Source organism: Methylobacterium sp. JK268 (assembly GCF_054052225.1).
Genome location: NZ_JBSVZN010000006.1, coordinates 108,158 through 163,783, shown reverse-complemented (window position 1 = coordinate 163,783; position 55,626 = coordinate 108,158). Strand labels below are relative to the sequence as shown.

At 74.4% G+C, this 55,626-nt stretch carries 52 protein-coding genes (1 of these 52 running past the window's edge); 43 read left to right on the top strand and 9 right to left on the bottom strand.

The window, feature by feature from the left end; translation table 11 throughout:
• The 10 genes from ACW9J6_RS08515 to ACW9J6_RS08470 all read left to right on the top strand — a co-directional run.
• Window positions 1-996, top strand: partial view of an AAA family ATPase gene (locus ACW9J6_RS08515; RefSeq protein ID WP_457116025.1) — the 3' portion only. It extends 12 nt beyond the left edge of the window; only the last 996 of its 1,008 coding nucleotides appear in the window; its start codon lies beyond the left edge, outside the window; its stop codon occupies window positions 994-996.
• A gap of 95 nt (window positions 997-1,091) precedes the next feature.
• Entirely contained in the window at window positions 1,092-1,943 is an 852-nt protein-coding gene (locus tag ACW9J6_RS08510) for a DUF58 domain-containing protein (protein ID WP_457116056.1), read from the top strand.
• Window positions 1,930-2,406, top strand: a complete 477-nt coding sequence (locus ACW9J6_RS08505; RefSeq protein WP_457116024.1) for a DUF4381 family protein — start codon at window positions 1,930-1,932, stop codon at window positions 2,404-2,406. The genes ACW9J6_RS08510 and ACW9J6_RS08505 overlap by 14 nt, the downstream gene beginning before the upstream one ends.
• A gap of 2 nt (window positions 2,407-2,408) precedes the next feature.
• Entirely contained in the window at window positions 2,409-3,395 is a 987-nt protein-coding gene (locus tag ACW9J6_RS08500) for a VWA domain-containing protein (protein ID WP_457116023.1), read from the top strand.
• Entirely contained in the window at window positions 3,392-4,312 is a 921-nt protein-coding gene (locus ACW9J6_RS08495) for a vWA domain-containing protein (protein ID WP_457116022.1), read from the top strand. The genes ACW9J6_RS08500 and ACW9J6_RS08495 overlap by 4 nt, the downstream gene beginning before the upstream one ends.
• Window positions 4,309-5,217: a tetratricopeptide repeat protein gene (locus ACW9J6_RS08490; protein WP_457116021.1), complete on the top strand. Its 909-nt coding sequence runs from the start codon at window positions 4,309-4,311 to the stop codon at window positions 5,215-5,217. The genes ACW9J6_RS08495 and ACW9J6_RS08490 overlap by 4 nt, the downstream gene beginning before the upstream one ends.
• A gap of 38 nt (window positions 5,218-5,255) precedes the next feature.
• Window positions 5,256-6,509, top strand: coding sequence for a hypothetical protein (locus ACW9J6_RS08485; protein ID WP_457116055.1), 1,254 nt, complete (start codon window positions 5,256-5,258; stop codon window positions 6,507-6,509).
• 88 nt (window positions 6,510-6,597) lie between these two features.
• Entirely contained in the window at window positions 6,598-7,467 is an 870-nt protein-coding gene (gene bla / locus ACW9J6_RS08480; RefSeq protein WP_457116020.1) for a class A beta-lactamase, read from the top strand.
• A gap of 9 nt (window positions 7,468-7,476) precedes the next feature.
• Complete coding sequence (ybaK, locus tag ACW9J6_RS08475) at window positions 7,477-7,947, top strand: Cys-tRNA(Pro) deacylase (RefSeq protein ID WP_457116019.1); 471 nt, start codon at window positions 7,477-7,479, stop codon at window positions 7,945-7,947.
• Between the two features lie 66 nt (window positions 7,948-8,013).
• Window positions 8,014-8,406 (top strand): hypothetical protein, encoded by a 393-nt coding sequence (locus ACW9J6_RS08470; RefSeq protein ID WP_457116018.1) that lies wholly within the window; start codon window positions 8,014-8,016, stop codon window positions 8,404-8,406.
• Between the two features lie 174 nt (window positions 8,407-8,580).
• Here the strand turns inward: ACW9J6_RS08470 and ACW9J6_RS08465 are convergent, their stop codons facing one another.
• Both ACW9J6_RS08465 and ACW9J6_RS08460 read right to left on the bottom strand, forming a co-directional pair.
• Window positions 8,581-9,477, bottom strand: coding sequence for a bifunctional helix-turn-helix transcriptional regulator/GNAT family N-acetyltransferase (locus ACW9J6_RS08465; RefSeq protein WP_457116017.1), 897 nt, complete (start codon window positions 9,475-9,477; stop codon window positions 8,581-8,583).
• 60 nt (window positions 9,478-9,537) lie between these two features.
• Complete coding sequence (locus ACW9J6_RS08460; RefSeq protein WP_457116016.1) at window positions 9,538-10,356, bottom strand: hypothetical protein; 819 nt, start codon at window positions 10,354-10,356, stop codon at window positions 9,538-9,540.
• A 183-nt stretch (window positions 10,357-10,539) separates the two neighbouring features.
• Between ACW9J6_RS08460 and gspG the strand changes: the two genes are divergently transcribed.
• The 4 genes from gspG to ACW9J6_RS08440 all read left to right on the top strand — a co-directional run bounded on the left by gspG (window position 10,540) and on the right by ACW9J6_RS08440 (window position 13,100).
• On the top strand, window positions 10,540-10,983 hold the full coding sequence (gene gspG / locus ACW9J6_RS08455) for a type II secretion system major pseudopilin GspG (RefSeq protein WP_457116015.1): 444 nt from the start codon (window positions 10,540-10,542) through the stop codon (window positions 10,981-10,983).
• A 16-nt stretch (window positions 10,984-10,999) separates the two neighbouring features.
• Window positions 11,000-11,461: a prepilin-type N-terminal cleavage/methylation domain-containing protein gene (locus tag ACW9J6_RS08450; RefSeq protein ID WP_457116014.1), complete on the top strand. Its 462-nt coding sequence runs from the start codon at window positions 11,000-11,002 to the stop codon at window positions 11,459-11,461.
• Window positions 11,462-11,547: 86 nt separating this feature from the next.
• Window positions 11,548-12,183, top strand: a complete 636-nt coding sequence (locus tag ACW9J6_RS08445) for a hypothetical protein (protein WP_457116013.1) — start codon at window positions 11,548-11,550, stop codon at window positions 12,181-12,183.
• Window positions 12,180-13,100, top strand: a complete 921-nt coding sequence (locus tag ACW9J6_RS08440) for a general secretion pathway protein GspK (protein WP_457116012.1) — start codon at window positions 12,180-12,182, stop codon at window positions 13,098-13,100. The genes ACW9J6_RS08445 and ACW9J6_RS08440 overlap by 4 nt, the downstream gene beginning before the upstream one ends.
• A 10-nt stretch (window positions 13,101-13,110) precedes the next feature.
• Here ACW9J6_RS08440 and ACW9J6_RS08435 read toward each other — a convergent pair whose 3' ends face one another.
• From ACW9J6_RS08435 to ACW9J6_RS08425, 3 genes are read right to left on the bottom strand one after another with little or no spacing between them, the layout of a single operon-like run.
• A complete protein-coding gene (locus ACW9J6_RS08435; protein ID WP_457116011.1) occupies window positions 13,111-14,211 on the bottom strand; it encodes a microcin C ABC transporter permease YejB in 1,101 nt (366 codons plus the stop codon).
• Window positions 14,212-14,215: 4 nt separating this feature from the next.
• Window positions 14,216-16,120: an extracellular solute-binding protein gene (locus tag ACW9J6_RS08430; RefSeq protein ID WP_457116010.1), complete on the bottom strand. Its 1,905-nt coding sequence runs from the start codon at window positions 16,118-16,120 to the stop codon at window positions 14,216-14,218.
• Window positions 16,117-17,982 (bottom strand): extracellular solute-binding protein, encoded by a 1,866-nt coding sequence (locus ACW9J6_RS08425; protein ID WP_457116009.1) that lies wholly within the window; start codon window positions 17,980-17,982, stop codon window positions 16,117-16,119. The genes ACW9J6_RS08430 and ACW9J6_RS08425 overlap by 4 nt, the downstream gene beginning before the upstream one ends.
• Before the next feature lie 348 nt (window positions 17,983-18,330).
• Between ACW9J6_RS08425 and ACW9J6_RS08420 the strand changes: the two genes are divergently transcribed.
• A complete protein-coding gene (locus ACW9J6_RS08420; RefSeq protein WP_457116008.1) occupies window positions 18,331-20,445 on the top strand; it encodes a methyl-accepting chemotaxis protein in 2,115 nt (704 codons plus the stop codon).
• 919 nt (window positions 20,446-21,364) lie between these two features.
• Here ACW9J6_RS08420 and ACW9J6_RS08415 read toward each other — a convergent pair.
• On the bottom strand, window positions 21,365-21,907 hold the full coding sequence (locus ACW9J6_RS08415; protein ID WP_457116007.1) for a c-type cytochrome: 543 nt from the start codon (window positions 21,905-21,907) through the stop codon (window positions 21,365-21,367).
• A gap of 277 nt (window positions 21,908-22,184) precedes the next feature.
• Between ACW9J6_RS08415 and ACW9J6_RS08410 the strand changes: the two genes are divergently transcribed.
• The 5 genes from ACW9J6_RS08410 to deoA all read left to right on the top strand — a co-directional run bounded on the left by ACW9J6_RS08410 (window position 22,185) and on the right by deoA (window position 26,481).
• Complete coding sequence (locus ACW9J6_RS08410) at window positions 22,185-22,928, top strand: 3-deoxy-manno-octulosonate cytidylyltransferase (RefSeq protein ID WP_457116006.1); 744 nt, start codon at window positions 22,185-22,187, stop codon at window positions 22,926-22,928.
• Between the two features lie 25 nt (window positions 22,929-22,953).
• On the top strand, window positions 22,954-23,808 hold the full coding sequence (locus ACW9J6_RS08405; RefSeq protein WP_457116005.1) for a prephenate dehydratase: 855 nt from the start codon (window positions 22,954-22,956) through the stop codon (window positions 23,806-23,808).
• An 80-nt stretch (window positions 23,809-23,888) separates the two neighbouring features.
• The gene (locus ACW9J6_RS08400; RefSeq protein WP_457116004.1) at window positions 23,889-24,341 is read left to right on the top strand and encodes a cytidine deaminase; all 453 of its coding nucleotides are present in this window, start codon (window positions 23,889-23,891) and stop codon (window positions 24,339-24,341) included.
• Complete coding sequence (locus ACW9J6_RS08395) at window positions 24,338-25,162, top strand: purine-nucleoside phosphorylase (protein ID WP_457116003.1); 825 nt, start codon at window positions 24,338-24,340, stop codon at window positions 25,160-25,162. Before ACW9J6_RS08400 ends, ACW9J6_RS08395 begins: the two co-directional genes overlap by 4 nt.
• On the top strand, window positions 25,162-26,481 hold the full coding sequence (gene deoA, locus ACW9J6_RS08390; protein ID WP_457116002.1) for a thymidine phosphorylase: 1,320 nt from the start codon (window positions 25,162-25,164) through the stop codon (window positions 26,479-26,481). Before ACW9J6_RS08395 ends, deoA begins: the two co-directional genes overlap by 1 nt.
• A 75-nt stretch (window positions 26,482-26,556) precedes the next feature.
• On the opposite strand, the gene ACW9J6_RS08385 is transcribed toward deoA, so the two are convergent.
• Window positions 26,557-27,204: a TetR/AcrR family transcriptional regulator gene (locus ACW9J6_RS08385; RefSeq protein WP_457116001.1), complete on the bottom strand. Its 648-nt coding sequence runs from the start codon at window positions 27,202-27,204 to the stop codon at window positions 26,557-26,559.
• A gap of 96 nt (window positions 27,205-27,300) precedes the next feature.
• Between ACW9J6_RS08385 and ACW9J6_RS08380 the strand changes: the two genes are divergently transcribed.
• The 20 genes from ACW9J6_RS08380 (at window position 27,301) to ACW9J6_RS08285 (ending at window position 51,048) form a co-directional block, all read left to right on the top strand.
• Window positions 27,301-28,002 (top strand): PspA/IM30 family protein, encoded by a 702-nt coding sequence (locus ACW9J6_RS08380; protein WP_457116000.1) that lies wholly within the window; start codon window positions 27,301-27,303, stop codon window positions 28,000-28,002.
• A 95-nt stretch (window positions 28,003-28,097) separates the two neighbouring features.
• The gene (locus ACW9J6_RS08375) at window positions 28,098-28,373 is read left to right on the top strand and encodes a YiaA/YiaB family inner membrane protein (protein ID WP_457115999.1); all 276 of its coding nucleotides are present in this window, start codon (window positions 28,098-28,100) and stop codon (window positions 28,371-28,373) included.
• A gap of 68 nt (window positions 28,374-28,441) precedes the next feature.
• Window positions 28,442-31,861, top strand: a complete 3,420-nt coding sequence (locus ACW9J6_RS08370) for an acyl-[ACP]--phospholipid O-acyltransferase (RefSeq protein WP_457115998.1) — start codon at window positions 28,442-28,444, stop codon at window positions 31,859-31,861.
• A 383-nt stretch (window positions 31,862-32,244) separates the two neighbouring features.
• Window positions 32,245-34,623 (top strand): EAL domain-containing protein, encoded by a 2,379-nt coding sequence (locus ACW9J6_RS08365; RefSeq protein WP_457115997.1) that lies wholly within the window; start codon window positions 32,245-32,247, stop codon window positions 34,621-34,623.
• A 10-nt stretch (window positions 34,624-34,633) separates the two neighbouring features.
• Entirely contained in the window at window positions 34,634-35,134 is a 501-nt protein-coding gene (locus tag ACW9J6_RS08360; protein ID WP_457115996.1) for a BLUF domain-containing protein, read from the top strand.
• 126 nt (window positions 35,135-35,260) lie between these two features.
• Window positions 35,261-36,028 (top strand): GntR family transcriptional regulator, encoded by a 768-nt coding sequence (locus ACW9J6_RS08355; protein ID WP_457115995.1) that lies wholly within the window; start codon window positions 35,261-35,263, stop codon window positions 36,026-36,028.
• Window positions 36,025-36,861 carry a 5-dehydro-4-deoxy-D-glucuronate isomerase gene (gene kduI, locus ACW9J6_RS08350; protein WP_457115994.1) on the top strand — a complete coding sequence of 279 codons (837 nt, stop codon included), beginning with the start codon at window positions 36,025-36,027 and terminating at the stop codon, window positions 36,859-36,861. Before ACW9J6_RS08355 ends, kduI begins: the two co-directional genes overlap by 4 nt.
• Window positions 36,862-36,872: 11 nt before the next feature.
• Window positions 36,873-37,628 carry a 2-dehydro-3-deoxy-D-gluconate 5-dehydrogenase KduD gene (gene kduD, locus ACW9J6_RS08345; RefSeq protein WP_457115993.1) on the top strand — a complete coding sequence of 252 codons (756 nt, stop codon included), beginning with the start codon at window positions 36,873-36,875 and terminating at the stop codon, window positions 37,626-37,628.
• Window positions 37,629-37,704: 76 nt separating this feature from the next.
• Complete coding sequence (locus ACW9J6_RS08340) at window positions 37,705-38,679, top strand: SDR family oxidoreductase (protein WP_457115992.1); 975 nt, start codon at window positions 37,705-37,707, stop codon at window positions 38,677-38,679.
• A 125-nt stretch (window positions 38,680-38,804) separates the two neighbouring features.
• Window positions 38,805-40,739, top strand: a complete 1,935-nt coding sequence (locus tag ACW9J6_RS08335) for a methyl-accepting chemotaxis protein (RefSeq protein ID WP_457115991.1) — start codon at window positions 38,805-38,807, stop codon at window positions 40,737-40,739.
• On the top strand, window positions 40,732-41,997 hold the full coding sequence (locus ACW9J6_RS08330; RefSeq protein WP_457115990.1) for a chemotaxis protein CheW: 1,266 nt from the start codon (window positions 40,732-40,734) through the stop codon (window positions 41,995-41,997). The genes ACW9J6_RS08335 and ACW9J6_RS08330 overlap by 8 nt, the downstream gene beginning before the upstream one ends.
• Entirely contained in the window at window positions 41,994-43,076 is a 1,083-nt protein-coding gene (gene cheB / locus ACW9J6_RS08325; RefSeq protein WP_457115989.1) for a chemotaxis-specific protein-glutamate methyltransferase CheB, read from the top strand. The genes ACW9J6_RS08330 and cheB overlap by 4 nt, the downstream gene beginning before the upstream one ends.
• 13 nt (window positions 43,077-43,089) lie before the next feature.
• Complete coding sequence (locus ACW9J6_RS08320; protein ID WP_457115988.1) at window positions 43,090-43,680, top strand: HEAT repeat domain-containing protein; 591 nt, start codon at window positions 43,090-43,092, stop codon at window positions 43,678-43,680.
• Window positions 43,677-44,540 (top strand): CheR family methyltransferase, encoded by an 864-nt coding sequence (locus tag ACW9J6_RS08315; RefSeq protein ID WP_457115987.1) that lies wholly within the window; start codon window positions 43,677-43,679, stop codon window positions 44,538-44,540. The genes ACW9J6_RS08320 and ACW9J6_RS08315 overlap by 4 nt, the downstream gene beginning before the upstream one ends.
• A complete protein-coding gene (locus tag ACW9J6_RS08310; protein WP_457115986.1) occupies window positions 44,533-44,925 on the top strand; it encodes a response regulator in 393 nt (130 codons plus the stop codon). The genes ACW9J6_RS08315 and ACW9J6_RS08310 overlap by 8 nt, the downstream gene beginning before the upstream one ends.
• Window positions 44,922-47,183 (top strand): chemotaxis protein CheA, encoded by a 2,262-nt coding sequence (locus ACW9J6_RS08305; protein WP_457115985.1) that lies wholly within the window; start codon window positions 44,922-44,924, stop codon window positions 47,181-47,183. Before ACW9J6_RS08310 ends, ACW9J6_RS08305 begins: the two co-directional genes overlap by 4 nt.
• Complete coding sequence (locus ACW9J6_RS08300; RefSeq protein WP_457115984.1) at window positions 47,180-47,425, top strand: hypothetical protein; 246 nt, start codon at window positions 47,180-47,182, stop codon at window positions 47,423-47,425. The genes ACW9J6_RS08305 and ACW9J6_RS08300 overlap by 4 nt, the downstream gene beginning before the upstream one ends.
• A gap of 116 nt (window positions 47,426-47,541) precedes the next feature.
• On the top strand, window positions 47,542-47,925 hold the full coding sequence (locus ACW9J6_RS08295) for a response regulator transcription factor (RefSeq protein ID WP_457115983.1): 384 nt from the start codon (window positions 47,542-47,544) through the stop codon (window positions 47,923-47,925).
• Window positions 47,922-48,563: a chemotaxis protein CheX gene (locus tag ACW9J6_RS08290; protein ID WP_457115982.1), complete on the top strand. Its 642-nt coding sequence runs from the start codon at window positions 47,922-47,924 to the stop codon at window positions 48,561-48,563. The genes ACW9J6_RS08295 and ACW9J6_RS08290 overlap by 4 nt, the downstream gene beginning before the upstream one ends.
• A 43-nt stretch (window positions 48,564-48,606) precedes the next feature.
• Entirely contained in the window at window positions 48,607-51,048 is a 2,442-nt protein-coding gene (locus ACW9J6_RS08285) for a PAS domain S-box protein (protein ID WP_457115981.1), read from the top strand.
• Window positions 51,049-51,067: 19 nt separating this feature from the next.
• On the opposite strand, the gene ACW9J6_RS08280 is transcribed toward ACW9J6_RS08285, so the two are convergent.
• Window positions 51,068-51,988, bottom strand: coding sequence for a hypothetical protein (locus ACW9J6_RS08280; RefSeq protein ID WP_457115980.1), 921 nt, complete (start codon window positions 51,986-51,988; stop codon window positions 51,068-51,070).
• A 466-nt stretch (window positions 51,989-52,454) separates the two neighbouring features.
• Here ACW9J6_RS08280 and ACW9J6_RS08275 point away from each other — a divergent pair, with 466 nt between their 5' ends.
• The 3 genes from ACW9J6_RS08275 to ACW9J6_RS08265 all read left to right on the top strand — a co-directional run bounded on the left by ACW9J6_RS08275 (window position 52,455) and on the right by ACW9J6_RS08265 (window position 55,267).
• The gene (locus ACW9J6_RS08275; protein WP_457115979.1) at window positions 52,455-53,429 is read left to right on the top strand and encodes a c-type cytochrome; all 975 of its coding nucleotides are present in this window, start codon (window positions 52,455-52,457) and stop codon (window positions 53,427-53,429) included.
• A gap of 214 nt (window positions 53,430-53,643) precedes the next feature.
• Window positions 53,644-54,132: a lipocalin-like domain-containing protein gene (locus tag ACW9J6_RS08270; RefSeq protein ID WP_457115978.1), complete on the top strand. Its 489-nt coding sequence runs from the start codon at window positions 53,644-53,646 to the stop codon at window positions 54,130-54,132.
• A 259-nt stretch (window positions 54,133-54,391) separates the two neighbouring features.
• Window positions 54,392-55,267, top strand: coding sequence for a dienelactone hydrolase family protein (locus ACW9J6_RS08265; RefSeq protein ID WP_457115977.1), 876 nt, complete (start codon window positions 54,392-54,394; stop codon window positions 55,265-55,267).
• 18 nt (window positions 55,268-55,285) lie between these two features.
• On the opposite strand, the gene ACW9J6_RS08260 is transcribed toward ACW9J6_RS08265, so the two are convergent.
• Complete coding sequence (locus ACW9J6_RS08260) at window positions 55,286-55,489, bottom strand: hypothetical protein (protein ID WP_457115976.1); 204 nt, start codon at window positions 55,487-55,489, stop codon at window positions 55,286-55,288.
• Window positions 55,490-55,626 lie beyond the last annotated feature (137 nt).

Sequence of the window (55,626 nt, the reverse complement as noted above, 5' to 3'; positions counted from 1 at the left end):
GATCTCACCGCGCCCGCGGGACCGGCCGCGGCGGTGCCCGACGAGACCCTGCGCCGGGTGCTCACCCTGCGGGACGGGCTGGAGGACGGGCTGATCGGCTGTGCCGGCCTGGTGGAGCGGCTGCTGATCGGACTCCTCACCGGCGGCCACCTGCTGATCGAGGGCGCGCCGGGCCTCGCCAAGACCCGGGCGGTCAAGCGCCTCGCGGACGGGCTCCACACCGGCTTCGCCCGCGTGCAATGCACCCCCGACCTGATGCCCGCCGACCTCACCGGCACCACGGTCTGGCGGCCGGATGGCGGGCGGTTCGAGTTCCTGGCCGGCCCGCTCTTCCACTCGCTGGTCCTCGTCGACGAGATCAACCGCGCCCCGCCCAAGGTGCAGTCCGCCCTGCTGGAAGCGATGGCCGAGCACCAGGTCACGGTGGCGGGCACGACCCATCCCCTGCCCGACCCCTTCATGGTGGTGGCGACCCAGAACCCGATCGAGCACGCCGGCACCTACCCGCTGCCCGAGGCGCAGCTCGACCGGTTCCTGCTGCACGTGGTCGTCGAGATGCCCGACGAGGCCGCCGAGCGGCGTATCCTCGACCTCGTGGAGGGCGAGATGCGCGCCGAGGCCGCGCCGATGCCTCTGCGCCTCACGGCCGAGGACCTGCGGGCCGCCCGCGCCGCGGCCCTCGGGACCTACGTCGCGCCGGCCCTGAAGGACTACCTCGTGCGCCTCGTCGCGGCGACCCGCAGCGAGGCGGTGGCGCCGGACCTGCGCGCGGCCATCGAGCACCCGGTCTCCCCCCGCGGCACGCTCGCCCTGATGGTCGCCGGCAAGGCGCGCGCCTACCTGCACGGGCGCGACCACGTGGTGCCGGAGGACGTGGCGGCGCTCGCCGCCGACGCGCTCTCCCACCGCCTCGCCCTGACGTGGCGGGCCGCCGCCGAGGGGCAGACCGCCCGCGCCCTCGTCGCCGCCCTGCTCGACAGGGTGCGGCCCCTCTGAGCGGGCGCGCGGTGCCGACCCCCCGCTCCACCGCCCCGGCCGCGGGCGGCGACCCGCTCGCGGCGCCGGGCCTCGCCCTCGACGCGGGGGCGCTGATGGGCCTGCGCCACCTCGCCCGGCGCGGCACCGGGCGCGCGACCCGCAGCCTCGTGGGGCTGCCCGGCGGCATCGTCACCCGGCGCCGCGGCCGGGGCTCCGAGCCCGACGACGTGCGCCCCTACGCGGAGGGCGACGACGTCCGCCACATCGACCGCAACGCCACGGCCCGCACGGGCCTCATCCACACCCGCACCCACCACGAGGAGCGCGACCGCGCGGTGGTGCTGCTCGCGGATTTCCGCCCCTCCATGCTGTTCGGCACCCGCCGCGCCCTGCGCTCGGTCGCCGCCGCCGAGGCGCTGGCGCTGCTCGGCTGGCGCATCGTCGAGGATGGCGGCCGCATCGGCCTCGTCGTCGCGGCGACCGACCCGGAGGCGGTGGCCCTGCGTCCCACCGGCGGCGGGCGCGCCATGGGGGCGCTGGCGGGCGCCCTCTCCCGGGCCCACGCGCGGGCCCTCGCCGAGCCCGCCCGCGCCGACCCGCCTCTGCTGCCCGCGCTCGCCCGCGCCCGCGCCCTGCTGCCGGCCGGCGGCCACCTCGTGGTCGCGAGCAGCCTGGACGCCCCGGGCGAGGGCTTCGAGGCGGCCGTGACGGCCCTCGCCGAGCGGGTCTCGCTCAGCCTGATCCTGGTGAGCGACGCCTTCGAGCGGGCGCCGCCGCCGGGGCTCTACCCCTTCGCCACGCAGGAGGGCCGCCGCGGCACCGGACGGGCCGGCCGCTGGGCTCCGCCGCCGGACGATCGCCTCGCCCATTACGCCCATGCGGGCCTGGAGGGCGTGCGGCTCGACGCCGAGGGCGGGCCGGATTCCTTCGCGCCCCTGATGGAGCGGCTCGATGCCGTGCTGTGAGGGCGTCCTGACCCCGGAGATGCGCGCGGCGCTCGCCGACCTGCGCGGCCTCCACCCGCCGCCGGATCCCGGCGGGCTGCGCCTCGACGTGCTGGCGGCGGTCGCGGCCGGCCTCGCGCTCGCGGCGCTCGGGCTCGCCCTGCGGGCCTGGCTGCGGCGGCGGCGGCCCTCGGTCCGGCGGGCCGCGCTCGCCGACCTGGCAGCCTCCCGGACGCTCGATCCGCCGGGCCGGCTCCTGGCCCAGGCCCGCCTCGCGGCGCGTCTCGCCCGCACCCTCGGCCAGGACAGGCCGGAGCCGGGCCCGGAGAGCCGCGCGCGCGCCCTCGACCGCCTGCTGCGCACGGATTTCTTCACGGCGGGGCCGGGCCGCGCCCTCACCCGCGACCTCTACGGCCGAGCCGCCCCCGACCTCGACGCGATCGACGCCGGGCTGGCGCGGCTCCTCGGCCGGCTGCGGACCTGACCATGCCGGCCCTCGCCTCCCTCTGGCCCGGCGGCTTCGACCTCGCGGCCCCCCTCGCCCTGCTGCTCCTGCCGCTACCGCTGCTGGCCGCCCGGCTCCTGCCCGCCGAGCGGGCGGGCGGCGCCGGCGCGCTCCTCGTCCCGGCCTCGATCGTCGCGCGGATCGGCCGGGCCGAGGACCTGCGCGCCCGGGCGCGGCGCGTCGCGCTCCTCGCCTGGCTCCTCTGGGCCTGTCTCGTGGCGGCCCTGGCCGGGCCGCGCCTCGTCCTGCCGGCCGCCGCCCTGCCGGCCTCGGGCCGCGAGATCATGCTCACCCTCGACCTCTCGGGCAGCATGGAGCGGATCGACTTCTCCCTCGACGGCCGCAACATCTCGCGGCTCGCCGCGGTCAAGCAGGTCGGGGCCGATTTCATCCGCCGCCGCGCCGGCGACCGCATCGGCCTCGTGATCTTCGCCGACCAGGCCGACGTGGCGGCGGGCCTCACCTTCGACACCGCCTCGGTGGCCCGGGCGCTGGAGGAGGCGCAGATCGGCCTCGTCGGGCGCTCGACCGGGATCGGCGACGGGCTCGGCCTCGCCCTCAAGCGCCTCGCCGCCACCACGGCGCGGGAGAAGGTGGTGATCCTGCTCTCGGACGGCGCCAACAATGCCGGGCAGACCACGCCCCACGACGTGGCGGGGCTCGCCCGCGACCTCGGCATCCGGGTCCACACCATCGCGCTCGGCCCGCGCGACCTCTCGGATGCGGGCGACGACCCGGACGTGGTCGACACCGAGGCGCTGAAGGACGTCTCGGCCACGAGCGGCGGGCGCTTCTTCCGGGTGCGCACCACCGACGACCTCGCGGCGGTGGCGCAGTCCATCGACGCGATCGAGGGCGGGCGGGCCAAGGCGCCGCCGGTGCCCCTACGCCGCGACCTCTGGCCCTGGCCCGGGGGCGTCGCCCTCCTGACCGCCCTCGGGCTGCTGCTGGCGAGGCGCAGCGCGTGAGCGAGGCCGTCACCCTCCTGCGCCCCTGGTGGCTCCTCGCCCTGCCGCTCCTCGTCCTGCTCGGCTGGCGGGTGGCCCTGCGGGCCGCCCCGCTCGGGGACTGGGCGCGGGCGATCGAGCCGCATCTCCTGGCCGGCCTCGCGGCCCGCGGCGCCGTGCTGCCGGGGCGACGGCGCGTCCAGGGGGCGCTCCTGGCGATCGGGGCGGTCCTCGCCCTCGCCCTCACGGGGCCGGCGGTCCAGAGCGGCGACGCCGCGGGGTTCCGCAACCTCGACGCCACGATCCTGGTGATGGACCTGTCGCGGTCCGTCGCGGAGGGCGGGCGGCTCGACGCGGCGCGGGGCGTCGCCCAGAGCCTCGCCGAGGCGGCCGGCTCCCGCCAGGTCGCCCTGGTGGTCTACGCGGGCGACGCCTACGTGGCGGCGACCCCCACCACCGACCGGGACGCGCTCGGCACGGTCCTGTTCGCCCTCGACGGCGCCACCGTGCCCGAGCGGGGCAGCAACCCGGCGCGGGGGCTGGCGCTCGCCCGCCGCACCCTCTCGGGGATGGGCGCCGTCGCGGCGGACGTGGTGCTCCTGTCCGACGGCGGGGGCGTGGACGCGGCGGCACGGCGCGAGGCCGCGGGCCTCACGGGCGACGGCCACCGCCTGCACACGCTGTTCGTGCCGACCCCGGCCCTGCCTCCGGAGGCGCCGCCGCCCGACCGCGCCGCCCTCGACCGGCTCGCGGCGGCGGGCGGGGGCGTGGCGGCCACCGTCGACGCCCCGGCTTCCGTCCTGGCTTCGGTCGGCGAGACCACGGCCCGGCACCTCGCGGCGGGCGGCCTCGCGGTGCTGGCCTGGGAGGATCTCGGGCGCTGGCTCCTCCTCGCCGCGCTCCCGCCCGCCCTGCTGCTGTTCCGGAGACGCGCGTGACCGCCTCCTCCCTGGCGCTCCCCGCGCGGCGCGCGCCGCGCCGCCTCCCCTCGCTCGGCCGCGGCGGACGGGTCCTCGGGCTCGCCGCGTCGCTCGCCGGGCTCGCCCTCCTCGCCCTGCCGCCGCCGGCGATCGGGCGGCTCCTCCTCGGCGCCGGCCTGCCCGGTCTGGCGGCGCGCGTGGCGGACGATCCCGGCTGGCGGGGCACGGCCCTCTACGCGGCGGGCCGCTACCAGGAGGCCGCCGCGGCCTTCGGCGAGGCCCGGGGCCGCGCGGCGGCCTACAACCGCGGCAACGCGCTCGCCCTCGCGGGGGATCTCGACGGGGCGCTGCGCGACTACGAGGATCTCCTCGCCCGCGATCCCGGCAACGAGGATGCGCGCGCCAATCGCGACCTCGTCGCGCGGCTCCTCGACGAGCACGTCACGCTCGGCCAGCAGGTGGCGGGCGCCGCCGATGCCCGCGCCGACCAGACCACCCGCTACGACGCCCGCGCCCACAGCGACGCGGACGATCCGGGCAACGCCTCCCGCGGCGAGGGCCTCGCCGGCAACCGCGAGGCCTCGGCCTCCACCGACGTGCCGGGCAGTTCCAAGGCCTCCCGGAGCGGCAAGGCCGAGCAGCGCTCGGTCGATCCGGGCCGCGGGCAGGCCCGCGGCTCGGCGAGCGACGCGGAGGGCGGGGGGCGCAGCGGCGGCGGGATCGCGGCCGCCTCGCAGGTCTACGAGCGCGAGGTCCGCCGCATCTCGAAGAGTTTCGAGGCCAAGGAGATCCGCGCCGACCGGCACTGGCTCACCACGCTCACGGACGATCCGGGCCGGTTCCTGAAGCGGCGGATCGAGGCGGAGCACCTCCGCCGCCAGGAGGCCGGAACCGCCGTGCAGCCGGGGAGCAACCCGTGGTGAACGCCTGGGCGAGGTGGGGCGCGCCGGCGATCCGGGGGCTGCGCTCGCGCCCCTGCGGGGAGACAGCGGTCGGCGCCGCGGTTGCGGTCCTTCTCGCCGCCCTCCTCCTCGCGGGCCCGGCCCGTGCGCTCGATCCCGGCGACCTCACCCTGACGGTGATCCCGGAGACCGCCGGCAGCGCCGCGCCCTACCCGCGCGAGATGGTCCTCCTGCGAATCCGGGGCCTCTACCGCGCCCAGATCACCCTGGAGGACCTGCGCCAGCCTCCGCTCCAGAACTTCAGCTGGACCCAGCTCGGCCGCGACCGCTGGTTCAAGGCCAGCATCGACGGCCAGGAGGCCCGCGGCTTCGAGCGCGTCGTGGCGGTGTTTCCCCAGCACGCCGGGACCTTCACCATCGACCCCTTCGTCCACCGCCTGACCGTCGTGGATGGCGGGGGGCGGCGGGTCGTGGACGTGCCCTCCGCTCCCGTCCCCGTCACCGTGCAGGCCTGGTCCGGCGAAGGCGGGCCGGACGCCCCGGAGCCCTGGTGGCTGCCCGCGACCGCGGTCACCGTCACGGATGTCTGGAACCCGGAGCCCGAGACCCTGCGGGTCGGCGAATCCGCCCGGCGGACGGTGATCGTCGAGGCGAAAGGCATCACCGCCGACGGCCTGCCGCCCCGGCCCATCCTGCGCACCCGGGGCGTGCTCACCTTCGCCGGGCCGACCGCGCGGGAGACCGCGATCACCCCGGACGGGCCGGTGAGCCGCGCCACCTACCAGTGGGACGTGCGGCCCGGCGTGGCCGAGCCGGTGACCCTGGAGGCCATCCGCGTGCCCTGGTTCGACACGGTCGCGCGCCGGATGCGGGAGGCCGAGATCCCGGCCCGGATCGTCGGCGCCCGGGCGCGGTCCGAACCCGACGAGGCCGACCGCCCGCCCTCCCGCTCACCCTGGACGGCGCTGCTGGCAGGGCTCGCCGCTTTCGGGCTCGGCCTCGTCCTGCTCTCCGGCCGCCCGCCGGACCCGCGGGCCGCGCTCCTGCGTGCCCTGCGCGCGCCCGCGCGGCGCGGCGACCTCGCGGCCTTCCGGCTGGTGCTCGACCGCGCCGATCCGGCCCTTCTCGCGCAGTGGCGGCGGGATCCCGGGATCGCGGACAGCCTCGCTTCCCTCGACCGGGCGCTGTTCGGGCCGGACGGCGCGCCGCCGCCGGACCTGCGCTCCCTGCGGCGCGCCCTCGCGGCGAGCCGGCCGGTGCCGCGGCCGGGCGCGCCCGCGGACCCGCTCACGGCCCTCGACGGACCGCGCTGATCCGCCCCGGTTCGGTCACGGAGCCTGCCTGGAATGGCCAAGGTTCGGCGGCAGAAGCGGCCGTCGCCACCAGGATCGGAGCGCCGCCATGCCGTCCCTCACCCGCCGCGCCGCCCTGATCGGCGGCCTCCTCGTCCCGCAGGCGCTGCGGGCGGCCGAGCGCCCCGGCGACGCCCTCGCCCGGCTCGCCGCCCTGGAGCGGCACGATGGCGGGCGGCTCGGCGTCAGCGTCCGCGACACCGGCACCGGCCGCACCCTCTCCTACCGGGCGGACGAGCGCTTCCCCCTCTGCAGCACCTTCAAGGCGGTGGCGACCGCCGCGATCCTGGCCCGGGTCGATGCCGGGACGGCGCGCCTGGACGACCGCCTCGCCCTCACCCCGGAGGACGTCCTCGACTACGCGCCGGAGGCCCGCAAGCACCTCGCGGCGGGCGCGATGACCCTCGAGGAGGCCTGCGCCGCGGCGGTAACCTGGAGCGACAACACCGCCGCGAACCTGATGCTCAAGGGGCTCGGAGGGCCGCCGGGCGTCACCGCCTTCGCCCGCGCGCAGGGCGACGACGTCACCCGCCTCGACCGCACCGAGCCGACCCTCAACACCGCGATCCCCGGCGATCCGCGCGACACGACGAGCCCGGCGGCGATCACCGCCCTGCTGGAGCGGGTGCTGCTGGGGCCGGTCCTCTCGGCGGAGAGCCGCGCCCGCCTCCTCGGCTGGATGACGCGGAGCCCGACCGGCGCCAAGCGTCTGCGCGCCGGTCTACCCGAGGGCTGGCAGGTCGGCGACAAGACCGGGACGGGGGAGAACGGCACCGCCAACGTGGTGGCGCTCCTGCACCCGCCCCGGGCTGCGCCGCTCGTTGCGGCGGTGTATCTCACGCAATCGTCCGGCCCGGCGGCGTCCCGCGACGGGGTGCATGCCGAGGTCGGGCGCCTCATCGCCCAGACCTTCGCCTGACCCTTCCCCATGTCGAAGACCACCCGCGCCACCCTGGCCCTCGCGAAGGCGGCGGTGCCCCACAGCGTCCACGCCTACGCGTACGACCCGGACGCGCCGCGGATCGGGCTCCAGGCCGCCGAGGCGCTGGGCGTCGCGCCCGACCGGGTGCTCAAGACGCTGATGGCGCAGGTCGACGGCAAGCCGGTCTGCGTGCTGGTGCCCTCCGACCGCGAGGTCTCCCTGAAGAAGCTCGCTGCGGCCTTCGGCGGCAAGGGGGCGGCGATGATGAAGCCCGCCGAGGCCGAACGCCTGACCGGCTACCACGTGGGCGGGATCTCGCCGCTGGGCCAGAAGCGGGCCGTGCCGATTCTCGTCGAGGCGGAGGCCCTGGTCCACCCGCAGGTCTTCGTGAATGGCGGCCAGCGGGGCCTGCAGGTGCAGATCGCCCCGGCGGACCTCGTCGCGGCGACGAGCGCCGCGGTCGCCTCCGTCACGTGAGGCGCGCGGCGATCCGTTAACCATCCGGGCGCAGGGTGGCGGGGAGCGGTGCCGAGAGATCAGGCGATGGGGACGAAGCGGCATCCGGTGCGGGATCCGGGACTGACCGGCAGCCCGGCGACCGACCTCGCGCGGCCCATCCGGCGGCCTCTCCTCGCCCTCCTGGCCCTCGCCGCCCTGTCCGAATCCGCCGCCGCCGCCGACCTCCTCGGACCGGCCTACGGCGCTCCCACCGTCCTGCGCTACTTCCCGCGCGGCGACGACGCGGTGGTGCGCCGGGAACCGGCCCCGGTTCCGGTCGTGACCTGCGCGCCCGGTGGCGTGGTCCCGACCAACTCTCCCCTCGACCCGAGCTACGTCGGCTCCTCCTTCGGGCTCGGCAAGCCGAGCTACTACGGCCTCACGCCCCCACCCGGCATCGACGACCCCTACGGGCGGCGGCTGCGCGTCTGCCCGTGAGGGGTGGCGCCCCGTGCGGCCGGACGGTTCGTGTGTGCGCATCCCCCTCTGTTCCGGGCGCATGCCGCGCCAGCGGCCTCCTGGATCGACGGGTCAGGGTCGCTTCTTCCGTCAAAAAAACCTTCGTGTCCGACGGATTGCTTCGTGATGCGGGAGGCGGCCCGTGTCGTCCCGTCACGCGTCGCACCGGCCCTCCTCCAGCACCTTCTCGAAGAACAGGTCCGGGTAGGGATCGTCGTTGAACCGCGGGATCTCGACCCAGCCCGTGCGGCGGTAGAGCTGCACCGCCTCCGGCAGCGCGCTGTTGGTGTCGAGGCGCAGCACTCGCATGCCGAGGGCGCGGGCGGCCGCCTCGGCCTCCTCCATCAGGCGGCGGGCGAGGCCGAGGCCGCGCGCCTCCGGCGACACCCAGAGCCGCTTGATCTCTCCCGCCTCGCCACCCTGGCCCTTGAGCCCGACGCAGCCCAGCGGCAGCCCGTCCGACAGCGCGACGAGGAAGACGCCGCGCGGGCGAATCATGTCCGCGGCCTCCGGGTCGCGCGAGAGCGAGACGTCGAACCCCCGCGCGAAGCGGCGACCCAGCTCCGCGTAATAGGCCGCCAGGCAGGCGCGCGCCGCCTCGTCGCGCGGGTCCCTCTCCTCCAGCCGGATGCGGTCCTGGCCGAGCGCGGAGGCGATCAGGTCCATGGCGGCGAGGAGGGGGCCCGGATCCCGGTAGCGCCCGAGGATGGCGGAGGCCTGGGCGTCCGACAGCGCCTCGTAGGCCTCGAACTCCCGCCTTCCCGCCTCGGTGAGGCGCGCGACCCGCCGCCGCGCATCCTCGGGATGCGGCTCGGTGACGACGAGCCCCTCCTCCTCCAGCCCCCGCAGCAGCCGGCTCGCCAGTCCGGAATCGAGCCGCAGGTAAGACCGCAGCTCCGCCACCTCCGCGTGACCGTGGCCGATCGCGTTGAGCACCCGGGCCGCCCCGAGGGGCCGGCCGCGGCCGAGGAACGAAGTGTCGAGGGCGCCGACCTCCGCCGTGACGGCACGGCTGAAGCGGCGGAACCGGGCGATGGCGTCGGGGCTCATGATCTCTGACTAAAGTCAGAGAATGCGGCGCGTCAACGGCAAAGTTCGGCCCGCCCTGCCTTAAACGACGGCACCGCGATCCTGCTCGGGAGCCCCCTCGGCCTCGCGCTCGCTGCCCCAGAGGAGGCGGCGGATCCCCACGAAGGGCCGGTCCGTCTCCAGGGGCGGCAGGATGGCGGCGCGGCGCAGGATCCCGGTGCGGCGCCAGCGCCACCACAGGATCGTGGTGCTGCAGCAGGCCGCCGCGATGGCCGCGACCCACGCTCCGAGGAGCAGGGGCGCCGCCACGACGCCGTTGAACTCGCGCAGGATGCCGAGCGCGAAGGCGAACATCCAGGAGGCGCCCGACACCGCTCCGGAGAGGAGGAAGGCCGCCGCGACGCCCGGCGCGAGCCCGTCGAGGATCGGGCGGCGCACGTCGCGCAGCACCTTGGGCAGCACCAGCGCGTGGATCAGGAGACCGTTCAGGGTGAGCACCACCACCACCGTCACCTTGGCCCAGATCTTCGGGTTGGCGAGCTTCTCCGGCGCCTCGATGGTGTAGACGGCGAGGAAGCCGAGCCCCGAGAGCCACAGCAGCGCGAGCCCCACCGTCACCGCCTTGGCGAAGAACCGTACCATCCGCTCGATCTCGCGCGGCATGCCGCCCCAGCGCATCCAGCGGAGGATCCAGAAATCCGTCATCGCGGCGCCGCCGAAACCGAGGCAGAGCCCCAGCAGGTGGAGACCGGTCAGGAGGGTCATGACGCGCAGGGCAGGAAGCGGTGGCGGCAGCGGCAGCGCGAGGGGGGCGGCCAGCGCGGAGGCCGTCGGGAGGACGAGCCCAGCGGCACTGGCGAGCGCGAGCCGCCACCCTATGCCTCGCAGCGATCTCTTCATGATTCCCTCGCCTGCTCCCGCAGGGCTTCGCGGTGCCTCTCCAAAGGTAATCTGGCGCTGTTAACGAGCCATAAACGAGATGTCCCGCCATTCGATGCCGTCGAACGTCGGCCGGTGCATCATTTACAGCATCTTCACCTCGACAGGATGGGATGACGGCGTCGACGCGAGGACGAGATGATGATGAGAGCGCGAGGTCGCGGGAGACCCGGACGGACGCGGCGAGACGCCGGGGCCGGCTTCTCCCTGGTGGAACTCCTCGTGGTGCTGGCGATCATCGGCATGATCGCCACCATGGTGACGCCGCAGGTGCTGGGCTATCTCGGCCGCGCCAAGGGCGAGACCGCCCGCATCCAGGTCAGGAACCTCGCCCAGGCGGTGGAACTCTACTACCTCGATCTCGGCGCCTATCCGTCCTCGCAGGAGGGCCTCTCCGCCCTGGTGACGCCGCCCGCGGGCGCGCAGGCGGCGTGGCGGGGTCCCTATCTGCGCGACGCGAAGGGGCTCGTCGACCCGTGGGGGCACCCCTACCTCTACCGCGCGCCCGGGAGCGGCGGCGCGCCGTTCGAGATCTCCTACGCGAGCCCCGACGCGCCGAAGGGCAGCGCCGAGGCGGCCGCGCGCTGAGGAAGGCGGCCGGCCCATGGGCCGCGTCCCCTCCGGCGGCCGCGCGGACGGGTTCAGCCTCGTCGAGATGCTGGTGGTGCTGGCGATCCTGAGCCTCGCCGCGCTGGCGGGGGGCGTGGTCCTGAACGGTCTTCTGCCCGGCCGCCGCCTCGATGCCGCCGCGGCGAGCCTCGCCCGGGAACTCGCGGCCACGCGCGGCCATGCACGGCTCTCCGGCGCGCTCGCGGTGCTGCGCCTCGACCCGGACCGGCACCTCGTGCTCAGCACCCGGCCCGGCGCCCCGGCGCTGGCCCTGGCGGGGTTCGCGGTCGCCGTGGAGGCGGGACCCGGGAGCCGCGCCGCGCCCGGCGAGATCCGCTTCGCGCCCGACGGCTCGTCGTCGGGCGGGGCCGTCCTGCTCGCCGGCCCGGGCGGCCGCCGCCGGCTCGTCGTCAGCCGCCTGACCGGGCGGGTCGCCGAGGAATCCGGCCCGCCGTGAACCGCCCGTCAACCCGGCGCCGCCAGGCTGCGGGGGCGGTCCGCGCCATCCGTCGCGCCGGGGCCGCGAACCGGATCGATGCGCCGATGGGCAGGAGCGGCCCCTCCCCCCGGTCCCTGCGAGGCCCGGTTCCGGCGCGAAGCGCGGCCGAGGCGGGGTTCACGCTGGTGGAGGCCCTGGTCGCCCTCGCGGTGGCGGCGCTGATCGGGCTGCTGCTGGTGCAGGCTGTGCGGGGCGCCGGGGCGTTGACGCAGCTCGGCGCCCGGATCGCCGTCGAGGCCGACCTCGCCACCGTGCGCGACCACCTGCGCGGCGCGCTCTCCCGGCCGCGGGGACGGGGTGCGGATGGACGCCAGCCCCCCTTCCTCGGCACGCCCGAGCAATTCGCCGCCACGATCGCGGCCCCGATCGACACGGAGCGCGGGGCCGACCTGCGGATGGTGCTCGCTGCGGCACCGCGGGCGGATGGCGGGATCGACCTCGTCGAGAGCCGCGGCCTCGACACGGGCGCGGCCGATCCTCCCGAGGTGCTGGTGGCAGGCGCCGCGGCCCTGCGCCTGCGCTATTTCGGGACCGGCCAGACCGAGATGCAGCCGCGCTGGCTGGACGGCTGGACGCGGCGCGACCGCGTCCCGGACCTCGTCGAGATCACCCTCGCCTTCCCGCCGGGCGACCGGCGCCGCTGGGCGCCCCTCGTCATCGCCTTGAGGGGCGCCTCGTGAGGGGCGGGCCCGCGGAGGGCTTCGTGCTGCCGTCGGTGCTCGTGGTACTGATCGTGGTGGCGATCGCCGCCTCCATCGCCGCGACCCGCTTCGCGGGCCATCTCGGCGTCACCGGCGGCCGGGCGGAGAGCCTGCGCCTGCAGGGCATCGCGGATGGGACGGCGCGGCTCGTCGCGGCGTCGCTCCTCAACGAGCGCCAGCGGAGCGCGCCGGGTCTCGGCCTGCCGGAGGATGGCCGCCCCGTCGCCTGCCCCCTCGGACCGCGCCTCGCCATCACGATCGCGGTGCAGGACCAGGCCGGGCTCGTCGACCTCAACGCGAGCCCGCGGGCGCTGCTGGAGGCCGCCTTCCGGGTGCTCGGCCTCTCCGACCGCGACGCCGGGGCGATCGCCGCCGAGGCCGTGGATTACCGCGACGCCGATCCGGACCCGGAGCCGAACGGCGGTATGGAGGCGCCCCAGTACCAGGCGGAGGGCCTGCCCTACGGGCCCCGCAACGCCCCGTTCCGCAGCGCCGCCGAGATCGGCATGCTGCCGCATCTCGGCGAGGCGGACGCGGCCAAGCTGGTCCCGTTCCTGACGGTCTACAATCCGACCGGAAAGTTCGACCCGTCCCTCTCCCCGCTGCGCGGCCTCCTCGGCAGCACCGTCGGGGAGGCCCTGCGGCCCTACGCGGCGCGCTCGCCCCGCAGCCACTTCGCGATCCGGGTCGTCACCGCCGCGGGACGGGCGCGGGCGCAGCGGGAAGCGGTGCTGGCGGCGGGCTCCGGCCGCCAGACCGGCACGGGCCTGCTCAGCTGGCAGGCCGGCTTCGGCGACGGCACACCGCCCCTCGAGGGCGGCGGGCCGCACCCGGCCTGCGCGGTCCTGGCCGCCGCCTTCGGCCTCCTGGGCGGCGCGGAGGGCGGCGGGCGCTGACGTGCCGCCCTCAGGCCGCCCGGCTCTCGAAATCGATCCGCGGGTCGATCCAGCTGTAGGTCAGGTCGGAGATCAGGTTCACCACCAGCCCGACCAGCGAGAAGATGTAGAGGTTGGCGAACACCACCGGGTAGTCGCGGTTCACGATCGACTCGAAGGACAGAAGCCCGAGCCCGTCGAGGGAGAAGATGGTCTCGATGAGGAGCGAGCCGGCGAAGAAGGCCGAGATGAAGGCGCCCGGGAAGCCCGCCACCACGATCAGCATGGCGTTGCGGAAGACGTGCCCGTAGAGAACCTGCCGCTCGGAGAGGCCCTTCATGCGGGCGGTGAGCACGTATTGCTTGCGGATCTCGTCGAGGAACGAGTTCTTGGTGAGGAGCGTCGAGGTGGCGAAGGCGCCGAGCGCCATCGAGACGATCGGCAGCGTGATGTGCCAGACGTAGTCCGTCACCTTCTGCCAGAGCGGGAAGGTGTTCCAGCCCTCGCTGGTGAGGCCGCGCAGCGGGAAGATCTGCAGGAAGGAGCCGCCCGCGAACAGCACGATCAGCAGGATCGCGAACAGGAAGCCCGGGATCGCGTAGCCGACGATGACCACGCCCGAGGTCCAGACGTCGAAGGGGGTCCCGTCCCGCACCGCCTTGCGGATCCCGAGCGGGATCGACACCGCGTAGGAGATCAGCGTCATCCACAGGCCCAGCGTGATCGAGACCGGCAGCTTCTCGCGGATGAGCTGCAGCACCGAGACGTCCCGGAAGTAGCTCTTGCCGAAGTCGAAGCGGGCGTAGTCCCACAGCATCTTGGCGAAGCGCTCGGGCGCCGGCTTGTCGAAGCCGAACTGCTGCTCCAGGCGCTTGATGAAGGCCGGGTCGAGCCCTTGAGCGCCGCGGTAGCGGGAATTGGCCTCGCCCCCGCCGCCCCGCGGCGCGGCCCCGCCCGCGAGGTCGCCCCCGCCGCCGGTGACCCGGGACATCGCGCTCTGGCCCTGGAGCTGGGCGAGCACGCGCTCCACCGGCCCGCCCGGGGCGAACTGCACGATCACGAAGGAGATCAGCATGATCCCGAGGATCGTCGGGATCATCAGGAGCAGGCGGCGCAGGATGTAGTTCGCCATCGCGTCAGCCCCGCCCGATCCGCCGCGCCCGGGCGGCATCGACCCACCAGATCGCCGGGGCGCCGAGCCCGTAGCGCGGCAGCGGGTCCGGCCGGCCGTAGAGGTCCCAGAGCGCGAGCCGGTGGGAGCCCGAGTACCACATCGGCACCCAGTAGCGGCCCGCCCGCAGGCAGCGGTCGAGGGCCTTGCAGGCCACCGTCAGTTCGGCCCGGCTCGCCGCGGTGGCGACCCTGTCCAGCATCGCGTCGATCACCGGATCGGCGATGCCGGCGTAGTTCTGCGAGCCCGGCGTGGCGGCGCTGCGGCTGCCGAAGACCTCCCGCAGGTCCGCCCCGGGCGTCGCGGAGCCGCTCAGCCGGATCGACATCACGTCGAAGTCGAAATCCTTGACGCGGGCCTGGTACTGGGCCGGGTCGACCATCCGCGAACTCGCCCGGATGCCGAGAAGCCCGAGATTCTTGATGAAGGGCTGCACCAGCGGCTGGAAGACCGGCGACGCATCGAGGAACTCGAAGGCGAGGGGCTTCCCGTCCGGCAGCTTGAGCTGGCCGCCCTCGCGGATGCAGCCCGCCTCGCGCAGCAGCGTGTCGGCCCGGCGCAGCAGCGCCCGGTCCTGGCCGGAGCCGTCCGAGCGTGGCGGCGGGACGGGCGCGCCGAAGACCTCGTCCGGGACCCTGCCGCGGAAGGGGTCGAGGAGGGCGAGTTCCTCCGGGCCGGGCGGCCCCTCCGCCTTCAGCTCCGAATTCTCGAAGAACGAGGCGGTCCGGCGGTAGGCGCCGTACATCAGGTTCTGGTTCGACCACTCGAAGTCGAAGGCGAGCCCGATCGCCTCGCGGATGCGCGGGTCCTTGAAGACCGCGCGGCGGGTGTTGAAGAACCAGCCCTGGGTGCCCAAGGGCGTGGCGTCCGGCACCGTCTCGCGCTTGACGCGCCCCTCCTTCAGGGCCGGGAAGTCGTAGCCGGTCGCCCAGATCCTGGAGGTGAACTCCTCCCGCCAGGTGAAGGCCCCGGCCTTGAAGGCCTCGAAGGCGACGTCGCGATCGCGGAAATACTCGTAGCGGATCTCGTCGACGTTGTTCTGGCCGACATTGACCGGCAGGTCGGCGCCCCAATAGTCGCGCACCCGCTCGAAGGCGATGAAGCGGCCGACCTCGAAGCGGGCGACCTGATAGGGACCCGAGCCCAGCGGCGCCTCCAGGGTCGAGGCCTCGAAGTCACGCCCGGCATAGAAGGCGGCCGAGAAGATCGGCAATCCCGCCACGGTCAGAGGCAGGTCGCGGCTGCGGCCGGGCGCGAAGGTCACCGTGACCGCCTCGTCTCCCTCGGCCACCGCGTCGACGACGTCGCGCAGCAGCGCGGCGATCACCGGATGGCCCTTCTCCTTCAGGATTCTGATCGAGAAGACGACGTCGCGGGCGGTGAGCCGCGTGCCGTCGTGGAAGCGCGCCTGCGGGCGCAGGGCGAACCGGTAGGCGAGCCCGTCCGAACTCGCGCGGACCGAGCGGGCGACGAGCCCGTAGAGCGCGTCGGGCTCGTCGAGCGCCCGGGTCATCAGGCTGTCGAAGGTGAGGTTCATGCCGGCGGCGCCGTCGCCCTTCAGCACGTAGATGTTGAGAGTGTTGAAAGTGTCGAGGGACTGGTTGCCCGTGCCGCTGGAGATCTGGGTCGAGAAGGTGCCGCCCTTCGGCGCCATCGGATCGACGTAGTCGAAGCGCGGGAAGTCGGCCGGGTACTTCAGCTCGCCGAAGATCGACAGGCCGTGGCGCTCGGGCCCCGGGAGGGCGGCACCCTCCTGGGCGACTGCCCCCTGCGCCCCCTGGGCGGCCTGCGCGCAGGCGGGGCGCGGCAGCGTCCCGGCGAAGGCCGCGCCGGCCGCGAGGCCGAGCACCCTGCGGCGGGTCGCCCTCATCGCGCCACCCCGGTCTTGGCCGCCGACGCCTGATCGTACCACCAGGTCCAGGGGAAGCCCGAGCCGCCATAGGCCGGCAGGGTCGCCGGGTGCGCGAAGCGGTTCCAGCGCAGCGTCCGGCTCACCGTGGTCGTCCATTGCGGCACCACGTAGTCGTGGGCGAGCAGCACCCGGTCGAGGGCGCGCGTCGCCGCGACGAGCTCCTCGCGATCGCCCGCGTAGATCACCTTCTCGATCAGCGCGTCGACGCCCGGATCCTTGATGCCCGCGAGGTTGCGCGAGCCCGGCCGGTCGGCCGCGGCCGAGCTCCAGAAATCGCGCTGCTCGTTCCCGGGCGAAAGGGATTCCGGCCAGTTGGCGAAGGCCAGTGCGTCGAAGTCGAAGCCGCGCACGAGGTTCTGGTACTGGGCCGGGTCGACGACGCGCAGGGACACCTTGATGCCGAGCCGCTCCAGCTGCTGGCGATAGGGCAGCACCACCCGCTCGGCGGTGGCATCGAAGCCCAGGAACTCGACCGTGAGGGGCTGGCCGCTCGCGGCCTCCACCATCTGGCCGCCCTTCTGGGTGAAGCCGGCGGCGTTGAGCAGGCGCACCGCCTCGCGCAGGTTCGTCCGCTGCGCCTCCGCGCTGCCGTTCACCGGGTTGCGGTAGGGCTCGGTGAAGACCGTCTCGGGGATCTTGTCCTTCACGCTCTCCAGGATCGCCCGCTCGCGCCCCTCCGGCAGCCCCGAGGAGGCGAGTTCGGTGCCGAAGAAGTAGGAATCGATCCGCCGGTAGAGCCCGTAGAACAGGGTGCGGTTCATCTCCTCGAAGTCGAAGGCGAGGTTGAAGGCCCGGCGCACCCGCGGATCGGCGAACTTCTTGCGGCGCAGGTTGAAGGTGAAGGCCTGCATGATGCCGCTGCCGCGGGAGGGGAACTCCTCCTTGAGGATCCGCCCCTCCTTCACGGCCGGGAAGCCGTCATAGGCGGTGGCCCAGTTGCGGGCGATGTTCTCGCTGCGCCAGTCGAACTGGTCGGCCTTGAAGGCCTCGATCAGGACCGTGCCGTCCCGGTAATACTCGTTGCGCAGCGTGTCGAAGTTGTAGCGGCCCCTGTTCACCGGGATGTCGCGGCCCCAATAGTCGGGCACGCGGGCGAAGGTGACGCTGCGCCCGGCATCGACCGCGGCGATCCGGTAGGGACCGGAGCCGAGCGGCACGTCGAGCGTCGTCTCGGTCGGGTTGCGGGGGCGCCCGGCCGCGTCCTTGCCCGTCCACCAGTGCTGGGGCAGCACGGGCAGCTGGCCGACGATCTGCGGCAATTCCCGGTTGCCGGCCTCCGTGAAGGTGAATCGCACCTCGCGCTCGCCCACGGCCTCGGCCTTCGTGACGTTGTGGTAGTAGGAGGCGTAGAGCGGGTTGTTCTGCTTCAGGATGTCGAAGGAGAAGACCACGTCCTGCGCCGTCACCGGGGCACCGTCGTGCCACCTCGCCTGCGGCCGCAGCCGGTAGGTGACGCTGCCGAGGTCGTCGGCCACCTGCACGCCCTCGGCGAGCAGACCGTAGGAGGTGAAGGGCTCGTCCGCCGCCTCGGTCATCAGCGTATCGTAGATCAGCGGGACGCTGTCCTCGAGGTCGCCCTTCAGGCCCGAGACGATCAGGTTGAGGTTGTCGAAGGAGCCCTGCTGCCCGAGGCGCAGGAGGCCGCCCTTGGGTGCATTCGGGTCCGCGTAGGCGAAATGCGTGAAGTCGGCCGGGTATTTGGGCGTGCCGAGCAGGGTCAGGCCGTGGCGCCAGGGCGGATCGGCGAGGGCCGGCGCGGCCGGCAGGGCGGGAACGAGGCCGAGAACGGCGAGCGCGGCGAGGCTGCGGCGTGAGATCACGCGGGGGGTATCCTCCGGCTGGAGCCCGGCGCGGGGCGCCCGGCCCGTCGTGGGCTTGCGCCTGTTCTAGGTATGCGGGCCGGGTCCGCCAACCCGCCGGATGCGCGCAGGGGCGCGCCGGCACCCGGTGGCTGCGGCGGACACGAGACCGTCGCATTCTCCACAAGTCTCCCGGAAATCGGTCGATATCGCCCCGGTCCGGCGCGAGAACCCGGAGGCCCGCTCGGCTTTTCCGGAACCATCGGGGGTTTTGGCTCGGATATTGACCTAGCGTTAGAACTCCCCGGATAGAGGGTCCGCGAGGCATTGTCTTGCCGCAGCGGGGCGCGCGGCGCGGGGGCAGAAGCGATGACGGCACGATCGATCTCGGAGACGCTGACGATCAGGCGGGTGATCATCGGGATCGTCGGCGTCCTGGGGATCCTGCTCAGCACGATGGCGCTGCGCGACCTCGCGGAGGGTTGGGCGGACCACGACCGCCAGCGCCGGGCGGCCGCGCTCGCCGGTCTCGACGAAGCCATCCTGGATGCCGTTCAGGGCGTGCGCTTCGAGCGCGGCGACACGCTCGGCGCCCTGGCCCAGGTGCCCGACCGCGCGGGCGTTCCGGCCGGGATCGCGGCGGAGCGCGGGGATGCCGACGCCGCCCTGACGAGGGTGCTGGACGGGATCGCGGCGGCGGGGACTCTCGCGGGCCTCCCCGAGGCCGGCGCGGCGCTGGGGGACGCCTACGACGCCCACCGGGCCGCCCGCCGCGCCGTCGACGAGGCCCTGCTCCTGCCGCGGGCCGAGCGCGACAGGGCCCTGCCGGCGCGGATCCTGACGACCGGCGCGCAGCTCTTCGCGAGCCTCGAGACGACCGGCAAGCTCATCGAAGCGGAGCTGCGCCGGCTCTCGGCCGCGGCCGGGCGGCTGCTGACGATCAAGAACCTGATCTGGCAGGCGCGCGGCTCGGCCGGGGACGCCGTCGTGACGGCGATCGGCGGCCTCTCGAACCGCGGCGGCGTCTCTGCCGCCACGCTCGACGCCGTGATCGCCAAGCAGGAACAGGCCGCAGGCACCTGGGCCTTCGTGCGCGACGTGCGGGCCTCCGGCGATCTGCCGGCGAGCCTCGCCGCCGCCATCGACGCGGCGGACGCCGCGTTCTTCGCCGCGGAGGTCCGGGACCGGACGCGGGAGGTGGTGCGGCGGATCGCGGCGGGCCAGGACCCGGCGATGACCCCGCCGCAGGCGCAGACCTACTTCATCCCGCGCCTCACCACCGTCGCGCAGGCCGCCAAGGCGGCGCTTTCCAGCGCGACGGAGGACGCCGCCGCCCGGACGCAGGCGGCCCGCTCCGCCCTGGTGCGGGGCGGCGCGCTGTTTGCCGCCACCCTGGTCCTCGTCGCGGCCGGGTGCCTCCTCGCCCATGTCCGGGTGGCGCGGCCGATCGCCCGGATGACCGAGGCGATGCGCGGCCTCGCCGGGGGCGACACCGGGATCGCGGTGCCGGACCTGAACCGGCGTGACGAGATCGGCGCGATGGCGGCGGCCGTGCAGGTGTTCCGGGACAGCCTGCTGCGCACCCGCGCCCTGGAGGAGGAGACGGCGCTCGCCCGCGCCTCCGCCGAGGCGCAGCGCCGGGCGGGCACGCACCAGCTCGCCGACGCGTTCGAATCCGCCGTGGGCGGCATCGTGGTCCGGGTCTCGGCCTCCGCCGGCCAGTTGCGGTCGACCGCCGAGGCCATGGCCGCCACGGCCGGGGAGACCGCGGGCAGCGCCGCCGCCGTGGCACAGGCCGCCACCGCGGCGGCCGCGCATGTCGGCACCATCGCGTCGGCCGCCGAGGAACTGGGCACCTCCGTCGAGGAGATCGGCCGGCAGGTCGCCGGCGCGGCCGGGCTCGCGCGGGTCGCCGTGGCGGAATCGGATCAGGTGGGGGCCCACGTGCAGGCGCTCAACGCCGCGGTGACCAAGATCGACGACGTGGTCGGGATGATCGCCAGCATCGCCGGCCAGACCAACCTGCTGGCCCTCAACGCCACCATCGAGGCGGCGCGGGCCGGCGAGGCCGGGCGCGGCTTCGCCGTGGTCGCGGCCGAGGTCAAGGCGCTCGCGACGCAGACCGCGGCAGCGACCGGGGAGATCGGTCGCCAGATCGCGCAGGTCCAGGGGGCGACCCAGCAGGCCGCGGAGGCGATCGGCGGCATCGGCGGCCGCATCCGCGCGTTCGACGCCGTGGCGACCGCGATCGCGGCGGCCGTCGAGGAGCAGGGGGCGGCGACGCGCGAGATCGTGCGCAGCGTCGCCGAGGCCGCGCAGGGAACGGGCGACGTCACCGGGGCGATCGGGACGGTGTCGGGCGCCGCCGAGGCGACCGGCGCCGCGTCGAGCCAGGTGCTCGCCTCCGCGTCCGACCTGTCGCGCCAGTCCGATCACCTCGCCGAGGAGATCCGCCGCTTCCTCGCCACGGTGCGGGCGGCGTGACGCCGAAGGCTGCCCGCAAGGTCGATCGGTCGAGGCCGCGCCCTGCGGCGCACTCTCTCCTTCCGGGAGCCCCGGATGCGCTTTGGTTCGTGCGCATGCCGTCTCCCGGCACGCCTTGCGGATCCACACGTCGCTGCCTGACACAAAGTGATTGAGGATGAAGCGGGATCTCCCCTCCCCCTTGTGGCGACCGTGTGCACACAGCATCGAAAAACGCGCATTGTTTCAACAGGATGATCGATCACATCGATCAGACATCGGGCCGGCCCGCCATCGCTCATCCGCACGCACTGCACGATCGCCTGCATGGCGTCGGAAGGCTCGACCGACGCCGATCAGGCGGATGACCGGCAGATGTCACCCAGCCAAGCGGCGGTAACCCAGCATCAGACCCGGCCGATGGCAACAAACCCAACTCCCTCATGCTGAGGTGCGACCGTAGGGAGCCTCGAAGCATCCCAGAACAGTCTGTCCAAGCAGATCTTGTGTTGGATCTATGGTGAGGGGTGCTTCGAGGCTGCGCGCGATCTTCGATGGCCGCAGCACCTCAGCATGAGGGGTCTTGTGCCTTCCAGATCTGTTCAGCCGATGAGCCGGCTACCGAGATGTGTGCGCACCGTAGCCCCTTTTGGGGAGGGTAGGGGTCGGGGTCGTGGAGGAGGCTCAACGGTGCCTCCTGCACCATCCCCACCTCCAACTCCTCCCCAGTCTCGACGCGTTGCACGTTCCAACCGCGACGTGTGAATGAATAAGCCCGGCGCGCGGGAAGAGGAGAAACCCGAGCCTCATCCGGCGAAGCGTGAGCGCGACGCGCCCCCCAACGCATACGCGAGCCGGGGAGGGAGCGGAGGGTGCCGCGCGCCTCACCTGAGCCTCACGCCGTTCGGGAAACCCGCCGCCAGGGCCGCGCGCCTCGCCCTTACGGCTTGGGGAACTCCACCGGGCTGTCCGAGAGCGTCTTCAGGTACGACAGGATGTCGGCCCGCTCGGCGCCCGACGGCACGCCCGCGAAGGCCATGATCGTGCCCTGCACGTAGCCCTTCGGGTTATGGATGAACTGGTCGAGATCCTCGTAGGTCCAGTTCCCACCCTTGCCCTTCATCGCCGCCGAGTAGTTGAAGCCCTCGTGGCTGCCCTTCGGCCGGCCGACCACGCCCCAGAGGTTCGGGCCGACCTTGTTCGGACCGCCCTTCTCCAGGTTGTGGCAGGCCTGGCACTTCTTGGCCGCCGTCTGGCCCTTGGTGGCGTCGGCGCTGGCGAGCCGCACCGGCAGGGGCTCCTCCTTCGCCGCTTCCGCCCCGCCGCCCGCGGCCGGCGCCTCGGAGGCGGCCGGCAGGGCATAGCCGCGCTCGCCGGCCGGCTTCGGCTTGTAGATCAGCTCGGCGAGGAAGCCCGTGCCCATCGCGAACAACAGCGTGCCGAGCACGGCACCGGCGACCTTGTTAAGCTCGAAGGAATCCATGTCTCGGCAGCTCCGGTGCTCGAACGAGCAGGGCCTCTCAGGCGGTGGGCGATGCGGGTGCGGCCCCCAGGGAGCCGCGCGCGGGGCGAACACGGCCGGGTGCTTAGCCGTTCTTCCGCGCGATTGACAATGGCTCCAATGAACGTCGGTTGGTCGCAGAGGCGTTTCGCGACGCCCTGCGGCAAGCGTGCCGCGCCGCCCGGTGGCGGGCCGGCCCAGAAATGCTCTATGAGCGCGGGAGGAGCATGGACACCCGCCTCGAACCCGGCCCGCACGCATGTCCGACCCGCTGATCCTGATTCCCGCCCGCCTCGCCGCGACGCGCCTGCCGAACAAGCCGCTGGCCGAGATCTGCGGCGAGCCGATGATCGTTCATGTCTGGCGCCGCGCCATCGAGGCCGGCCTCGGGCCGGTGGTGGTCTGCACCGACGCGCCGCCGGTGGTGGAGGCCGTCGAGGCCGTGGGCGGCCTCGCGGTGCTGACGCGGCCCGACCATCCCTCCGGCTCCGACCGCCTCGCCGAGGCGCTGGCGATCATCGACCCGGAGGGCCGCCACGACGTGGTGGTGAACGTCCAGGGCGACCTGCCGACCATCGCGCCCTCGGCCATCGCCACCGCCGTGACGCCGCTGGCCGACCGCTCCGTCGACATCGCCACCCTCTGCGCCGAGATCACGCGGCCGGAGGAGCGCACCGAGCCGAGCGTGGTCAAGCTCGTGGGCGCGGCGATCTCGCCGACGCGCCTGCGCGCCCTCTACTTCACCCGCGCCACCGCGCCCTGGGGCGAGGGGCCGCTCTACCACCACATCGGCCTCTACGCCTATCGCCGCCGGGCGCTGGAGCGCTTCGTGGCGCTCAACCCGAGCCCGCTCGAATTGCGCGAGAAGCTGGAGCAGCTGCGCGCCCTGGAGGCCGGGATGCGCATCGACGCGACGATCGTCGACGACGTGCCGCTCGGCGTCGACACCCCCCACGACCTCGAACGCGCCCGCGCCATCATGGCGGCGCGGCGCCTCAACTGAGCAGAAGGTTCTCAAACGCTTCCCGATGACCCGTACGATCTCCTACCAGGGCGAGCCCGGCGCCAACTCGCACATCATCTCGGCGGACGCCTATCCGGACTGGACGCCGCTCCCCTGCCCGACCTTCGAGGACGCCTTCGCGGCAGTGCAGGACGGCAGCGCCGATCTCGGCATGATCCCGATCGAGAATTCCATCGCGGGCCGGGTCGCCGACATCCACCACCTGCTGCCGGCCTCCGGCCTCCACATCGTGGGCGAGCACTTCCTGCCGATCCACTTCCACCTGATGGCGCTGCCCGGGGCCGACCCGGCGCGGATCCGCACCGTCCACAGCCACGTCCACGCGCTCGGCCAGTGCCGCAAGGTGATCCGCCGCCGGGGGCTGAAGGCGGTGGTGGCGGGCGACACCGCCGGCTCGGCCCGCGAGGTGGCCGAGAGCCGCGACCCGACCCGGGCCAGCCTCTCCCCGCGCCTCGCCGCGGAGATCTACGGGCTGTCGATCGTCGAGGAGAACGTCGAGGACGAGGCCCACAACACCACCCGCTTCGTGGTGGTCTCCCGCGAGCCGGCGCCGCCCGCGCCCGACAGCGGCCCGACCGTGACGAGCTTCGTGTTCCGGGTGCGCAACATCCCGGCCGCGCTCTACAAGGCGCTCGGCGGATTCGCGACGAACGGCGTCAACATGACCAAGCTCGAGAGCTACATGGTCGAGGGCCAGTTCACCGCGACGCAGTTCTACGCGGAGGTCGAGGGCCATCCAGAGGAGCCGCCGCTGCGCCGCGCCCTCGACGAACTCGGGTTCTTCTCCCGGGAGCTGCGGATCATCGGCACCTACCCGGCCCACCCGTTCCGCGAGAGCGCCCGCGTCCCGGCCGAGTGACACGGGATCCGGGCTCGACAGGGCGCCCCGGTCGCGGGCAATCATGGGCGGCCCCGCTGCCCTCCGGTGACCCGAAGGCCATGACCGACCTCGACGCCCTGTTCTCCGCCGCCCGGTCGGCACAGGCCCTCGCCTACGCCCCCTACTCGCGCTTCCAGGTCGGCGCGGCGATCCTCGACGAGGAGGGGGCGATCCACGCGGGCTGCAACGTCGAGAACGCCGCCTACCCTGTCGGGACCTGCGCGGAGGCCGGCGCCATCGCCGCCATGGTGGCGGCCGGCGGCCGGCGCATCGCGGCGATCCTGGTCGTGGGCGACGGCGAGGCCCTGGTGACGCCCTGCGGCGCCTGCCGCCAGCGCATCCGGGAATTCACCGGGCCGGACACCCCCATCCACGTGGCCGGGCCGGAGGGCCTGCGCCGCAGCTTCACCGTGGACGCGCTGCTGCCGCTCTCCTTCGGCCCGGACAACCTCGCGCCGGGCAGGGCCCGGGCGGGAACGGACCGGGCGGGCAAGCCCGGGGCCGAGGCGTGACGGTCCGGGATCCGCGCGCCGAGGACGCGGCCCGCACCCTGCGCGAACGCGGCTTCGGCGGCCCCTTCGCGCTCGCGGTCGTCGCCGGCACCGGCCTCGGCCCGCTCGCCGAGCGGCTCGGGGCGCCCCGGTCCCTGCCCTACGCGGCGGTGCCGCACTTTCCCGAATCGGGCGTCTCGGGCCATGCCGGGCGCCTCGTGGCGGGCGACCTTGCGGGCCGGCCGGTGCTGCTGTTCCAGGGCCGCTCCCACCCCTACGAGCGCGGCGACGCCGCCGCCATGCGGGTGCCGCTCGGGGCGCTGGCGGCGCTCGGCGCGCCGCCGCTCCTCCTCACCAACGCGGCCGGCTCCCTGCGCCGCGAGGCGGGTCCCGGGGCGCTGGCCCTCGTCAGCGACCACCTCAACCTCGCGGGGATGAACCCGCTGATCGGCGAGCCCTCGGATGCGCGCTTCGTGCCGATGGTCGAGGCCTACGACCCCTGCCTGCGCGCCGGGCTGCGCCGGGCCGCCGCCCGGGCCGGCATCCCCCTGCACGAGGGGGTCTACGCGTGGTTCTCCGGCCCCAGCTTCGAGACACCGGCCGAGATCCGCATGGCCGAGAGGCTCGGGGCGGATCTCGTCGGCATGTCGACGGTGCCGGAGGTGATCCTGGCGCGGTTCTTCGGGCTGCGCGTCGCCGCGCTGTCCACGGTCACCAACTACGCCGCGGGCTTCGACGGCGGCGCACCCCACCACGCCGAGACGAAGCGCGTCGCCGGGGAGGCCGCCGACGCGGTCGGCCGGCTCCTGGCGGCGTGGCTGTCCGGCCCAGAGGCACCCTGATGCGCCTGCCCCAGGAGATCATCCGCGCCAAGCGCGACGGGGCCGCCCTCGATCCCGGCGAGATCGCCGCCTTCATCGCGGGCCTCACCGACGGGCGGGTCACCGAGGGCCAGGCGGCAGCCTTCGCCATGGCGGTGTTCTTCCGCGGCCTGTCGCTGCCCGAGCGGGTGGCGCTCACCCGCGCCATGATGGAGTCCGGCACGGTCCTGACCTGGGACCTGCCCGGCCCGGTCCTCGACAAGCACTCGACGGGCGGCGTCGGCGACACGGTGAGCCTGCCCCTCGCGGCTCTCGTGGCGGCCTGCGGCGGCTACGTGCCGATGATCTCGGGGCGCGGCCTCGGCCATACCGGTGGCACCCTCGACAAGCTCGACAGCATCCCGGGCTATGTCACCGCGCCCGACACCGCGCGGTTCCGGGCGGTGACGCGGGAGGTCGGCTGCGCGATCATCGGCCAGACCGCCGATCTCGCCCCGGCGGACCGGCGCCTCTACGCGATCCGCGATGTGACCGGCACGGTGGAATCCCTCGACCTGATCACCGCCTCGATCCTGTCGAAGAAGCTCGCGGCGGGGCTGGGCGGGCTCGTCATGGACGTGAAGGCAGGGTCGGGCGCCTTCATGGCGCACGAGGAGGAGGCGCGGGCGCTGGCCGAGAGCCTGGTCGCGGTGGCGAACGGGGCCGGCCTGCCGACGCGGGCGCTCCTCACCCGCATGGACCAGCCCCTCGCCTCTGCCGCCGGGAACGCGGTCGAGGTGGCCTACGGGGCGGACTACCTCGCCGGGCGCCGCCGCGCGCCGCGCTTCCACGCGGTGACCCTCGCGCTCGCCGCCGAGATGCTGGTCCTCGGCGGCCTCGCCGCGGACGCGGACGCGGCCACGGCGCGGCTGGAGGCGGCGCTCGCCTCCGGCCGGGCGGCCGAGATCTTCGGGCGGATGGTGGCGGCTTTGGGCGGCCCGGCCGATCTCGTCGAGCGGCCGGCGGCGCACCTGCCCGCCGCCCCGGTGGTGCGGCCGGTGCCGCCGCCGCGGGCCGGCGTGGTGGCGGGCATCGCGACCCGGGAGGTCGGGCTCGCGGTGATCGGACTCGGGGGCGGGCGCACCCGTCCGCAGGACCCGATCGACCACGCGGTCGGTTTCACGGACCTGGCGGCGCTCGGGGACGCGGTGGGGACGGGAGCGCCGCTCGGGGTGGTCCATGCCCGGACCGAGGCGGGCGCCGAGGCCGCGGCGGCTGCCCTCCAGGCGGCGTATGCGATCGCCGAGGCGGGCGAGGCGGAGGCTGCGCCGATCCTGGGACGGGTCGAGGCGGCGGAGTGAACCCTCCCCCGCAGAGGGGGGAGGGTGACGTTGCGAATCCGCCTGGAGCAGGCCGTAGCCCGTCGGGATAATGGCTCACGGCGCGTCCTCCTCCGGCCCCCCGCCGGGGGGCGTCAGCCCGCGTCCGATCGCCGACACGACGGTCTCCACCTGCGCGCGCAGCACCGGCTCGCTCAGCGTCATCAGCTTCTCGTCGAGGCCGAGGCTCACCATGCCGTGCGTGGCCGAGAATAGCGAGCGGGCGAGCAGCGCGCGCGCGGCCTCGTCGAGGTCGGGCCGCAGCACGGCGAGCGGCGCCTCGATGTGCTGGAACAGCCGCACCTGCTCGCGCAGAAACCACGCGGGCGGCGTGCCCGCCATCCGGTGCTGGAACAGGGCGCGCCACCGCGCCCGATGCTCGACCGCGAAACGCAGGTAGCTCACCGCGAGGCGCACGAGGTCCTCCGTCGCCGCCCGCCGGTCGGGCCGGTCCGGTCCGCCCCCTGCGGTCGCGGTCGCGACCGCGGTGATCGTCCGCTCGAAGAGCTGCAGCGTGCGCAGGTTCACGCTCAGGATCAGCGCGTCGAGGTCAGGGAACACCGTGTAGATGGTCCCGAGCGCGCAGCCGACCGCCTTGGCGAGGTCGCGCGCCTTCAGCCCGGGAAGGCCCCCCGCCACGATCGCCGCCTCCGCCGCATCGATCAGGGCGCCGCGCAGCGCCTCGCGGCGCTCCTCGGTGGTCACCGCTTCCTCGACGATGAACGATGTTCAAAAATCCTCTTGAACAGTGTTCGATTCCGTGGGATCGTGCGTTCGTGAACAACGTTCATGAGACTCTCGATGCTTCGACTCTTCGCCACCCTCGCCCGCGGGACCGCTGCCCGCGCCTGCGAGGACATCATCGACCAGAATGCGCTGCCGCTCCTCGACCAGCAGATCCGCGAGGCCGCCGCCGCCCAGGAGGAGAGCCGCCGCGCGCTCGCCCAGGCCATGGCGCGCCAGGGCGCCGACGCCAAGCAGGAGGAAGTGCTGCGCGCGCGCCTCGCCGACCTGGAGACCCGCGCGGTGGCGGCCCTGACGGGCGGGCGCGAGGATCTGGCCGGGGAGGCCGCAACGGCCATCGCCGAGTTGGAGGCCGACATCGCGGGCCTGACCGAGGCGCGGGCCGCCTTCGGCAAGGAGATCGACGTCCTGCGCCGGGCCGTGCAGGAGGGCGCGCGCCAGCTCGCCGAGCTGGAGCGCGGCCGACGCCTCGCCGAGGCGGGCGAGGCGGTGCGCCGCCTGCGCGGCCGCCGCGGCGAGGGCGCGCCGGGCACGGCCGCCGCGCTGGCCGAGGCGCAGGCCACCCTGCGGCGCCTGCGCGAGCGGCAGGCCCAGGAGGCGGCCGCGGCCGAGGCGCTCGCGGTCATCGACCTCGCCAGACCCGCCGGCATCGCCGAGCGGCTGGAGGAGGCGGGCTTCGGTCCCCGGACGCGCCCCAGCGCCGCCAGCGTGATGGAGCGCCTGCGGGGCAAGGCGGCCGGGAACCCGGCAGCGCCGTGACCGCAGGGCCGCCGCGTCCATCCGACCCGTTTCCACCACCGCAGCCCCCGATTCGATCCCGCCACAACTTGGCCCACAGAAGGACGTCTCCTGCGATGAATGCGCAGCCCGTGACCCAACACACCTCGGCCTGGGTGGCCTTCACCTACGCCTCGTTCATCGGCGCCGCCACCATGGTGGGGGGCGGCATCCTGTTCCTGCCCCTCGATCTCTGGATCAAGGGCTACCTGATGATGGGCGTGATCATGCTGGTCCAATCCTGCGTGACGCTCGTCAAGACCGTCCGCGACGTGCATGAGGGCCGCCGCATGGTGAACCGCATCGAGGATGCACGCGCCGAGCGGCTCCTGATGGAGATGAGCAAGGAATAGCTGGTAGGATGCGCGCCGCTCCCACGGCACCACCGCCCCGGCCGACCCCAACCGATCAAGGTTCGATCATGTCAGGATCGCTGATGACGACGCGGCGCTTCGCGCCGCTGTTCTGGTGCCAGTTCTTCTCGGCCTTCAACGACAACTTCCTGAAGAACGCGCTGGTGTTCCTGATCCTGTTCGGCGTCGGGGGGACGGGCGGCGGGGCCGACGGCGGCTCGGCCGCCCTGGTGACGCTGGCGGGCGCGGCCTTCATCGCGCCCTTCTTCTTCCTGTCGGGGCTCGGGGGCGAACTCGCCGACCGGCACGACAAGGCGTGGCTGACCCGCCGCCTCAAGGCCGCCGAGATCGGGGCCGCCGGGGTAGCGGTGCTCGGGTTCGTCCTCGCCTCGGTGCCGGTGCTGTTCGCGGCGCTGGTGATGTTCGGCGCCATCGCGGCCCTGTTCGGGCCGATCAAGTACGGCATCCTGCCCGACCACCTGAAGCGCGCCGAACTGCCGGCCGGCAACGCGCTGATCGAGGCCGCGACCTTCCTCGCCATCCTCATCGGCACGATCGCGGGCGGGCTCGCCGTCACCCACGGGGGGCCCGCCGCCTTCGGCGGGCTGGTGATGGGCTTCGCGGTCCTGTGCTGGGCGGCGAGCCTGCTGATCCCCCCGACCGGGGAGGCGGCGCCCGGCCTCGTCGTCGACCGCAACGTGCTGCGCTCCACCGCCGGCCTGATCCGCGACCTCTACGCCGACACGCGCCTGTGGCGCACGGGGCTGATCACCAGCTGGTTCTGGCTCGTCGGCGCCGTCGTGATGGCGCTGCTGCCCGCGGTGGTGAAGGGCAGCTTCGGGGGCGACGAGACCGTGGTCACCACCATGCTCGCCCTGTTCTCGGTCGGGGTCGCGGCGGGGTCGGGCCTCGCCTCCTGGCTCTGCGCCGGGCGAATCGTGGTGCTGCCGACGCCCGTCGCCGCCCTGATCATGGGCGTCGTCTCCCTCGACCTCGCCTGGGTGGCGGCCCACACGGCGCTTCCCGCCGTGCCGCTCTCGGCCGGGCCCTTCCTCGCACGCCTCGTCGGCGCGCGGATCGCCCTCGACTTCGTGCTCCTCGCCGCCGCGGCGGGCCTGTTCATCGTGCCCTCCTTCGCGGCGCTGCAGGCCTGGACCCCCAAGGAGGTCCGCGCCCGGGTGATCGCCGCCTCGAACGTGCTCTCGGCGGCCCTGATCGTGCTGGGCGCGCTCGGCATCGCCCTGCTGCAGAAGGCCGGCCTCTCGGGGGCCGGGCTGTTCCTCATCGTGGCGCTCGCCAACATCGCGGCCGGGATCGCGATCTTCGCGGTGCTGCCGACGAGCGCCTTCCGGGACTTCCTGTCGATGCTGTTCCGGGCGGTCTACCGCATGGAGGTGCAGGGCCTGGAGAACCTCGACAAGGCCGGCCCCAACGCCATCATCGCCCTCAACCACGTGAGCTTCCTCGACGGCGGCCTCGCGCTGACCCTGACCGAGCGCGACCCGGTCTTCGCCATCGACCACGGCATCGCCCAGCGCTGGTGGGTGAAGCCCTTCCTGTGGCTGACCCGGGCGATGCCCCTCGACCCGACGAAGCCGATGGCGACGCGCCGCCTGATCAACGCCGTCCGGGACGGCGAGACGCTGATCATCTTCCCCGAGGGCCGGCTCACCGTCACGGGCAGCCTGATGAAGGTCTATGACGGGGCCGGCCTCATCGCCGACAAGTCGGGCGCCATGGTGGTGCCGGTGAAGATCGAGGGTCCGGAGCAGACCCTGTTCTCGCGCCTGTCGCGGGCGCAGGTGCGCCGCCGCTGGTGGCCGCGCTTCACCGTGACGATCCTGGAGCCGGTGCGGCTCGCCGTCGACCCGGCCCTCAAGGGCAAGGCGCGCCGCCACGCCGCGGGGGCGGCCCTCTACGGGATCATGTCGGACCTGATCTTCCGCACGGCGCCGATCGACCGCACGGTGTTCGACGCGGTCGTGGCGGCGGCCGAGCGCGAGGGCCCCCGGCGCGTCGCCGTCGAGGACCCGGTCTCGGGCCGCCTCACCTATCGCCGGCTCCTCGTCGGGGCGCGGGTGCTCGGCCGGGCGCTGCGGGACCTCGCCCCCGAGGGCCGCGCGGTCGGCGTGATGCTGCCGAACGCCAACGCCGCCGCCGCCACCGTGCTCGGCGTCATGGGGGCGGGCCGCGTGCCGGCGATGATCAACTTCACGGCCGGCGCCGCGACCATCCTCAGCGCCTGCAAGGCCGCGGAGGTGGACACGATCGTCACCTCGCGGGCCTTCGTGGAGAAGGGCCGCCTCGACGCGCTCGTCGCCGGCCTGTCCCAGAGCCTGCGCGTCGTCTACCTGGAGGATGTCCGCGCCCGGCTCGGGCTCCTGGCGAAGCTCGACGGGTTCCTGAACTGGCGCCGGCCCCTGGTGGCGCGCCGCCCGGACGATCCGGCCGCGATCCTGTTCACCTCGGGCAGCGAGGGGCTGCCGAAGGGCGTGGTCCTGTCGCACCGCAACATGCTGGCCAACGCCGCCCAGGCCCAGGCCCGCATCGATTTCGGCCGCACCGACAAGGTCTTCAACGTCCTGCCGGTGTTCCACTCCTTCGGCCTGACGGTGGGGCTGGTGCTGCCCCTTGTCTCGGGCGTGCCGGTCTACCTCTACCCGTCGCCGCTGCACTACCGGATCGTGCCGGAACTGGTCTACGGCGTGAACGCCACGATCCTGTTCGGCACCGACACCTTCCTCGCCGGCTACGCCCGCTCCGCGCATCCCTACGACTTCCGCTCCCTGCGCTACATTCTGGCGGGCGCCGAGCCGGTGAAGCCGGAAACCCGCCGGGTCTACGCGGAGAAGTTCGGCCTGCGCATCCTGGAGGGTTACGGCGTCACCGAGACGGCGCCGGTGCTGGCCCTCAACACGCCGATGTTCAACCGCTTCGGCACGGTGGGCCGGATCATGCCCGGCATGGAGGCGCGGCTCGACCCGGTGCCGGGCATCGCCGAGGGCGGGCGGCTCTTCGTGCGCGGGCCGAACGTGATGCTGGGCTACCTGCGCGCCGAGAAGCCCGGCGTCCTGGAGCCGCCCCCGGGGGGCTGGCACGACACCGGCGACATCGTGACGATCGACGCGGACGGGTTCATCACCATCCGGGGCCGCGCCAAGCGCTTCGCGAAGGTCGGCGGCGAGATGATCTCCCTGGCGGCCGTCGAGGCGATGGCGGCGGAGCTGTGGCCGGAGGCGAATTCCGCGGTGGCCACCCTCCCCGACCCGCGCAAGGGCGAGCGGCTGGTTCTGGTGACGGAGCGGCGGGACGCCACGCGCGCGGCCTTCCAGGCCCACGCGCGGGCGCGGGGCGCGAGCGAGCTCTCCGTCCCGGCGGAGATCCTGGTGGTCGACCGCCTGCCGGTGCTGGGCTCGGGCAAGACCGACTTCGCGGCCGTGACCCAGCTGGTGCGCGAGCGGGCGAGCGTGCCGGAGGCGGCGGAGTAGTGGTGCGCCCCCCTCGCAAGCTTGTCGAGCCAGGCGCGGCGGACGTCGCCACGCCTCCATCGGCTTCCGACGGCTCGGGCATTGCCGGCTCATCTCCGTCGGACCCTCGCCTGCAGCCGGCTTGACGTCCTTTGATTGTTCAAGCCTTGATTCGCGCCAGGCCAGTATTTTCAGTGCTCCTCCGTGATATCATAGGATAATACACCCGATATCCGCCGGTTTTACACCTCATTCACCAATCTCCATTTTTATATCGCAACGATCCAGCAACACCGCCGCGCGATCATTGTCGGAAACCGGCAATTAAGCTGCGCGCGGGCATCGTCCGACGCGCAATCCAATCGAGACCGCTGCATCGGGCGGCCGACTGGGACGAGGAGCGGATGACGGATCTCATCGCCTGCCTGACGGAGCAGCACGACCTGCGCCTCATCGCCGTGGCGGCCCTGATCTGCGCGGTCGGGTCCTACGCGACGCTCGCGCTCGGCCGCCAGGCGATGCGGTCCCGCGCCCCGCGCGAGCGCGCCGCCTGGGCGGCCGCCGGCGTGGTGACGACGAGTTCGGCGATCTGGGCGACCCACTTCGTCGCCATGCTGGCCTTCGAGCCCGGGATGGCCTTCGGCTTCGCGCTGCTGCCGACCCTGGCCTCCTTCGCGGTGGCGCTGCTGCTCGTGGGCCTGGGCGCGCTGGTGATCGTCGGCACCGGGACCCGCGCCGGAGGCCTCGCCGGGGGCGCGATCATCGGACTGGCGATCGCGGCCATGCACTATACCGGCATGGCGGCCTACCGGGTCCAGGGCGCCATCGCGTGGGACGGGGTGCGGGTCGCGGTCTCGGTCGGAATCGGCGTCGGGTTCGCGATGCTCGCGATGGGCCTCTCCTACGCGCGGCAGCGCCTCCTGCGCGACCTCGCGCCCGTCGCGCTGCTGCTCGCGGTCTGCGGCGCCCACTTCATCGGCATGAGCGCGCTCACCCTGCGCTTCGACCCCCGCGTCTCGATCCCGGACGGTGCCCTCGACGCCGCGATGGTGGCGATCCTCACCGCCAACGCCGCCTTCCTCATCCTCGGCGCGGCGCTCACGGCCCTACGCCTGCACCTCCTCGCCCTACGGCGGCGGCGGGCGGAGCGTCAGCGCCTGCGCGACCTGACCGACATCGCGGTCGAGGGGCTGCTGATCTGCGACGGCGAGACCGTCGCGGGGGCGAACCGGAGCCTGGAGCAGATTCTCGGGCTATCCCGGGAGGAGGTGATCGGACGTCCCCTCTCCGCGCTGCTCCCCGGGCTCACAGCCGGCGCGATCCCCGTCGCGCAGGAGCGGGACGCGACCCTGCGCGACGCCGCCGGGACGGAGATCCCGGTGCGGGTGATCGGCCAGGCCCTGGCGATCGACGGCCGCAGCCACCGGGTCGTCGCGGTGCGCGACCAGCGCGACCGCCTGCGCGCCGAGGCCGAGATGAACCGGCTGGCCCATCACGACGCCCTCACGGGCCTCGCCAACCGCCTGCGCTTCAACACCGCGCTGGCCGAGCGCTTCGCGACGCGGCGGCGCGCGTCCTTCGCGCTGCTCACGCTGGATCTCGACCGCTTCAAGTCGGTCAACGACACGCTCGGCCACGGGATGGGGGACGCCCTGCTCTGCCGGGTCGCGCGCCGCCTCGAGCGGGTGGTGGGGGAGGACCTCGTCGCCCGGCTCGGGGGCGACGAGTTCGCCATCCTGCCCGCGGGCGACGGGGACCTGCCCGCCATCCAGGCGACCGCCGAGCGGGTGATCGACATCCTGGCCCGGCCCTTCCTGATCGACGGGCACGTGCTCGACATCGGCGCGAGCATCGGCATCGCGCTGGCTCCTCAGGACGGCGAGACGCCCGGGCAGCTCCTCGGCAGCGCCGACCTCGCCCTCTACGGCGCCAAGGCGGAGGGCGGCGGGCGATTCCGGATGTTCGAGGGCGAGATGAACGCCCGCATGCAGGCCCGCCGCTCCCTGGAGCAGGACCTGCGCCGGGCGCTCGCCCGCGGGGAATTCACCCTGCACTACCAGCCGCAGGTCGACGCGCGGACCGGCCGCTACGACGGCGCCGAGGCGCTGATCCGCTGGCACCATCCCGAGCGCGGCCTCGTCTCGCCGGCCGCCTTCATCCCGCTCGCGGAGGAGACCGGGCTGATCGGCCCCCTCGGCGAGTGGGTCCTGCGCACCGCCTGCGCGGAGGCCGCCGGCTGGCCGGACCACCTCACCGTCGCGGTCAACCTCTCGCCGGTGCAGTTCCGCGACGGGCGCCTCGCCGCGGCCTTCCGCACCATCCTGGCCGAGACCGGCCTGCCCGGCCGGCGCCTGGAGATCGAGATCACCGAGGGCACCCTGATGCAGGACGAGCAGCGCACGCTCGCCATCCTGACGGAGCTCAAGGGCCTGGGCATCCGGATCTCGATGGACGATTTCGGCACCGGCTACTCGTCGCTGAGCTACCTGCGCCGCTTCCCCTTCGACAAGATCAAGATCGACCAGTCCTTCGTGCGCCAGACGCCGCAGGACAACGACAGCGCGGCGATCGTCCGGGCGATCACGATGCTCGGGCGCAGCCTCGGCATCAAGACGACCGCCGAGGGGGTCGAGACGGAGCAGCAATCCCGCTTCATCACCGGGGAGGGCTGCGACCAATTGCAGGGCTACCTGCACGGCCGGCCGATTCCGGCGGGGGAGATCGCGAGCCTGTTCCGGGCGCCGCCCCATTGCGGCGCCGCGCCCCTGGCGGCGAGCGCCTGACGGGAGAGCCATGATGCCGAGCCCCCTGCCCTTGCGGGACGCCGCGCCTCTCCACCGGCTGCTCTACCGCAGCGAGGCGGCCCTTCCCGGCCGCGAGGCCCTGATCGACCGGGACCTCGACGGCATCGTCGCGGCCTCCCAGGCCCGCAACGCCGCGGCCGGGCTCACCGGCGCGCTGCTTCACGTGCGCGGCACCTTCCTGCAGGTGCTGGAAGGGCCGCTGCCCGCCCTCGAAGCCACCTTCGAGCGGATCTGCTGCGACCTGCGCCACCGCCGGGTGGTGCTCCTCGAACTCACCCCGGCCGAGACGCGCCTGTTCGGGGCGTGGTCGATGACCCGGGTGACGCCCGGGGCGGCGATCGACGGCCTGCTCCCCTCGGCGGCGGTGCTGCAGGAGTCCGGCGCGGACAGCATCTCGGCCCGCGCGACGGTGGACCTCATGCGCGCGCTGCTCCTGTCAGGGGGCGAAGCGGCCGGGAGAGCGGCAGCGCATCCCCGCGCGGCGGGCTGACGGGAGCCGATCGCCGTCGCCACGACGGGCCCTCTTGCAGATCTGATATATCAGCTTATGGTCCGGCTGCAGGAAGCCCCTTCGCGACCGGCGCAGCCTGCGCTGACGGGTGAGGGGACGGGGCGGATGCCGGGCGGGTCCAAGGCGACGATGCGCAAGGCGCGACATCGCCGGCCCGCGGCGCGAAGGCCGGACCGGGCCCCCTCGGCCGCCGCGGTGATCCGGCAGGCCCTGCACGCGGAGATCGCCTCCCTCGCCCTCCTGCCCGGCGCCCCGATCCGCGAGAAGGAGGTGGCGGCCCGGTTCGGCGTCAGCCGCACGCCGGTCCACGAGGCCGTGCTGCGCCTCGCCGACGAGGGGCTGGTCGAGATCTTCCCGCAGGCGGGCACCTTCGTGGCCCGCATTCCCTATCGCGACCTGCCCGAGGGCATCGTGATCCGCCGCGCACTGGAGGAGGCGAGCGCGCGTCTCGCCGCCGCGAATGCGGGAAGCGACCACCTCGCGGCCCTCGACGGGACCATGGCGGCCCTGCGCGACGCGGGCGAGGCCGCCGACCGCGAGGCCTTCCACCAGCACGACGAGGCGTTCCACGCGGGCGTCGCGCGGGCGGCCGGCTACCCGGGCCTGTGGCGGCTGACCCGGCAGGTGAAAATCCAGGTCGACCGCTTCCGCCGCCTCACCCTGCCCCAGCCGGGCCGGCTCGCGCGGGTGCTGGGGGAGCACGGGGCAGTGCTCGACGCCATCCGGGCGCGGGACGCCGCCGCGGCGGGGGCCGCCATGAGCGCGCATCTCGACGGGCTCCTCGCCGATCTCGGCGGCATCGCCGGCCTCAACCCCGACTATTTCGACATGTCCGGCCGGCCCGGGCCGGATGATTCCGCGGAGGACGCATGACGATCGAGATCCGGCAGGTCCCTCATCCGGAGGCCGTGCGCGGCTTCGACACCGCGACGCTGCGCCGCCACTTCCTGATCGAGCGGCTGTTCGCGCCCGGCGAGGTGCTGCTGACCTACAGCTACATCGACCGCCTGGTGGTGGGCGGCGCCATGCCGGCGGGAGGGCCCCTCGCCCTGCCGACCCCGCGGGCGGTGGGCACCGATTCCTTCCTGGCGCGGCGGGAGCTCGGCGCGATCAATGTCGGGGGCCCCGGCCGCGTGCGGGTCGGCGGACAGGCCCACGAGGTCGGGACGCGGGACGCCCTCTACGTCGGCATGGGCGCCGGCGAGGTGGCGTTCGAGAGCCTCGACCCCGCGCGGCCGGCGAAATTCTACCTCGTCAGCACCCCGGCCCACGCGGCGCACCCGACCGCGCTGATCCGGCAGGAGGAGGCGCGCACGATGCAGGTCGGCGACCAGGCCACCAGCAACCGGCGCACGATCCGCCAGTACATCCTGCCGGGGGTCTGCGCCTCCTGCCAGCTCGTGATGGGCCTCACCCAGCTCGAACCCGGCAGCACCTGGAACACCATGCCGTGCCACACCCACGACCGGCGCTCCGAGGTCTACCTCTACTTCGACCTCGCGGCCGAGGCGCGCGTGTTCCACCTGATGGGCGAGCCGCAGGAGACCCGCCACCTCGTGGTGGCGGACGGGCAGGCGGTGCTCTCGCCCGGCTGGTCGATCCATTCGGGGGTCGGCACCAGCCACTACGCCTTCATCTGGGCGATGGGCGGCGACAACCAGGACTACACGGACATGGACATGGTCGCCATGGGCGACCTGCGGTGAGGGCGGACACCATGACGAATCCCTTCGACTTCACCGGCCGCAAGGCCGTCGTCACGGGCGCCAATACCGGCCTCGGCCAGGGCATCGCGGTGGCTTTGGCGCAGGCGGGCGCCGACATCGTGGCGGTCGGCCGCTCGGACATGGGCGAGACCCGCGAGGCGGTGGCGGCGACGGGCCGGGGCTTCCAGGTCATCACCGCCGACCTCGCCAGCCTGGAGCCGGTGCCGCGCATCGTCGCGGAGGCGAGCGAGGGCGGGCGGGTCGACATCCTGGTCAACAACGCCGGCACGATCCGCCGCGGCGCCGCCCTCGACTTCACGGAGGCCGACTGGGACGCGGTGCTCGACGTGAACCTGAAGGCGGTGTTCTTCCTGTCCCAGGGCTTCGCCCGCCGCATGGTCGCGGACGAGGGCGGCGGCCGCATCATCCACGTCGCCTCGATGATGTCCTTCCAGGGGGGCATCCGCATCGCCTCCTACACGGCGGCGAAGAGCGGGCTTGCCGGCCTCACCCGGCTGATGGCGAACGAGTGGGCGCCCCTCGGCATCAACGTCAACGCCATCGCGCCGGGCTACTTCGCCACCAACAACACCGCGCCCCTGCGCGCCGACCCGGAGCGCAACGGCCAGATCCTGGCGCGCATCCCGGCCGCGCGCTGGGGCGAGCCGCGGGACCTCGGGGGCGCCGCCGTCTTCCTCGCCTCGCCGGCCGCCGCCTACGTGCACGGCATCCTGCTGCCGGTGGACGGCGGCTGGCTGGCGCGCTGACGCGCCCCGGGGCGAGCCGGAACATCGGCCCCGGGCGGGGGTTGCGTCGGCACGGCCCGTCGCCCCCGGAGGCCCCATGACCGACCTGCGCCGCGCCAGCGTTGTGATCACCGGCGCGTCGAGCGGCATCGGCCGCGCGGCGTCCCTCGCCTTCGCGCGCAGGGGCGCCCGCCTCGCCCTGGCGAGCCGCCGCCGCGAGGCGCTGGATGAGGTGGCGCGGGAGTGCCGCAGCCTCGGCGGCGAGGCACTCGCGGTGCCGACCGACGTGACGGATCCGGACGCCGTCGAGGCCCTCGCCCGGGCGGCGATGGACGCCTACGGGCGCCTCGACGTCTGGATCAACAACGCCGGGACCGGAGTGTTCGGACCGTTCCAGGACGTGCCCCTCGACCTCCACCGCCGCACCATCGCGGTCAACCTCCTCGACGGGGTCCACGGCGCCTCCGCGGCCCTGCCCGTCTTCCTGCGCCAGGGCCACGGCACGCTGATCACGACCATCTCGATCGGGGGCTGGGCGCCCGCGCCCTTCGCGGCCGCCTCCCCGGCGGGCAAGTTCGGCCTGCGCGGCTTCACCGCGAGCCTGCGCCGGGAACTCCGCCGCCATCCCCGCATCCACGTCTGCTCGGTCTTCCCCGCCATGGTCGACACGCCGGGGCTGGAGCACGGCGCCGACGTCTCGGGCCGGCCCGTCGATCCCGGGCCGCTCGTCTCCGCGCCGGAGGACGTGGCCGAGACCATTGTGCAGCTCGCCCGTCACCCGCGGGACGAGGTCGCGGGGGGCTGCCTCGCCGAGGCCACCGACGGGTTGGTGCCGGGCCCGACCGAGCACCGGATGGGGCTGGCGGTCCACGCCGCCCTCGACCGGGCGCGGCCGGCACCGGTCAGCCAGGGGACCGTCCGTGAGCCCCGCCGCCAGCCGCCGCGGACGAGCGGCGGCTGGCGCGCGAGGACGCGCCTGCCCTCGGCCCGCGCGCTCGGCACGGTCGGCGCCGTGATGGGCGCGGCGGGCCTGATGATCCTCGCCTCGACGCGCCCTGCGCGCGGGGGGTGAGCAACGCCGATTTCCGCATCGCAAAGCAATCGACCGGACGTCGCACGAGGCCCCAATCGGCTTGCCCCCCCGCACGCGCTCCGGCACACCGGGCCGGGAGCCGCCGGTGCGGCGCAGGTGAGCGGATGGCGTTGGTCAAGAAGGCGAAGCTCGCGGCCCGCACCGCCCCCGCCGATCCCGCGCCCGACGCGCAACCCGCCCCCGCCGCGCCCCCGCCCCAAGTGCCGCGCCGCCGCGCCGCGCCCCGGGCGGGGGCGCGCGAGAAGGCAGCCGAGCGCCTCGCCGCCGCCACCCACGAACTCGCCGCCGGGCTCGGCGAGGCCTCGGCGGCGGCCGAGGAGCTGCGCCGGGCCATGGCGGAGATCGCGGGCGGCGCCGCCGACGCCGCGGACGCCGCGCAGGAATCGCTGGCGGCGGTCGTCGCCATGGCCGAGCGCCTCGCCGAGGCCCGCGCGCGCGCGGACGAATCCCGCCAGCGCACCGGCGCCTTCCAGGCCCTGCTGATCGAGGCGAACGCCCAGGTCGCGCAATCCGTCGCGGCGATCGAGGCCAATGCGGCGCGCCAGACCGGCATCGTCGCCAGCGTGGAGGAACTGGAGCGCGGCGCGACCACGATCGGCGAGGTCACGGGCGCCGTCGGCGCGGTGGCCGAGCAGACGAGCCTGCTCGCCCTCAACGCCGCCATCGAGGCGGTGCGGGCCGGGGCGGAGGGGCGCGGCTTCACCATCGTGGCGGACGAGGTCCGGGCGCTGGCCGAGACCGCCGAGGGCAATGCCCGCGACGTGGGCGGCCTCGCCGAGGCGATCGTCGGCGAGGTGCGGGGCATCGGCGCGACCGTCCGGGAGGGCGCCGCCCGCGCGGGGCAGGATGCCGCCGCGGGCGGGCGCGTCTCCGCGGCGCTGGAGGAGGCGCGGGTCGGGCTCGGCGTGGTGGCGGACGGCAGCCAGGCGATCCTCGCCACGGCCATCGAGGCCGACACCATGGTCCGGGAGGCCCGGGCGGGGGCCGAGCAGATCGCCGCGGCCGCCGACGAGCAGGCCACGGCTGCCGCCCAGGCGCAGGGCGCGGTGGCGCAGCAGAGCCTCTCCCTCGAAGGAAGCCAGGGCACCGCGCGGGACCTCTCGGGCCTCTCGGAGACGCTGCGGCGGCGCGGCGAGCGGACGGCAGCGCCCGAGGAGATCGCGACCCGGGCCGAGAGCCTGGCGGCGGCGATCCAGGAACTCTCCGGCGCCGCCACCGAGATCCTGGCGGCGGTCGACCAGATCAGCCGCGGCACCGCGGTCCAGAGCGCGGCGGCCCGCCAGTCGAGCACCGCCATGGCCGAGGTGGAACGCGGCGCCGACCGCGCCCGCGAGACCGCCACCACGGTCCTCGGACGCGTGGCGACGCTCGGCGCGGCGATCCGCGCCATCCGCGAGACGATCGGCGGCCTGTCGGAGGGCGCCGCGCGGGGCCTCGACGGGACCCGGGCCTGCCTCGACCGGGTGACCGCCCTCGAAGCCCGCAACCGGGACATCGCGACCATCGTCGACGGGCTCGCCCTGGTGGCGGCGCAGATCGGCATGCTGGCGGTGACCGGCGCCATCGAGGCGGCCCGGGCGGGCACGGGCGGGGACGGCTTCGCGGTGGTCTCGGGCGACATCCGCGCCCTCGCCCGCGAGGCCGCGGGCCGGGCCGAGCGGATCCGCGGCACCGTGCGGGCGATCCAGGACGGCGCGGCGGCGGTCCGGCGCGCCCTGGAGCAGGTCGCCGCCGCCGCCGAGGCCGAGGTGCTGCGCAGCCGCGCGCTGATGGACACGCTCGCGGCCGTAGCGGAGGACGTGCGGGAGATGGAGGGGGCCAACGCGGCGATCGCCGAGGGCGCCGGCGCGATCCTGGCCGCTGCCCGCGAGACGTCGCGGGGGGCCGAGCGCATCGCCGCGGCGGCCGAGCAGGCCGACCGCGCTGCCGCCGAGGCGGCGATGGCCGCGCGGGAGCAGGCGCGGGGGGCCGAGGATCTCGCCGCCGCCGTGGAGGAGATCGCCGCCCTCTCCGACCTCCTGCGGGGCGCGCGTGGCTGAGGGCGGGCGCTTCCTGCATCTCGCCCTCGGGGAGGACCGCTTCGCCCTGCCGGCCGGGCTCGTCCGGGAGGTCGTGCGGCCGGGACCCGTCACTCGGCTGCCGGGCCGGCCGGAGGCGCTGGCGGGGCTCGCCAACCACCGCGGCGCGGCGCTGCCCGTCCTCGACCTCGCCCGGCTGCTCGGCCGCCGCCCCTGCCCCTCCGGGCGGCTCGTCGTCGCGCGGGCCGGCGAGACCGTGGGGCTCCTGGTCGGGCGCGTCCTCGGCCTCGCCTCCGGGACCGACGGGGCCGAGACCCTCGACCTCACGCGGCTCCTCGCGGGCATGGCCCCGCCGCGCCGGCCCCCGCCGGGAGCGCCGCGAATCGCCGACCGCCCTGCCGCCCGCGAGGCGGCCGCCATCACCGCCCTGCTGCGCCTGCGGGGCGCCGGCCGGCCCTGCGCGGTGCCCCTCGACGCCGTGGAGGAGATCGCGGCCCTGCCGCCCGATTTTCGCCCCGCACCGGGCCCGCACGCCGCCGCTCTCGGCCGCATGGCGTGGCGCGGCGGGGCGCTGCCGCTCCTCTCGCTCGACGCCATCCTCGGCGCGGACGCGGCCCCGACCGGCCCGTCGCACCGCGTCGCCATCCTGCGCGGGGCGGCGGGACCCGTCGGCCTCGTCGCCGCCGCGGTCGGGCCGGTGCTGCGCCTCGCGCGGGAGGCCGTCGATCCCTTGCCGCGGGCCCTGCGGCGGAGCGCGGGCGCCGTCGCGGCGGTGGCGCGGCTCGACGACGGCGACCTGCTGCCGGTCCTCGCCGCGGACCGCCTCGCCGCGGAGGCGGGCGGCCGGGAGGAGCCCGCACCCGGGCCGGCCCTGGCACCGCGCGAAGCGCCGATCCTCGTCGTCCGGATCGCCGGGCGGGATTACGGCCTGCCCGCCGCCGCCGTGAGCGAGGTGCTGCGGGCGCCCGCCGCCGCGACCCGCCTGCCCGGCGCGCCCGCCGCCTGCCTCGGCCTCGTTGCCCTGCGCGGGGAGGCGCTGCCGGTCTACGACCTGCGCGCCGGCCTCGGCCATCCGCCGGGTCCGGCGGCGCCGGACCGGCGGCTCCTCGTCCTCGACGGCGCGGACCCGGTCGGGCTCGTGGTCGATTCCGTGCTCGGCCTGCGGGCAGCGTCCCGCGACGGCGGCCCCGCGCCGGACCTCCTCGACCCGGCGTCTTTGCGCTTCGGCCTCGCCCGGGCGCGGCCTCCCGCACCCTCGCGCCGGGAGGATGCGGGATGATCCGGCTCCTCGTCGTGGACGATTCCGCGCTGATGCGGAAGGTGATCTCCGGGATCTTCGCGGCCGAGGGCGACGTCGAGGTCGCGGCCGCCCGCGACTGCGCGGAGGCCCTCGACGCCCTCGACCGCTTCCGGCCCGACGTGATCACCCTCGACGTGACGATGCCGGGCGTCGACGGGCTCGCCTGCCTGGACCGGATCATGCTGGAGCGGCCCTGCCCGGTGGTGATGCTCTCCGCCCTCACGGCGGAGGGCGCCGAGATCAGCCTCGACGCGCTCGCCCGCGGGGCGGTCGACGTGGTCGCCAAGCCCGAGGGCGTCGCCTCGCTCACCCGCGACGCCCTGGCGCCGGTCCTGGTGCAGAAGGTGCGGGCGGCCGCCCAGGTGCGGCTGTCGCCGGCGCGGCGGCTCGCCGCCCGGATGCGCGCCCGCTACGCCGCGCTGCCCGGTGCCCCGCTGCGCGGCCCCGGCGCGCCGGATCCGGCCCCCGCGCCGGGCGGGACGCCGCCGGGCCTCGTCCTCGTCGGCTGCTCGACCGGAGGACCGAGCGCCCTCGACGCGCTCCTCTCCGGGCTGCCGGCCGGCTTCCCCTGGCCGATCCTGATCGCCCAGCACATGCCGCGGGCCTTCACGGGGCCGCTGGCGCGCCGCCTCGACGGGGTCTGCGCCCTGCCGGTGGAGGAGGTGGCGCGGCCGGCACCCCTCCTCCCCGGCCGGGTCTATGTCGGGCGCGGCGACACCGATCTCGTCGTGGCGCTCCGGCCCGCCGGCCTCGTGGCGGCGCCGGCCCCCGCCCATCCCGACCATCCCTGGCATCCGAGCGTCGACCGCCTCGTCGACAGCGCGCTCGCCCATCTCGACGCCGCGCGGCTGGTGGGTATCCTGATGACCGGGATGGGACGCGACGGCGCCCGGGCCATGGCGACGCTGCGGGCCGGGGGCGGGCGGACCATCGCGGAAGCCGAGGAGACGGCCGTGGTCTGGGGCATGCCCGGCGAGCTGGTGCGGGCGGGCGGGGCGAGCCGGGTCGCACCCCTCGACGCGATCGCCGCCGAACTCCTCGCGCTCGTGACCTCATGAGTCCGGTGACCTGATGCCCCTCGTGCGCCGCGACCCGCCGGGCGAATCCCCGCCCGGCCCCGCCGATCTCGCGGCCCCCGCGCCCGAGGGCCGGCTCGCCGCCGCCCGGGCTTCGTCCGGCGATCCGGCGGCCGCGGAGGCCCTGGGGGCCGCGCTCGGCCGCGAGACCGTGCCCCGGGTGCGCGAGGCGCTGCTCGCCGCCCTCATCGCCTGCGGGGAGCCGGGCGCCGCGGCGCTCGCGCGCCATCTCGGCGCGGCGGATGCGGCTTTGCGCAACGCCTGCGTCGAGGCGCTCCAGGAGATGCCCGATTCCGTGCGGCCCCTGCTTCCCGCCCTGCTCGCGGATCCCGACCCGGACCTGCGCCTGCTCGCGGCCGGGATCGCCCGGACGCAGCCGCCCGGGACCGCCACCGCCCTGCTGGTCCGGCTCCTCGCCGCCGAGCCGCACCCGAATGTCTGCGGCGCGGCGATCGAGGTGCTGGCCGAGACCGGCACCCCGGCCGCGATCCCGGCCCTGCGCGCGGCCCGCGCGCGCTTCGCCGCCGAGCCCTTCCTGCCGGGGGCGATCGACCTCGTCCTCGCCCGCCTCGCCGAGGCGCCGTGACCGAGCCCGCCCCCGTCCTGTCGGCGGCCGACTTCGCGCGCTTCTGCGAGTTCGTGTACCGGCGCACGGGCCTGCGCTTCACGGAGGCGCGGCGGAGCTTCGTCGAGCGGCGCGTGGAGGAGCGGATGCGGGCCGCCGGGACCCCGGATTTCTTCGTCTATCTCGACCGCCTGCGGGCCGGGACGGGCGGCGAGGTCGAGCACCTGATCAACGCGCTCACCGTCAACGAGACCTACTTCTTCCGCGAGGAGTACCAGCTGCGCTGCCTCACGGCCTCGCTGATGGACCGCGTGACCGCGGCGAAGCCGCCCGGCGCGACGATCCGGATCTGGTCGATGCCCTGCGCGACCGGCGAGGAGCCCTACTCGATCGCGATCTGGCTGCTGGAGCACTGGCCCGCGGTCGACCGCTACGAGGTCGAGATCGTCGGCTCGGACATCGACACGGCGGTGCTCGCCGCCGCCGCCGCGGGCCTCTACGGGGAGCGGGCGCTGATGCGGCTGCCGCCCGACCTCGTCGCCCGCTACTTCGAGCAGGAGGCCGGGCCGCCCGCCCCGCGCTGGCGGCTCATCCCGGAGATGCGCGACTCGGTGCGGTTCTCGGCCTGCAACCTCACGGACCGGCACGCCATGGCGGCGGAGGGCCGGTTCGACGTCGTGTTCTGCCGCAACGTGCTGATCTACTTCGACGACGTCTCCCGTCGATGCGCCGCCGACCACCTCTACGGGGCCCTCGAACCCGGCGGGTTCCTGTGCCTGGGCCACACCGAGTCGATGAGCCGGATCTCGCCGCTGTTCCACGTCTGCCGCTATGCGGACGCGATCGTCTACCGGCGGCCGCAGGAGGACGCGCATGGCTGAGGCCGCTCCCCCGCCCCGCATCCTCGTCGTGGACGACGCGGGCCTCGTGCGGCGCTACTACCGCGACGTGCTGGAGGCGGCGGGGTTCCGGGTGGAGGAGGCGATCAACGGCATCGAGGCCCTGGAGCGGCTGCTCGTGGATCCCTACGACCTGCTGGTCGTGGACGTGAACATGCCGAAGATGGACGGCCTCACCTTCCTGCGCGCCCTGCGCCGCCGGGAGGCGCCTCTGCGCGGGCTGCCCGTCCTGGTCACCAGCACCGAGGCCGGTCCGGGCGACCGGGAGGCGGCGCGCGCGGCGGGGGCCAACTTCTACCTCGTGAAGCCGATCGCCGCCGACGTGCTCGCCGCCCACGTCCTCGCCCTGAGCGGGCGGCGCCCGTGACCGGCCGGCCCGTCGACGACCTCCTGGAGCCGTTCCTGGCCGAGGCGCGCGAGCTGATCGACGGCGCCGCCGAGGATCTCGTGGCGCTCGCCGCGGCGCCCGGGGACGGCGCGAGGCTCGACAGGGTCTTCCGCGCCTTCCACACGCTCAAGGGATCGGTCGGCCTGTTCGACTTCCCGCCCTTCCTCGCCCTGCTGCACGCGGCCGAGGACGGGCTCGCCGCGGCGCGGGACGGGCGGGCCGGGAGCGGGGACGACCTCGCCGACCTCGCCCTCGAAGCCCTCGACGCGGCGTCGCGCTTCACGGATGCCATCGCGGCGGGCGGCGCGCTGCCGCCGGGGGCCGCACAGGAGGCCGACCGGATCGCCGCCCGCTTCCGGGGGGGCCTCGCGCCGCGGGCACCCTCAGCGCTGGGCCCGGCCGAAATCCCGGACGGCCCCGTGCCGCCCTGGGCGGAGGCGCTCCTCGCGCGGGCGGAGCCGGTCGCGCCCGGCTCGCCGCTCGTCGCCCTCCTCTACCGGCCGCGGGAGGATTGCTTCTTCTCGGGCGACGACCCGCTCGGCCTCGTGCGCGGCGTGCCGGGGCTGCTCGCGGTCACGGTGGCGCCCGCGGGTCCCTGGCCCGCGGACCAGGATCCCTTCGCCTGCACCCTCGCCATCGCGCTCCTCAGCGCGGCGCCGCGGCCGGAGATCGACGCGGTGATCCGCCTCGTGCGCGATCAGGTCACGGCGGTCGCCCTCGTCGCGCCCGCCGCCCCTCCCCCGCCCGACCTCACGGCCGCGATCCTGCGCGAGCAGCTCCGCCTCGCCGCGGCCGACCCCGGGGAGGCCGGGGCCGGCACGCGCGAGGCCGCCGCCGCGACCGCCGCCAACGCCCTGCGGGCGGCCGGGCGGGAGGCCGCCGCGCGGGCCTGCCGGTTCGCCGCCACCGAGGGCGGTGAGGCCCTCGCCGGCCGCCTGGCGGCGCTGCTCGACGCGCCGGACGCGCCCTCCGGGCCGCAGTATCAGCCCGACCTCGCGGGCGGGCAGGAGGCCGCGGAGGCTGAGGCTGCCGAGGTGGGCCGTCCGCTGCGGGTGGAGGCGGCCCGGATCGACGGGCTGGTGGCCCTGGCGGGCGACCTCGTGGCCGCGCGCAACGGGCTCGCGCACCTCGCCGCACGGGCCGAGGCCGGGGAGGCGGCCGCCGCCCTCGCCCCCGCCCTGCGCGAGGCCGAGGCGCGGATCGGCCGGCTCTCCGGCGACCTGCATCGCGGCCTCGCGGCCCTGCGCCTCGTGCCCCTCGCCCCGCTCTTCCGCCGCTTCGCCCGCCCCCTGCGCGAGATCGCCCGCGGGCTCGGCAAGGAGGTCGTCCTGGAGAGCGAGGGCGGCGCGGTCGGCGCCGACCGCGCCCTCGTCGACGCCCTGTTCGAGCCCCTGCTCCACGTCCTGCGCAACGCCGTCGATCACGGGCTGGAGCCGCCGGAGGCGCGGCGCCGGGCCGGCAAGCCGGAGGCCGGGCACATCGGCCTGCGGGCGCAGATCGTCGGCGAGACCCTCGCCGTCACCGTCTCGGACGACGGGCGGGGCATCTACCCGGAGCGGATCCGCGAACGGGCGGCCGCCCTCGGGCTTCACCCGCCCGGGACCCTCGCGGCGATGCGCGACGCGGAGGTCATCGACCTCGTCTTCGCGCCCGGCTTCTCGACGGCGGAGCGGGTGAGCGATCTCTCGGGCCGCGGCGTCGGCATGGACGCGGTGCGGGCCTCCGTCGCGCGCCTCTCCGGCCGGGTGGAGATCGAGAGCGCGGTCGGCCGCGGCACCGTGATCCGCCTCCTGCTGCCGCAGCGGATCGCGCTCACCCGGATCATGCGGGTCGGCATCGGCGACGAGGAGTACGGCCTGCCCCTCGACGCCGTGGTCGAGGCCGCCCGCCTGCCGCGCGAGCGCATCCGGGACCTGGGCCCGGGCGCCGCCGCGCTGCTGCGCGGGCGGACCGTGCCGATCCTGCGCCTCGCCGACCTCCTCGGTCTGGCGCCGGCGCCCGCGGCGCCCTCCGGGGAGGCGCTCCTCGTCGTGCTGCGATCCGGGCCCGAGACCATCGCGGTCGAGGTCGACCGATTCGGCGAGCGCCTCGACGCCCTCACCCGTCCGCTCGCGGGGCTCGCGGCGACGCCCGGGGTGGCCGGCACGACGCTGCTCGGCGACGGTCGCGTGCTCGTGGTCCTCGATCCGCCCGGCCTCGTGGCGGCGGCCGTCGGGCACGAGGAGGACGGCCGATGAGCATGCGCCCGGACCCGGAGGATCCCGGCCTGATCCTCCTCGAAGGCGTCTGCCCGGTGGAGGAGGCCGAGAGCCTCGCCGCCCACCTCCTGGCGAATCCGGGCGCGAGGGTCGACTGGCGCGCCTGCACGCGGCTGCACACCGCCATCCTCCAGGTGATCCTCCGGCTGCGTCCGCCCCTGCGTGGACCCTGCGGCGATCCTTTCGTCGCGCGCTGGCTCGATCCCGACGCGTTCACGTGAGTTAACAGTCCGGGACGATGTCCATCGCGGGTCTCGATTGCGGCTTCACCTCGGCGGGCGGGGGCGCATATACCCCCGGCAGGCTTGTCCGCCCCGCAGGACCCGTGATTCCCCGCATGCCCGTGACCGCGCTCATCGTCGACGACAGCAAGCTCGCCCGCCTGGTCGTGGCGAAGCTCCTGCGCCAGCTCCGCCCGGATTGGACGCTCGCCGAGGCCGGGAACGCCGAGGAGGCGCTCACCCGCCTCGACGCGGGACCGGTCGACGTCGCGCTCCTCGACTTCAACATGCCGGGCCGGGACGGCCTCGACCTGGCGGCGGACCTGCGGGCGAGGAGCCCCGGGATGCCGATCGCGGTGATCTCCGCCAACATCCAGGACGAGATCGTCGCGCGGGCCCGCGAGGTCGGCGCCACCTTCCTGGCCAAGCCCCTGACCGAGGAGACCCTGGCGGGCTTCGTCTCGGGTGCCGCCTTGCGCCTGCGCAGGGGCGGACCGTGAGCCCGGCCGCCGTCGAACTCACCCCGCTGCAGCAGGACGCGTTCACGGAACTCGTCAATATCGGGGTCAGCCGGGCCGCCGCCAGCCTGCGCAAGATGATCGGCGTGCAGGTGCTGCTCTCGGTGCCGGCGATCGAGATCGTCGCCCGGCGCGACGCGGCCCGGCTCGTCGCCGAGCGCGAGGCGTCGGACCTCGTCGTCGTCCACCAGAGCTTCGAGGGGGCGTTCTCGGGCCGCGCCCTGCTGATCTTCCCCCAGGAGACCGGGCGCGAGCTGGTCCGGGCGGTCACGGGCGACGACCTCTCGGCCGAGGAGGCCGCGGCGCTGGAGGACGAGGCGCTGAGCGAGACCGGCAACATCATCCTCAACGGCTGCCTCGCCACCATGGCGAACATGCTTCAGCGCACGCTGACCATGTCGCTGCCCGCGGTGATGCGCGGCGGCGGCGATGCGATCTTCCGGCCCGGCGGCGAGGCCGAGGACGGCGCGCTGGTGCTGTTCCTCTACATCAACTTCTCGGTGCGCGAGCGCGACATCCGCGGCTACATCGCCATGCTGATGGATCTGCCCTCGCTCGAGAATCTGCGCGTGCTGATCGACGATTTCATCGCCCGCGCGATCGGCGAGACGGGGGGCTGATGCACGCCTGCGCTGCGCCTCGGGCCGGAGCCCGGGTCCGATCATGAGCCAGGAGACCGAGGGCGCGGCCGGCGGACGAAACCCGCTCGCCGAGGCGGTCGCGGCCCTGCGCCGCCATGCCGGCCCCTTCATCACGGCCCTGGAGCGGACGCGTCAGCCGATGCTGATCACCGATCCGCGCCTCCCGGACAACCCGATCGTCTTCGTGAACGCCGCCTTCGAGGCCCTGACCGGCTACGCGGCGCGGGACCTCGTCGGGCGCAATTGCCGCTTCCTCCAGGGTCCCGAAACCGACCCGGAGACGGTCGACCGCATCCGCACCGCGGTGCGCGAGGTGCGGGACGTGCGCGCCTCGGTCCTGAACTACCGCCGAGACGGCACCCCGTTCTGGAACGAGCTCTACGTCTGCCCGGTCTTCGACGCGGCGGGCGTGCTCATCAATTACTTCTCCTCGCAGATCGACGCCACCCTCGCCCACTCGGCCCGGAGCGCCCAGGACCGCCTCTCCACCCTGGAGAGCCGCCTCGCGGAGGTGCAGCGCCACCTCGCCGTGACTCTGTCCTCGGCGGGCATCGCCGGCACCTTCGACTGGGACATCGAGAACCGCCGGCTCCACGTCGACGAGCGCTTCGCCCTGCTCACCGGGATCCCGCTCCCGGTCGATCCGGCGGGCATCCCGACCGCGGGCTTCTTCGCGAGCATCCACCCCCTCGACCGCACCCGCATCCGGCTCGCGGTGACCGGCATGCTCAACGGCGCCGAGGTGTTCGACAAGGAGTACCGCCTGCGCACGCCCGACGGCGCGGTGCGCTGGGTCCATGGCCGCGGGCGCTGCCACTACGGTCCGGACGAGGCGCCCGTCCGCTTCAGCGGCGTCCTCGTCGACATCACCGACCAGAAGCGCGTCGAGGAGCGGCTGCGGATCGCCCAGACGGCCGGGCGGGTCGGCGCCTTCGAGTACGTGCCGGGCTTCGCCACGGTGGCGGTCTCGCCGCAATTCTGCAGCCTGCTGGGCCTCATGCCGGCCGAGACGCTCGCGGTGAGCGCCGTCAACGCCCTGGTGGTCGAGGACGATTCCCCGCTCCTCGATCCCGGGCTGCGCGAGGTCGGCGAACTGCCCCCCGCCGAGATGCGCGTGCGGCGCGCCGATACGGGCGAGACCCGCTGGCTCGCCCGGCGGGGCGAGGCGAGCCGCGACACCGAGACCGCGAACCTGCGCCACGTCGGCGTCATCTACGACGTGACCGAGACCAAGGGGACAGAGGTCGCGCTGCGCGACCTCAACGAGACCCTGGAGGCGCGGGTGCGCGAAGCCATCGCCGAGCGCGAGCAGGCCGAGGAGCAGCTGCGCCAGGCGCAGAAGATGGAGGCGGTGGGCCAGCTCACCGGCGGCATCGCCCACGACTTCAACAACCTCCTCACGGGCATCGTCGGCTCCCTCGACCTGATGCAGACCCGCATCGCGGAGGGGCGGATCGAGAACCTGTCGCGCTACGCGGGCCTCGCCATGACCTCGGCGCAGCGCGCCGCGGCGCTGACCCACCGGCTGCTCGCCTTCTCACGCCGCCAGCCCCTGGAGGCGCGGCCCGTCGACGTGAACCGGCTGGTCAATTCCATGGACGAGCTGCTGCGCCGCACGCTGGGCGAGCAGATCCGCCTGGAGGTCGTGGTGGGGGGCGGCCTCTGGCTGACCCTGTGCGACCCCAACCAGCTGGAGAACGCGGTCCTCAACCTCGCCATCAATGCCCGCGACGCGATGCCGACCGGGGGCCGGCTCACCATCGAGACGGCGAACGCCTATCTGGACGACGCCTACGCGTCCCGCGAGGTCGGCGTCCGGGCCGGCCAGTACGTCTGCATCGGGGTCAGCGACACCGGCACCGGCATGCCGCCCGACGTGATCGCGCGGGCCTTCGACCCGTTCTTCACCACCAAGCCCCTCGGCCAGGGCACGGGCCTCGGCCTCTCGATGATCTACGGCTTCGCCAAGCAGTCCGAGGGTAACGTCAAGATCTACTCGGAGCCCGGCCAGGGCACCACCGTGCGGCTCTACCTGCCGCGCTACCGCGGCCCGGTCGAGGCGGCGGCGGCGCCGCGCGGGGAGGCGCCGCGGGCTGAGCGGGGCGAGGCCGTGCTGGTGGTGGAGGACGACGCCACCGTCCGTGCCCTGGTGATCGAGGTGCTGCAGGAACTCGGCTACCGGACGCTCGAGGCGCCGGACGGCCCGGCGGGCCTGCGCCTGCTGCAATCGGAGGTCCATGTCGACCTCCTGATCACCGATGTCGGGCTGCCCGGCCTCAACGGCCGCCAGCTCGCCGACCAGGCGCGGCTCGCCCGCCCGACCCTGCGGGTGCTGTTCATGACCGGCTACGCCGAGAACGCCGCCTTCGGCAACGGCCAGATCGCGCCCGGCATGCAGATGATCACCAAGCCCTTCGCGGTCGAGGCGCTGGCGACCAAGATCCGGGCGATCTTCGAGGGGTAGGGCCGGGACGGCCGCGCTCCTACGCGAGCGCGGCCTCCACCCGCTCCGACACGGCCGCCGCCCGCTCGACCGCGACGTGGATGAGGTCGTGGAGGTACATGCCCGCCGCCAGGCCGCGGTCGTAGCTCGCCCAGTGGCGGGGCAGGATCTCGACGCGGTGGCCGCCGCGCGCGTGGAGCCTGACGAGACCCGCGGCCTCGGCGGCGGCCAGCAACTGCCGCACATGCGTCCGCGAGACGCCGAAGCGGTCTCCGATCCCGGCATAGGGCGCGGCGGCGTGGGGGTAATCCGGCGCGGCCATGGCCGTGCGCAGCAACTCCGCCTGCACCACGGCGCCGGCCGCGTGGTTGAAGAACAGCATCGTGTCCGGAAGCGAGAGCAGGAGCCGTGCGCCGAGCGGCAGGAAGGCGATGCTCAGCCGCCGGTAGGCGGCGTGGACGTCCGGGTCACGCCGCAGGACCGGCCCGTAATCGTGCTCCGGGTACAGCAGCGCCAGCGGCGCGATATGGGCCGCGAGCCACTCGCGGTCGTGCGCCCTGAGCATGTCCGTGGGCCTCAGGATGCGCACGCGGCGGTCCCGGTCGGCCGGCTTGAGTTCCATGAAACCGGTCGAGCACAGCCGGGCGATCAGGGTGTCGATGTGGCGGTCGCTCGCCAGGCCGAACAGGCCCATCTCCCGCTTCAGGCGGGTGACCGTGAGCCAGGTCTCGCGCCGGGCCGGGTCGACACCCGCGTCGAGCACGCCCGCGATGTGGTAGACGAGGAACCGCCCCGACTCGATCAGAAGTCGAACCGTGAACGGATCACCGCTGTAGAGCCCGAGGAACCGGTCGAGGAAGACTTGCCGCGCCGCGGCCAGACGCGGGTGGTTGGCGATGTCCTCGAACGTCAGCCGCGGCGGCCCGCCGGCGAGGCGCTCGATCTCCGCCGTTTCCAACATCGCCCCCGGGAACGATAGCCTTTCCGGGAGGATAGTGGTCGCCGCGGATAGACGCAAACTTTTTCAGCCGCCTGCAGTGCCGGTCGGGTATCAGTCAGTCGCGCGTGGTGGCGCGGGGCAATTGGATCCCGGGTCATCTGCGGATACACATCGGACGCGCTGGGAGAGATGGCGGGTCGCCGCGTCATCTCTTCTGGCAACATCGATGATAATCTCGGTTTAAGGCAAGCTAGAAACGCCACGTTCGATCCAGGGAGGACGATCTGCGAATCGGTCTCTTCCTTTTCGCAATGAATGCTCCCCGTGAGATCAAGAGATTGAAGCAAGTCGTTCTATCGTCAGCATAGTATAAGTCTCACGCACCGCGCATCGGCGGCGCATCCAGGCGCGAAGTTCATTCTCAACGCCCGGATGGGCGTCGGACTTGGATCGCCACGCCGGCTTCACGATGTCTGGAGGCAGCACCATGGTGTCTGGATCGAATCGGACGGTCTTGATCGCGGCGGTCCTGATGCTCCTCGGCGGCGCGGCGCCCGCGCGATCGGAGCCGCCGGAGCCCCCCGCCTGGGCCTACCCGCTCAACCCCGCCCCGCCGAAGCCGCCGACGGACGACGGAGAGGTCCGACACGTGCCCGGCAGCACGGTCGGACTGACGCGGACGCAGACTCTCGACCGCTTCACCGCCGTCGACTGGCATCCGGAGGGCCACCCGCCCATGCCGGACTCGGTCGCTCACGGGCGCAAGCCCGACCTGTTCGCCTGCGGCTTCTGCCACTACCCGAACGGGCAGGGCCGGCCGGAGAATGCCGGTCTCGCCGGGCTGCCCGCCGCCTACATCATCGCCCAGACGGCGGAGATGCGCGACGGCGCGCGCCGGAGCGCGTCGCCGACGATGCTCGCGCCGGCCCTCATGCTGAAGGTCGCCGCACACGCCGACGCGCGCGAGGTGGCCGAGGCCGCGGCCTACTTCGCCGCCCTCCCCTACCGGCCCTGGATCCGGGTCGTGGAGACCGACACGGTGCCGCGCCCGGAGATCCACGGCGTGAGCGCCTACGCGGCCGCCGCGGACGGGTCGCGCGAACCGATCGGCGAGCGCATCGTCGAGGTGCCGGAGGACCGCGCCCGCACCGACCTGCGGGACGACGCCTCCGGCTTCGTCGCCTACGTGCCGCCCGGTGCGATCCAGCGCGGCCGCGACCTCGCCGCCACGGCCGCGGGGGACCGGCAGCCCTGCGGCGCCTGCCACGGCAGCGACCTTCGGGGCGGCGAGGGTCCGCCGCTGGCGGGCCGCTCGCCCAGCTACCTGTTCCGGCAATTGTTCGACATCCGGTCGGGCGCGCGCACGGGGTCCGCCGTGGAGAAGATGAAGGTCCAGGTCGCGGCCCTCGCGCCGGCCGAGATGCGCGACCTCGCCGCCTATCTCGCGAGCCTCGCGCCGTAGGGCTGCCCGCGAGCAAACGCGCGTCCCGACCCGACCGGACAGGCCCGCATTCGGAGGGCGAGGACAGGGGCGCCTCACCGGAGCATCCCTGAACGCTCCTCCCGGCCGCCAGCGGACCGGGGTCTTCACAGCAGCGACGACCTGAGACTGTTCCGTCGCCGCGCCCAAGGGCGCCGCATTCACCACCAATCCCGTGCAACCGGAGCTCACAGGCATGAACTCCCGTCGTCTCACCATCGGGCTCGCGCTTCTCGCCGCGACGGCGCGTCCGGCCCTGTCGGAGCCGCTCGATCCTTCACTCATCGCCGGCTCCTGGAAGATGACGTCCGTCTACGACCAGTTCTCGGACGGCGGCAGACGCGAGACGTGGGGCGCCGATCCGCAGGGCATGCTGCAGTTCACCCCGAACGGCATCATCAGCGTCCAGATCTCCGGCGGCGACAGACCAGCGCGTCCCAGCACCGTTCCGACCGACCCGGCCGGTCCCTTCAACGCCTATTACGGCACGTACACGATCGACGCTGCCAGTCGATCCCTCGAGGTCCATGTCCAACGGTCCAGCTGGCCGCAATGGAACGGCGCGACCCTCAAGCGGACGATTCTGGAATTGTCGCCAACCACCTTGAAGGTGGTCGGAGCCCCGATCAAGGACACGGACGGAAAAACGTTCCAGGCTCATCTGGAATTCGAGCGAATCAAGTAGAGGGCTTGGTGACACGGAATCGCGCCGCGTCCCACGACGGGCGTGGCTGGTCGTGGGATCGATCACGCCACTCGATCGGGCTGGGCGGCGTCACGCTTCGCAATCGACCAGCTCGAACCGATCCTTCCCGCCCCGAACCTGACCGCCGCAGCCGCGCACGCCTGCGTGAGGTCGCGCAAGGCGACGGTTTCCCGGAGGCCGCCCTCACCTACCTGAGCGCGCAGGAGCGGACCGCATCGCGCTCCGGGAGAGTCCCCGCATGACCGTCTTCGAGTCAGACCTGCGCAGCCTGGCGCCCGAGATCGCGCCGTCCCGCCGCACCATCATGGTGACGAGCCTCGCCACCGGCTTCGCTATGGCCGTCCAGCCCATCGCCGCCCAGACCGCCATCACCACGGACGCGGCCGGCCTGGAGGCGGGCGAGGTCAAGATCCCGACGCAGGACGGGTCGATCCCCGCCTACCGCGCCATGCCGGCGAGCGGCGGCCCCTTCCCGGTGGTGCTGGTGGTGCAGGAGATCTTCGGCGTCCACGAGCACATCAAGGATGTCTGCCGCCGCCTCGCCAAGCTCGGCACCCTGGCGGTCGCGCCCGAACTCTACGCCCGCCAGGGTGACGTCTCGGGCATGACCGACATGGGCCGGATCATGCGCGACGTCGTGGCCAAGGTGCCGGACGCGCAGGTGATGGGCGACCTCGACGCGACGGTCGCCTTCGCCAAAGCCTCGGGCCATGGCGACACCGCGCGGCTCGGCATCACCGGCTTCTGCTGGGGCGGGCGCATCGCCTGGCTCTACGCGGAGCACAACCCGACCCTGAAGGCCGCCGTCGCGTGGTACGGGCGCCTCGCCGGCGACACCACGCCGCTGCAGCCGAAGAACCCGGCCGATCTCGTGGCCGAGTTGAAGGCGCCGGTGCTGGGCCTCTACGGCGGGGCGGATCAGGGCATCCCGGTCGCGACCGTGGACGCGATGCGGCAGGCCTGTGCCCAGGCGGGCAAGACCTGCGACCTCGTCGTCTATCCGGACACGCCCCACGCCTTCAACGCCGACTACCGCCCGAGCTACCGGCCCGGGCCGGCGAAGGACGGCTGGGAGCGGATGCGGACGTGGTTCCGGGAGCACGGCGTGGCCTGACGGCCCCGCCGGGCCGGATCAGGCGGCGGCGCGGGTGGCCGCCGCGGCCGGCTGGTGCGCGGCGTCGAGATCCCCCGCCGCGCGGGCGACCTCCTCGGGAACCTCCTCCTCCGAGCCCCACCAGATCGTGTCGCCGTTGCTCATCCGCGCGTAGCGGGCGAGGCCGTAGGTACCGATCTCGACGATCCGCCCGCGCAGACGCGTGCCCAGAATGCCCAGCATCACCGGAGTTCCTTCCCATGCTTCGCTGATAACCGGCGCAGCGGCCCGCGGGTTCGATCGATCGCGCATCCGGCCGGCCGGGGCGCGGTGTGTGCGCCAGCGCACCGATCGGGCGCCGGCCGCCATGGCGGGGTCAC

Excerpts from the sequence above, each read along its gene's own strand:
- ACW9J6_RS08510 (WP_457116056.1), top strand. The coding sequence starts at position 1,092 with ATGGGCCTGCGCCACCTCGCCCGGCGCGGCACCGGGCGCGCGACCCGC.
- ACW9J6_RS08505 (WP_457116024.1), top strand. The coding sequence starts at position 1,930 with ATGCCGTGCTGTGAGGGCGTCCTGACCCCGGAGATGCGCGCGGCGCTC.
- ACW9J6_RS08500 (WP_457116023.1), top strand. The coding sequence starts at position 2,409 with ATGCCGGCCCTCGCCTCCCTCTGGCCCGGCGGCTTCGACCTCGCGGCC.
- bla (WP_457116020.1), top strand. The coding sequence starts at position 6,598 with ATGCCGTCCCTCACCCGCCGCGCCGCCCTGATCGGCGGCCTCCTCGTC.
- ybaK (WP_457116019.1), top strand. The coding sequence starts at position 7,477 with ATGTCGAAGACCACCCGCGCCACCCTGGCCCTCGCGAAGGCGGCGGTG.
- ACW9J6_RS08470 (WP_457116018.1), top strand. The coding sequence starts at position 8,014 with ATGGGGACGAAGCGGCATCCGGTGCGGGATCCGGGACTGACCGGCAGC.
- ACW9J6_RS08465 (WP_457116017.1), bottom strand. The coding sequence starts at position 9,477 with ATGAGCCCCGACGCCATCGCCCGGTTCCGCCGCTTCAGCCGTGCCGTC.
- ACW9J6_RS08460 (WP_457116016.1), bottom strand. The coding sequence starts at position 10,356 with ATGAAGAGATCGCTGCGAGGCATAGGGTGGCGGCTCGCGCTCGCCAGT.
- gspG (WP_457116015.1), top strand. The coding sequence starts at position 10,540 with ATGAGAGCGCGAGGTCGCGGGAGACCCGGACGGACGCGGCGAGACGCC.
- ACW9J6_RS08450 (WP_457116014.1), top strand. The coding sequence starts at position 11,000 with ATGGGCCGCGTCCCCTCCGGCGGCCGCGCGGACGGGTTCAGCCTCGTC.
- ACW9J6_RS08445 (WP_457116013.1), top strand. The coding sequence starts at position 11,548 with ATGGGCAGGAGCGGCCCCTCCCCCCGGTCCCTGCGAGGCCCGGTTCCG.
- ACW9J6_RS08435 (WP_457116011.1), bottom strand. The coding sequence starts at position 14,211 with ATGGCGAACTACATCCTGCGCCGCCTGCTCCTGATGATCCCGACGATC.
- ACW9J6_RS08430 (WP_457116010.1), bottom strand. The coding sequence starts at position 16,120 with ATGAGGGCGACCCGCCGCAGGGTGCTCGGCCTCGCGGCCGGCGCGGCC.
- ACW9J6_RS08420 (WP_457116008.1), top strand. The coding sequence starts at position 18,331 with ATGACGGCACGATCGATCTCGGAGACGCTGACGATCAGGCGGGTGATC.
- ACW9J6_RS08415 (WP_457116007.1), bottom strand. The coding sequence starts at position 21,907 with ATGGATTCCTTCGAGCTTAACAAGGTCGCCGGTGCCGTGCTCGGCACG.
- ACW9J6_RS08410 (WP_457116006.1), top strand. The coding sequence starts at position 22,185 with ATGTCCGACCCGCTGATCCTGATTCCCGCCCGCCTCGCCGCGACGCGC.
- ACW9J6_RS08405 (WP_457116005.1), top strand. The coding sequence starts at position 22,954 with ATGACCCGTACGATCTCCTACCAGGGCGAGCCCGGCGCCAACTCGCAC.
- ACW9J6_RS08400 (WP_457116004.1), top strand. The coding sequence starts at position 23,889 with ATGACCGACCTCGACGCCCTGTTCTCCGCCGCCCGGTCGGCACAGGCC.
- deoA (WP_457116002.1), top strand. The coding sequence starts at position 25,162 with ATGCGCCTGCCCCAGGAGATCATCCGCGCCAAGCGCGACGGGGCCGCC.
- ACW9J6_RS08380 (WP_457116000.1), top strand. The coding sequence starts at position 27,301 with ATGCTTCGACTCTTCGCCACCCTCGCCCGCGGGACCGCTGCCCGCGCC.
- ACW9J6_RS08375 (WP_457115999.1), top strand. The coding sequence starts at position 28,098 with ATGAATGCGCAGCCCGTGACCCAACACACCTCGGCCTGGGTGGCCTTC.
- ACW9J6_RS08370 (WP_457115998.1), top strand. The coding sequence starts at position 28,442 with ATGTCAGGATCGCTGATGACGACGCGGCGCTTCGCGCCGCTGTTCTGG.
- ACW9J6_RS08365 (WP_457115997.1), top strand. The coding sequence starts at position 32,245 with ATGACGGATCTCATCGCCTGCCTGACGGAGCAGCACGACCTGCGCCTC.
- ACW9J6_RS08360 (WP_457115996.1), top strand. The coding sequence starts at position 34,634 with ATGATGCCGAGCCCCCTGCCCTTGCGGGACGCCGCGCCTCTCCACCGG.
- ACW9J6_RS08355 (WP_457115995.1), top strand. The coding sequence starts at position 35,261 with ATGCCGGGCGGGTCCAAGGCGACGATGCGCAAGGCGCGACATCGCCGG.
- kduI (WP_457115994.1), top strand. The coding sequence starts at position 36,025 with ATGACGATCGAGATCCGGCAGGTCCCTCATCCGGAGGCCGTGCGCGGC.
- kduD (WP_457115993.1), top strand. The coding sequence starts at position 36,873 with ATGACGAATCCCTTCGACTTCACCGGCCGCAAGGCCGTCGTCACGGGC.
- ACW9J6_RS08340 (WP_457115992.1), top strand. The coding sequence starts at position 37,705 with ATGACCGACCTGCGCCGCGCCAGCGTTGTGATCACCGGCGCGTCGAGC.
- ACW9J6_RS08335 (WP_457115991.1), top strand. The coding sequence starts at position 38,805 with ATGGCGTTGGTCAAGAAGGCGAAGCTCGCGGCCCGCACCGCCCCCGCC.
- cheB (WP_457115989.1), top strand. The coding sequence starts at position 41,994 with ATGATCCGGCTCCTCGTCGTGGACGATTCCGCGCTGATGCGGAAGGTG.
- ACW9J6_RS08320 (WP_457115988.1), top strand. The coding sequence starts at position 43,090 with ATGCCCCTCGTGCGCCGCGACCCGCCGGGCGAATCCCCGCCCGGCCCC.
- ACW9J6_RS08310 (WP_457115986.1), top strand. The coding sequence starts at position 44,533 with ATGGCTGAGGCCGCTCCCCCGCCCCGCATCCTCGTCGTGGACGACGCG.
- ACW9J6_RS08300 (WP_457115984.1), top strand. The coding sequence starts at position 47,180 with ATGAGCATGCGCCCGGACCCGGAGGATCCCGGCCTGATCCTCCTCGAA.
- ACW9J6_RS08295 (WP_457115983.1), top strand. The coding sequence starts at position 47,542 with ATGCCCGTGACCGCGCTCATCGTCGACGACAGCAAGCTCGCCCGCCTG.
- ACW9J6_RS08285 (WP_457115981.1), top strand. The coding sequence starts at position 48,607 with ATGAGCCAGGAGACCGAGGGCGCGGCCGGCGGACGAAACCCGCTCGCC.
- ACW9J6_RS08280 (WP_457115980.1), bottom strand. The coding sequence starts at position 51,988 with ATGTTGGAAACGGCGGAGATCGAGCGCCTCGCCGGCGGGCCGCCGCGG.
- ACW9J6_RS08275 (WP_457115979.1), top strand. The coding sequence starts at position 52,455 with ATGGTGTCTGGATCGAATCGGACGGTCTTGATCGCGGCGGTCCTGATG.
- ACW9J6_RS08270 (WP_457115978.1), top strand. The coding sequence starts at position 53,644 with ATGAACTCCCGTCGTCTCACCATCGGGCTCGCGCTTCTCGCCGCGACG.
- ACW9J6_RS08265 (WP_457115977.1), top strand. The coding sequence starts at position 54,392 with ATGACCGTCTTCGAGTCAGACCTGCGCAGCCTGGCGCCCGAGATCGCG.
- ACW9J6_RS08260 (WP_457115976.1), bottom strand. The coding sequence starts at position 55,489 with ATGCTGGGCATTCTGGGCACGCGTCTGCGCGGGCGGATCGTCGAGATC.